Genomic DNA, 57,671 nt, shown 5'->3' with positions numbered 1-57,671 from the left:
TGGTCGGCGCGGCCGAGGAACTCCAGTACCCCGTCGGGCCGGTAGCGGGCGAGGTCTCCGCTGCGGTACCAGCGTTCGCCGTCGTACTCGACGAAGCGTTCCGCGGTCCGTCCGGGGTCGGCCCGGTAGCCGTTGGCGACGCCGGGGCCGCCGATCCACAGCTCGCCGGGGACGAGGTCGGGGCAGTCACGTCCCCGTCCGTCCACGACGCGGGCCCGCATGTTGCGCAGGGGGACGCCGTAGGGGACGGACTTCCAGGCGGGGTCGGTCTCCTGGACCTCGAACACCGTGGAGTGGACGGCGGCCTCCGTCATGCCGCCGAGGGCCACGAATCGGCAGCCGGGTACGAGGGCGCGCAGCCTGCGGGGCTGGTCGAGGCCGACCCAGTCCCCGCCGAGCAGCACCATGCGCAGACCGTCCCCGAGTCCTTCGCCCTCCCCTGCGGCCATCAGCAGGTCCAGCAGGGCGGGCACGCACTGCACCAGCGTCACCCCGTGCTCACGCACCAGGCGTGCCCAGTGGTGGGCGTCGCGGCGCTGGTCCTGGCCGATTGTCACGACCTGTCCGCCGAGCGACAACGGGGTGAAGACGTCCCAGGTGGCGAGGTCGAAGTCGAGCGCGGAGATCGCCAGGGTGCGGTCGGCGGGGCCGAGGCCGAACTGCTCCTCCATCGCCTCGACCGTGTTGACGACCGCGCGGTGCGACACCTCGACGCCCTTGGGCAGCCCCGTGGATCCGGACGTGAACAGCACGTAGGCGGGCAGGGCGGGATCCGGCTGAACCACGGGGGCGTGCTCCCGCGCCCCGGCGTCCTCCAGGAGGAGTACCGGGGCCGTGGACACCCCCTCGCAGAGCGGCGCGTGTTCCCGGTCGGTGAGCACGGCGGCGGCGTCGGCCACGGAGTGGATGCGTGCGCGGCGTACGGCGGGCTGCTCGACGCCGACGGGGGCGTACGCGGCGCCCGCAGCGAGGATGCCGAGGACGGCGGCGATCTGGTCGGTGCCCTTGGGCAGGGTCAGCGCGACGGTGTCGCCCTCCCGGACGCCGTGCTCGCGCAGGAGCGCGGTGATCCTGCGGGCGGTGTCGGCGAGTTCGCCGTAGGTGAGGGTGTCGCCGCCGGCGCGGACGACGGCGACGCGATCCGGTTCGTTCTCGGCGAGCCGGAAGAACCGGGTGTGCAGGGCGCGGTCCGGCGGTGGCGTGGGGGACAGGGCCGCCACCGCGCGCCTCGGCAGGACGTCGGGGGCGAGGAGGCCGTCCACCGGCCCGTACCAGGTGTCGGGGTCGCTGATCAGGCGGGTGATGAGGCGGCGGTAGGCGTCGAACGCGGCGTCCGGCACCCCGGCCTCCAGCACGCCGTCGCGGACGTCCCAGTTGAGCAGGAGGCCGCCGTCGAGTTCGGTGACCTGGGCGTCCAGGTAGACCTGGGGACCCTGGGAGATGATCCAGGAGGGGCGGCCGAAGGACTTCTGGACGTCCTGCTCGAAGATCTCGCCCAGTCCGATGGCGCTGGTGTAGACGACTGGGGCCAGCACGGGGGCTCCCTCGGCGCGGGCGAGGTCGCGCAGTACCTCCACCCCGCCGTACGTGCCGTGCGAGATGCCTTCCTGGAGGCGTTGCTGAAGCCCGCGGGCCTGGCGGGAGAACGGCAGGGACTCGCTCAGGTCCGCATCGAGCAGGACCGAGCTGCTGAAGTCCCCGACCAGACCGGCGACGTCCTCGGTGATCATCTCCCGGTCGAAGAGCGGGAGGTTGAGCAGGAAGCGCCGGCTGTCGCTCCAGGCGGCGATGACTTCGGCGAACGCGGTGGCGAGGGCGGCGGCGGGGGTGATGCCGTGCCGTCGTGCCGCGCTGATCAGGGCGGCCTTGTCGGCGGGACCCAGCCAGTGGTGCAGGCGGCGTGAGTGGGTGAGCGTGGTGTCGTCGGCGCCGACCGGAGTCAGCGGGTCGACGGTCGTCGGCAGGCGCGGGGCGCTGGGCAGCTCCGGAAGGCGTTCGCGCCACCAGGCCGCGTGCTGTTCGCGTTCCGTCTTCCGCCGGGCGGCGTGTTCCGCGAGGTACCGCCGGTAGTCGAGGGCGAGTTCGGGGGGCTGGTCGTCGGGACAGTCGTAGAGGCGGCGCAGGTCGGACAGGAGGACCCTGAGGCTCAGCGCGTCGTCGGCCATCATGTCCAGGTCGATCTGCAGTCGGGTCCGCCCCTCGGGAAGCAGGCACAGGGCTGCGCGGAAGACGTCGCCGGAGGTGATGTCGGGTGGGGCGTGGGTGTTGCGCTGGCGCAGCAGCTCCAGTTCGGTCTCGGCGTCGCCCGGATCGCGGTCACTCAGGTCGTGCACGGTGAGGGGGTCCCCCGGTGCCCCGTAGTACTGCCGCCCGTCCTCGTCGAAGACGGCCCTCAGCATGCCGTGGCGGCGCACCAGAGCGCGCAGGGCGGTGCCGAGCCGGGCTGGGTCGACGTCGTGGCCGTCGAGCTCGACGTAGAAGTGGGCGGCGACACCGCCGAGCGGCTGGCCGTCCTGGCGTCCGATCCAGTAGGCGTGCTGCATCGTCGCCAGCGGGAAGGGTTCCGTCTCGGTGCCGGGTGCCGGGACGGAGGCGGGCGGGCCGGCCGTGGCGGGACTTGGGGTGCCGGTCTCTGCCGCACTCTCCTGTGCGAGCAGGGCCGTCCAGGCGCCCAGGGTCGGAGTACGGGTGAGGTCCTGGAAGGTGACCGTGCTGCCCGCGCGACGCCAGGTACCGACCAGGGACATCAACGCCAGTGAGTCGAGTCCGAGTTCGAAGAGGTCCCGGTCGTCGTCCAGCTCGTGCGGCGCCAGCTCCAGCGCGCGTGCCACCGCTTCCCGCACCGCGCCGGACGCGTGAAGGGCCCCCTCGTCTGCCGCTGTTCGTGCCTGGACGACTGCTTCATCGCTCACTGAGGGACCTTCCTGGTCGGAGGGGCGGGAGGGAGGTGGCCGCGCCCGGAGGGCGGGTTTCGGAGGGGGCCACCCCCTAGATAGAAATGATTATCATTTCTATGCTCCATATCGTAGTCACACAAGGGTCCGCGGCGCCAGAGCCCGAGGCCCGGAAGCGAGAGGCGGAGCCCCATGACGGAGACCGAACAGACCTGGCCCGAGGCGGAGTCGGCGCGGTACCGAGCCGCCGGCCACTGGCAGGGATTGACGTTCGGCGCCCGGCTGCGCCAGTCGGCAGCCGCCCACGGTGAGCGCGTCGCCCTGGTGGACGGGGACCGCCGGTGGACTTACGCGGACCTGGACGCCGAGGCCGACCGCGTGGCCCACGGACTGAGGAGTCACGGTGTCGGGCGGGGCGACCGCGTCGTGGTCCAGCTCCCCAACCGGGCCGAGTTCGTACTCGTCTGGTTCGGCCTGCAGCGGCTCGGCGCCATCCCGGTGCATGCCATGCCCGGCCACCGGCGGCGTGAGATCGGTCACCTGGTGCGTGTGTCGGGTGCGGTGGCCTGTGTGGTGCCCGACCGGCACGCCAGGTTCGACCACCGGGAGCTGATGCGCTCGGTGCGGTCGGAGCACGGGCCGGGCCGTTCGCCCCGGGTCGTCGTCGTGGTCGGCGATCCCGGGCAGGAGAACGGCTTCGTCTCCTTCGAGGCGCTGCGGACGGCCTCTTCCTCGACGCCCGTCAGCTCCTCGCCGGACGCGCTCCAGGAACCGTGCGCCGATGACGGCGGCGCGGACCCGGCCGACATCGCTCTCCTGCTGCTCTCCGGCGGCACCACCGGCCTTCCCAAGCTCATCCCGCGCACCCACGACGACTACGCGTACAACGCCCGCGCCTGCGCCGAGGTCTGTGCCCTCGGCGAACGGACCGTCTACCTCGCGGTACTGCCGATCGGGTTCAACTTCACCTTCGCCTGCCCCGGTGTGCTCGGCACCCTCATGGCCGGCGGAACGGTCGTCGTCGCCCCGGATCCCAGCCCTCAGACGGCGTTCGCGCTCGTCGAACGGGAGGGCGTGACCCTCACCTCGCTGACCCCGCCGCTCGTCACCCACTGGGTGGACGAGGCGGCCTCCGGCGCCTGGGACCTGGGCAGCCTCGCCGTGGTGCAGGTCGGCGGGGCGCGGCTGCCGGAGGAGCACGCCCGCAGACTCGGGCCGGCGCTCGGGGGGACCGTGCAGCAGGTCTTCGGCATGGCGGAAGGGCTGATCAACCTCACGCGTCTGGACGACTCCGAGGACCTCGTCTGCGCCACCCAGGGCCGGCCCGTCTCGCCGGACGACGAGATTCTGGTGGTGGACGCCGACGGCATGCCCGTGCCGGACGGTTCCCCGGGGGAACTGCTCACCCGCGGCCCGTACACGCTGCGTGCCTACTACCGCGCCGAGGACCACAACCGCACGGCGTTCACCACGGACGGCTACTACCGGACCGGCGATGTCGTGCGGCGGCTGCCGACCGGGCATCTCGTGGTGGTGGGGCGGATCAAGGACCAGATCAACCGCGGTGGCGAGAAGATCGCCGCGGTGGAGGTGGAGGAGCAGTTGCTCACCCACCCGGCGATCACGGCGGCGGCGCTGGTGGGTGTGCCGGACGAGCGCCGGGGCGAGCGGACCGTGGCCTTCGTGGTCTGCACGGGCGAGGCCCCGGGCGCGCGGGAGATGGCCGCCCATCTGAGGGAGCGCGGGCTCGCCGAGTACAAGACTCCGGACCAGGTGGTCCAGGTCGTCGACCTCCCGCTCACCGCTGTCGGGAAGATCGACAAGGCCGCTCTCGCCGGGGAACTGTCGCGGCGGTGACGCGGTGCGCGCAGGGGCACCCGTCGCCCCGGGTGCCCTGCCCGCCCGCCCGCCCGCCGTGAGACGCATCTCATCCACGCCTACTCGGGTGCCGTGAGGACCGGACCGTCCTCACGGGCGAGCAGGTTGCGGGTAGCGGGATGCTCCGGGTCCACCAGTACGCGGTCGGCCCGGCCGGCTTCCACCACCCGCCCCTCGTCCAGCACGACGACCTGTTCCGCGCGGCCGGCAGCGGCCGCCAGGTCGTGCGTGACCATGACGACGGTCAGGCCGATCGTCCGTCGCAGGGAGTCCAGCAGATCGAGGACCCTGCCCGCCGTCTCCGGGTCGAGAGCCGAGGTGATCTCGTCGCAGACGAGAACCCGCGGTTCGGCGGCCAGCGTCCGGGCGAGCGCGACGCGTTGCCGCTGTCCCCCGGACAACTCCCCCGGGCGGCGGCCCAGTACGTCCGTGTCCAGGCCGACCAGCCCGAGCGACCGCACCGCCTCGTCGGACGCGGCCCGCGCCGGCAGTCCCCCGACCCCCCTGAGCGGACGGGTGAGCGCGACGCCCACGGACTCGCGCGGGTTGAGGGCGCCGCGGGAGTCCTGCGCGACCAGTTGCACCGGAGCCCCACGCCCCCCGCTCCCGCCCGCGCCGGACCACTCGACAGTTCCCGATGTCTTCGGGTGCAGCCCCCCGAGACAGCGGGCGAGGGTGGTCTTGCCCGATCCCGACGCCCCGACAAGCGCGGTGCAGGAGCCCGCCGGGACGGTGAGCGAGACGTCGTGCAGCACGGGGACACGCCCGTGGACGGCGTGCAGCCGCCGCACGGAGAGCCCGCCGGCGACGGTGGGTTCGACGGCGGTGACGCGGGCGGCCTCGCCGTGGGCGCCACCGCCCGGGGCAGCCCGGGACCGCGGGACCGACGGCGGCACCACCGGTGTTCCTCGCCCGGTGATCCGCCCCGCATCGAGGCGGATGACGTCGTCGGCCACCGAATTGATCCACGCCGGATCGTGACTGACCAGCAGCGCGGCGCGGTCGTCCTGACACAGGGCCTCGGCCAGCAGAGCACGCATCCCGTCGGCAAGGACCGGGTCGAGGCCGCTGGTGGGCTCGTCGAGGACCAGCAGTCCGGGCCTGCCCGCCAACGCCAGCGCGAGGGCCACCCGCTGTGCCTGCCCTCCCGACAACTGCCCGGGCAGCCGCCCGCGGAACTCCCGGTCGGCAGGCAGCCTGACCGACAGCAGAAGTTCACCGACCCTCGCACGGACGCCGTCCCTGTCCTTCAGGGCCGAGCGCAGCCGCACCGCCTCGGCGATCTGACCGCCGATCCGCAGCGCGGGATTCAACGAGGAGGCCGGGTCCTGCCCGAGGAAGGAGACCGCCCGGCCACGAAGCCGGCGGGCGCCCGCCCGGTCGAACGGATCGAGGCCGGCGACCCGGACCGTCCCGGCGCGGACCTCCAGGCCCGGACGCACATGCCCGAGCAGGCCGTGCGCCAGACTGCTCTTGCCCGATCCCGACCGGCCGACGACGCCCAGCACCTGCCCGGCCGACAGCGAGAGGCAGGCGTCACGCAGGACGGGCGGTCCGCCGGCCACCGGGCCCAGGGTCAGCCCGTTGACCTCGGCGACCGTCTCGGCCGCCCGCGGCCGGGGCGGCGTGGGGCCGGTCATCCGGCACCCCGCCCCACCCTGTCCGCCAGCCGCCCGGCCAGCAGGCCCGCGCAGACCGACAGCAGCACCAGCATCAGCGCCGGAGCGAGGAACGGCACGGCCGCCAGCGTCGCGCCCGGCACGTTCTCACTCACCATGCGCCCCCAGTCGGGAGTAGCCCCGCCCGGTCCGAGGCCGAGGAATCCCGCGGTGGCGGTGAGATGCAGGGAGGCGACCAGACGGAGCGCCGAGTCCGTGAGAGCCGGTCCGGCGATGTTGGGCAGCACGTCGTGGCGCAGTACGGCCCACCGGGTGTCGCCGCGGGCCAGCGCGGCCTCGACGTATCCGCTGGAGAGCACCGTGTCGGCAGCGGCACGCAGCACCCGCGTGGAGAACGGGACGGTGGCCAGGGCGACCGAAGCCACCAGGGCGGTGTGACTGCCCGGGAAGCCGGCCGCGAGGACGAGGACGACCAGAAGGGCGGGAAGAACGGCCAAGGCGTCCACGCAGCGGAGCAGCAGGTCTCCCAGCCGGCGCGAGGCCAGGGCCGCCAATACACCGACGGTCACCCCGACCGCTCCGGCGGCCGCCGTGCCGGCCAGGGCGGTGAGCACGATCGCGCGGCCGCCGGTGAGCACCCGGCTCGCCACGTCCCGGCCCAGCACGTCGGTGCCGAGCAGGAACCGGTCGTCGGGCTGCTGGAAGGGGGCGGCGAGCTGCGCTGTGGGGCTGTGCGGGGCGACCAGCGGCCCGGCCAAGGCGACCAGGAGGACGAGCAGGGTGCCCGCACCGGTGAGCAGCGGCGGCCTGCGGCGTCGTGGCGGGCCCGGCCCACGGGTACGTGCCCGTCTCGCCCAGGGTGTGAGGACCGTCGTCATCGTCGGTGTCCTTCCCGTGCGCCGAGCAGCCGCGCACAGATGTCCCCCGTCAGCAGCACCAGGAGCATCACCCCGGCGAGAGCGGTGGCGATGCCCTGCACCATGGGTATGTCCCTCGCCGCGACGGCCAGTTGCAACTCCCGGCCGATGCCCGGATAGTCGAAGACGTTCTCCACCACCACAGCCGATCCGACCAGCGCCCCCGTGGTGAGGGTGAGCGCCTGGACGGCGGGCGCCGCGGCGTTGGGCAGGATGTGCCGGACGGCGAGCCTCACCCCACGCACGCCGTTGAGTCGGGCGGCCTCGCAGTACGGGGTGGCCGCGGCGTCGGCGACGGAGGCCCTCAACAGCCTGGTGGCCACCGCTAGCCCGACCGCGCTGAGCGTCAGCACGGGCAGGATCAGCGCGTGCGGTACGTCGAGCGGTGTGCCGCCCAGCGGGACGACGGAGACCCGCGGCAGGATCTCGAGCCACACGGCCAGCACGGCGACGAGTAGCGCGGCGACGACGAACTCCGGTACAGCGGCCAGGGTCTGGGCGGCCGTCGAGACGATCCGGTCCCCGGCACCGCCCCGCAGGCCGGTCCACAGGCCCAGCAGCGTGGCGAGCGGCGCGGTGACCGCGAGGGTGAGCCCGGCGAGCAGCAGGCTGTTCGGCAGACGGGTCGCCAGGACCTCGGTGACCGGACGGTCTCCCACGAAGCCACGGCCCAGATCCCCGCGGAGCGCGCCCGCCACCCAGTCCGCGTACCGCTCGGCGGCAGGGCGGTCGAGGCCGAGTCCGGCCCGGACGTCGGCGCGCTGCGCCGCGGAGGCGTCCACACCCGCCACCGCGCTCACGGCGTCCCCGGGGAGGACCGCCGTTGCCGCGAAGATCACGGCGGACAGCAGGACGAGCAGCACGGCCGCCCCCGCGAGGCGGCGGCCGACGAAGGCGGCCAGGCTCACGTGAGCGACGCCCGGGAGAAACCGGGGAACTGCTCGAAGAGGTCGTCGCGGATCCCGGTGACGCCCTTGGCCTGCGCGTTCAGGTTCGGTTTGAACACCGGCAGCACCTGGTTGCCGTCCTCCCAGCGCGTGCGCTGCGCCTGGGTACCCAGCTTCTTCGCCTCGGCCGGGTCGCTCTCGGCACGGGCCTTGGCGACGAGGGCGTCGGTGGCGGACTTCTTCCAGCCGAACGCCGACGGCGATCCGCCCGCCGTGCTCATCTGGTAGGTCGACAGGGCGGGGATGGGCATCTGGTACGAGCCGGCCAGCGGCAGCCTCGCGTACGCCGGGAAGTCGGCGTAGAGCTGTCCCGCGGGCAGCTCCCGGACCGACGCCCTCACCCCGATCTTCTTGAGGTCCTCGACGAAGAGGGTGGCCATCTCCACCATGCCCGGCGTCTCCGGGCCGGTCGTGAGCGTCACCCGCATGCCGTCGGCCCCGGCCTCCTTGAGCAGCTCGCGTGCCCGATCCGGGTCGTGGGCGCGCTGGGGCAGGCCCTCGGCGTAGTCGGGGAAGCCCAGAGCGGGAAGGTCGTTGCCGATCTGGGCGTTTCCGTAGAACACAGTCTTCACCATGGCCTGCCGGTCGACGGCGAGCTTGAACGCCTCCCGTACCCGGGGGTCGTCGAAGGGCTTGGAGCCCATGTTCATCTGGAAGGACAGGCCGACGAGATAGGGGCTCTTCGTGGGGACGAGTTCGACCTTCCCGTTGTCGCCGAGCGTGCGCGCCGTGACGGGGGACAGGTCGTGGGCGAAGTCGATCTTACCGCTGGTGAGCGCGCCGGCCCTGGCGGTCGAGTCCGCGATCGACCGCAGCTCCAGGCCGTCCAGGTGCGGCACGTGTCCGTAGTGGTCGTCGTAGCGCTCGAACGCCGAACCCTGGCCGGCCGTGAACTCGGTCAGCCGGAAGGGGCCGCAACTGGGCATGCCCTTGCGGAAGTTCTTGGTTCCGTCCTTCACGACCAGGAAGTTGCCCTGGCAGAGGATCATGCGACCGTCGGCGATGGGCCGCAGCGTGGGCAGTACGACCTTCAGACCGCCGTCGGCCTTGGCATGAGCGAGGTCGAAATTGGCGGCGGCGAGGCGGTACACAGGCAGTTTGCTGCGGGCCGCGAGACCGCTGAGCGAGTGCAGGACGTCGGCGGCGGTCAGCTTGGAACCGTCGGTGAAACGGACGTCGGGCCGCACGTGCAGGGTGTAGGCCGACAGGTCATCGGATATGTCGATGCCCTTGAGCACGCCGTAGCGCACCCCGTCGGGGCCGCCTGGGTCCAGGTTGCCGAGGGTGCCGTGCCAGGCGCGGGCGCGCACCAGGTCCAGTGCGGACGGGCCGTTGAAGAAGTCGAGCGACTCGGCGGCGCCGGCTCCGACGAAGGCGGCCCGCAGTGTGCCACCCGAGCGGGGCGAGGAGCCGTCCCCGGCCTTCGTGTCGGTACCGGGCTCGTCGGTGGAGCACGCCGCCAGCAGGCCGGGGCCCACCGCCAGGGCGCCGGCTGCCGCCGCACCTCGGCGGAGGAAGGCACGACGGTCGATCTGTCTGGACATGCTTCTCCTTGACGTTCTGCTGAGCTGCTGACGTTCGCTGAGTGACCCGGGAGCCACGTGCCGACCCGACGGCGGTGGAGGTGAGTGCCGCCCAGAACGGGCTTGCGGGAGCCGGGGCGTGCTCGGCGAGGGTTCCGCGGCTTCGGCCGCGTCCGGCCCTCGCGGCGCGGGGCCCGCCGGTCAACGCAGGGTGAGGGCTCCCGACGGGCAGGCCCACACGGCCTCACGCACGGCGTCGGCGTCGGCGTCGGCGTCGGCGTCGGACGCGGGCACCTCGTCGTCCGGAACGAGTACGAGTCCTTCCTCCTCGTCCTGGTCGAACACCGTCGGTGCGGCGAGCACGCACTGCCCCGCACCCACACACCGGTCCCGCTGCACGCCGATCCTTCCTGCTCCGGACGGCTGTCGTGCCAAGGACATGTGGCCCCCTCCCCTGTCGCCCATGCAAGGCGCCTGTGCGACAGCCCGACACTAGTCAGTAATGACTTCCATATTCAATAACTTGCGGCCTCCACCCTCGCGGCACACCCACCGACCCCGGTCACTCTTTGAAACCGTAATGGAAATGATTACCATGTCAGCCACCCAGAGGAGGTGGGCGGCCTGAGCGAGGCGCCAGCGATCCGATTCAAGGCACCGTTGCGCACGACACGGCAGCGGACGGCGGTTCTGAGCGCCCTGCAGCAGCAGGAAGGGTTCACCTCCGCGCAGGAGTTGCACGAGGCGCTGGAAGCCGACGGCACCACCATCGGCCTGACCACGGTGTACCGCACACTCCACGCCCTCGACCGCTCCGGACAGGTCGACGTCGTGCGCGAGAAGAGTGGGGAGCGGCTGTATCGGCCAAGACCCGACGACGGGCACCGCCACTATCTCGTCTGCCGCGACTGCGGCTTCAGCGCCGAGGTCGAGGCGAGCGCGGTCGAGAGCTGGGCGGAGAGGGTCGGCGAGGTCATGGGCTTCGCCGAGGTCGAGCACACGCTGGAGCTGACCGGCATCTGCGACCGGTGCCACCCCGGCCGGAGCACCCCGGCCCCGGCGGAGCAGCACACCTGAACTGCGACAGCTCCCGACGAACGACCTCGGGTCAAGCCCCGGGCGGCCACCGCGTCCGGCGCCGCGGGGTGAACCGGCCGGCCTCGGTGGCCGGTTGAGGGCGCGATGGCGGGCAGAGCGGAACGCCCGCCGGGAACTCGAGTCCGGCGGGCGTTCCCCCTCGGGCCGCTCAGCGGCCCGAGGAATCCGTGCGACGGGACCGGTCAGTGACCGGCCACCGTCCCGGACAGCTCGTTGGTGCCCTTCGGCAGCGTCACCGACGTCAGCTTCTCGCCCGAGTCCAGGTCGAAGGCGTGCAGTTGGCGCTTCCCCGGCTCGGAGACGTACGCGGTGTGGTCGCGGACGAACAGAGTGGGCCTGGGCTGCTGCCAGTCCAGGGGTTCCGTCCAGTCGCCGACGGCGTCGATCTTCTTCTCGACCTTGCCGGTCTCCGGGTCGATGACGTGCAGGACGCCGTTGGTGCCGAGCACGAGGGCCTCTCCGTGCGGGCCGCGGGCGAGGGAACGGAAGGAGTAGCTGGTGCCGAGGTCGACCAGCTTCATCTTCGCGGTGCGGGTGTCGATCAGGGATATGCGGGTCGGCCGCTCCAGCTCCGCCTCGGGATCGGTCTTGTAGTCGCCCAGGAGGATCGGGGAGGCGTCGCTGCCCGCCTGGTTGCCGGTCCGGGCGTAGTCATCGGGAGCGTCGACCTTGGTGAACTTGCCGTCCTTGTAGAGCAGTACGCCGTCCTCGCAGCCGAGACCGACCACCTCGCCCTTGGCCGCGGCCTCGCCGTGCACGCCGGGGCAGTCCTCGGAGCGCGCGATCTCCTTGTCGTCCTTGTCCATGACGAGGGCGCCGGTACGCTTCTCCTCGGTGCCGAGGGTGGTGACGAGTTCACCGTCGGCCAGTTCGATGGCCACGCCGTGGTGGGGCTCGGCGGAGGTGTAGCTCCGGGTCCTCGGCTGCTTCCCGCCGGCCAGGTCGGCGGGGTCGAGGACGTTCACCTCGCCCGTGCCGTCGGTGAACAGGACCGTCTTGCCTCCGTGCCGCACGACGTGGCCCGGCTTGGCCCCCTTGAACTCGGCGTCGGTGAACTCCTGCCGGGCGGTGTCGAACACGCGGAAGCCGCTGTCGGTGGAGATGACGACGTGATCCTCGTCGCCCGCCGGGTTGACCCGGTTGAAGCCGGGCAGCTCGATCGTCTTCGCCGGCTTCAGAGTCTCGCCGTCGAGGACGTAGAGCCCCCCGTCGTAGGAGGCGACGATAGGGTTCTTGACGGCAGCGGCCTCGCTGCTCTTCGGCTCGGCGTCGGACGAGGCGTCGTCGTTGCCGCCGCAGGCGGTCAGCGCCATGGCTGTCGCCAGGGCGAGTGCCGTGCCAGTGAGCGCTCTGGCGCGTGTCGACCTGTTCATCACGTGTCTTTCCTCTCCGGCCCTGAGGGCGCGGGATTGGGTGGTGGGACGGCCGGCGTGTTCGTTTCGCCGGGCCGCGGGGAGGCTTGGTCAGTCGCCGGTGAGGCCTTCGGCCATGGCCGAGGTGTTGGCGCGCATCATCTCCAGGTAGGTGCCGGCACCCTTGGCCTTCTCGGTCAGCGACTCGGAGTAGAGGGAGACGACGTCGACGTCGTCTCCCATCTCCTGGCGCAGGACCTCGGCGAGCTTGGTGGGCTGGGAGGAGTCGGCGAAGACGGTGCGCACACCGGCCTTCTCCATGGCCTGGGTGAGGGAGCGCAGGTCGGAGGAGCTGGGTGAGGCGAGGGTGGTGCCGCTGGGGATGACGGCGCCGATCACACGGAAGCCGAAGCGGTCGGCGAGGTAGCCGAAGACGTGGTGGTTGGTGACCAGGGCGCGCCGGTTCTCGGGGACGGCGGCGAAGGATTTCTCCATCCAGGTGGTGAGGTCGGCGAGTTGTCCGTCGTAGCGTGCGGCGTTGTTCCGGACGGCCTTGTCGTCCACGCCGTCGACGTGTTCGGTGACCTGGTCGGCGACCAGGCCGGCGGCCTTGCGCACCCGGTCGGGGTCGGTCCAGAAGTGCGGGTCGGGTTCGCCGGCCTCGTCCTCGGGGCCGCCGTCCTGCCCGGTGTGGAAGGTGAGGGGATCGGCCGCCTCGCCTGCCGCGAAGGTGACCACGCCGGACTCACGGGCCGCTTCCACGTGTCGCAGTACGTTCTCTTCGAGGCCGAGCCCGTTGTAGACGACCAGGTCCGCGTTCTCCAGCTCCGCGGCCTGCACGGCCGACAGCCCGAAGGAGTGCGGGTCGGCGTTGGGCTTCATCAGGACGCTGACGTCCGCCTCGTCCCCGACGATCTCCCGGGTGATGTCGCCGAGGATGTTGGTGGTCACCACGACCCTGGGCCGTTCGTCGCCGCCGCCCGCGCAGCCGGTGGCCGTACCGGCGACGATGAAGAAGCTGATCAGGGTCACCAGCGCGGCACGGATCCGTGCCGCGCCCACGCGCACGCTCATCGGCCCGTCTCCGCCATCAGGGACGGCCGGATGTCCAGGTCGAACGTGCGGGCCACCCGGAGGTCGTCGTTGTAGTCGATCTCGTACACGCGCTTGCCCTCGGGGTCGTTGAGGTAGGCGCGGCTGCGGTCCACCTCGATCACCGGCGTCGCGGTGCCACCGGACTCCGCTTCGGGGATGTCCTTCAGCAAGGGTTCGGTGACCGTCGTCTCCTTGCCGGTGGATATGTCGTAGCCGTGCAGAGCACCGTCGGTCTCCAGGACCATCAGGGGCGCGCCTTCGCCGGCCGTGTTGGCGGCGACCACGGGACCGGTCTCCACCCGGGTCCAGGCGCCCTCGGTGACGTCCAGGACCCAGACGGCGTCCTTGCCCGCAGGTGCCGTGAGTGTGCTGCTGCCCGGACGGTGCCGGAACTCTGCGGCACGTTCCACCTTCGCCACGTCCTCGCCATAGGGGATCTTCCCGGCGGTGAAGGCGCCGTCGTCCTCGTGGATGAGCAGAGCGCCGTCGGCGCAGCCGAGGACGATCCCGCGCCGGGTGACCGCGTCGCCGTGCGGCTCCTCGCATTCCGCCTCCGGGGTGGCGACGCGCCTGCCGGACCTTTCGAGCACGGCGACTTCGGCAGGGCCGCCGCTCCCGTCGGCTAGGGCGATGAGGTGTTCGGCGTACGGCACGACGGGGCCCGCGTAGGCACCCGGGAGCCGGGAGGGGGTGCCGAGGGCACCCTTCTCCAGCTCAGCGCGGCGGTACACGCTCGCCTTCCCGTCGGCCGACGTGACCACGGTGACGCCCGCGTCGCTGCGGACGCCCGTGCCGGTGCCGCCCGGGAACTCGCCGACGTCCTGGATCTTCGCGCGGTAGTAGTGCACGTGGTCGCCGTGGTCGATCATCCACGCGCCGCTGTCGAGGACTCGGGTGCCGTTCGTGCCGTGGAAGTAGCCGAAGCGGCCGTCCGTGGTGAGTGCGGTGAGACCGGCTCTGCGGGCAGTGTCGTGGACCTTGCCCGCAATCAGATCCAGCACCCGGGTGTCGCCGCTGCCGGGGTCGCCGAGCAGGAGCCGGGACTGCTGCTCGGCCGCCTCGGTGGCGCCTTCCACGTTGCCGTGCGGGGTGGTGGAGGAAGTGGGGCCCTCGGAGGCGGACTTGGCATCATCCTGGCCTCCGCATCCGGCGGTCAGGAGGGCTGCGGCCGTCAACGCCGGGACCAGCGATGTGACGTTTCTTCGGACGAACAACGAGATCGCCTCAGGTTTCGTTCGGACGGGACGTGGTGACGCTCGGGGCCGAGGTGACCGCCGGGGCGGGGACGCCGGCACGGCGCGCACGGCGGCGGTGCCGGAGGCCGGACGCCAGGTGGGACAGGAAGAAGAGGCCGACCGCGAGGGCCGAGACGGTCGCTCCGGCCGCGGTGCTCAAGTACCAGGAAAGGAGCAGGCCGCCGAAGGTGGCGGCGGCTCCGAGGCCCGCGGCCAGGACCATGACGCCGCTCAGGCTGCGCGCCCAGGGCAGGGCCGCCGCCGGCGGTGCGATGAGCAGGCCCAGGACGAGCAGCGTCCCCACGATGTGGAAGGAAGCGACGATGGCCAGGGCCAGCAGTCCCAGCAGCACGGCGTGCGCGAGCCGGGGGCGCAGACCCAGCGTCCTGGCCTTGCGCTCGTCGAACGCCAGCACCAGGAAGGCCCGGTGCCCGAGAGCCGAGACGGCCAGCGCCAGCAGCAGGGCCGCCCCGAGAAGGGTCAGGTCGCTCTCGCGCACGGCCAGGACGTCACCGAAGAGGAAGCCGGTGAGGTCCACCGCGAAGGACTGCGAGCGGGACACGATGATGACGCCGAGCGACAGCATGCCGACGAACAGCAGGCCGATGCCGGTGTCCTGGGACAGCCTCGGAGTGCGGCCGAGGGCTGTGACGCCCGCGGTCATCACGGCCGCGCTCACCACCGCCCCCACCAGCAGGTTGCCCCCGAGCAGCGAGGCGACCGCGACGCCGGGAAGCAGTCCGTGGGACATGGCGTCGCCGAGGAAGGCCATCCCCCTCAGCACCACCCACGTCCCGGCGAGGGCGCAGATCGCCGACACCAGGATCCCGGCCCACAGGGCCCGCTGCACAAAGGCCACCTCGAAAGGGGCCGTCAACCACTCCATACGAAGACCCTACAATGACAATCATGTTCAACAACAACCCTCCGTCGTCGTCGGACGGCGATCCGAGGAACGAGCGCGTCCGGTTCCACGAGCTGAACGCCGGCTATCCGGGCCGACCCGTTCTCCACCAACTCAGCGCGGACATAACGGCTTTGACCACGACCGCACTCGTCGGACCGAACGGAAGCGGGAAGTCCACGCTGCTGGGCGTGCTGGCCGGAGTGATCACCGCCACATCCGGACAGCTCAGGTACACGGAGGGCGCACCACCGGCCTTCGTTCCGCAGCGCGGCGCCGTCGGCGACGCGCTCCCCCTCACGGCGCGGCAGACCGTGGAGATGGGCCGCTGGGGCGAGCGGGGACTGTGGCGGCGACTGACCCGGCAGGACCGGGCCGCGGTCGACCACGCCATGGAACGGCTCGGCGTCACCGGCCTCGGCGCCCGCCAGCTCGGAGAGCTGTCGGGCGGTCAGCGCCAGCGGGTCCTGATCGCGCAGGGCCTTGCCCAGCAGTCCGACCTGCTGCTCCTGGACGAGCCGACCACAGGACTCGACCCCGAGGCACGGGAGCGAATCACAACCCTGCTGACCGAGCTGGTCGCCGACGGCTCCACCGTCGTCCAGGCCACGCACGATCTCGAGGCCGCCCGCTCCGCCGACACCTGCCTGCTCCTCAGCGACGGACGGCTGATCGGACAGGGCCCGCCCGAGCACGTACTCACCCCTCAGGCATTGACCCGGATCTGGCAGCCGGCGTGAAGCCCAGGACCGGAGGCGGGGACGCTCGGCGTGGCCTCACCAAGCCGGGCGGGCCGCCACCGCGCGGAGGTTGCCGAACGGTAAAGCGAGTGACGTGAGCGATCAGAAGTACGCCGGAGGGCGGGGCGGGCTCGCCGACGCCGTACGCCTCACCGCGCGGGCGGGGCTGAACATCCTGCTGGGCGGGTTCGCGCTCCTCACGATCGTCACGGTCGCCAGCGCGCTCGGCCCGATGCTCGCGCTCGACCTCTACACGCCTCCCGTTGCGGCCTGGTGGACGGCCTTCACCGCCGTCGTCGTCCAAGGGGTGCCGTTCCTCCTGCGCGTCCGTGCCGGTGGCCGGCAGTCTCATGCGGCGCGGGGTGGCACCGAAGGCCGCCCTCGCCTTCCCGTTGTCCGCGCCCGCGGTCAACCCCGTGGTGGGCTTGATTCGGTTTGACGGACATTCGGGATCAGGGGCGTCGCCCCGGGCGCAGGTACGACGAGGCATCCGTCACGGACAACCTGCTCTACCCAGCAGAGCGAAGTCCCAGGACTGCTGACCTACCAGAGCAACCAGGCACAGGAGAGGGATTCCGGAGCCGACGGGGAGTGGTGGATCGGCGATGGCCAGGCAGGATGGATATGCCTACGCATCCAGACCAAGCGCGTCTACGACGACAACACCTACCGAATGCTGGAGCACCCGGGCGCCGGCGACGATGCGTTCCGGTACGACACGTTGATCAAAGGCTGCAACCCTGATGAGGCCCGCTATGCGTTTCACGTCTTCGACAACGGCTGGCCCGAGGACACCTTTGGAGAGGGGACATACTGGGCCCCGCCAGCTCTCTTTGAGCCGGCGTCTGACGACGAAGTCCCTGCAGCACCTCAAACGGTGATCGTCGAACTGAAGCCGAAGCGGGCACGGAAGCGGAGGTAGAAGTCCTGTCCGCCTCGGCAGCGGCGGTGTGCCCGAGTAGCTGGGCCTCCTGTCATGACGCCGATAGGAGGCCCAGCCGGGTTGACCAGCAAGCTGAGCAGATCAGCGGCACTGCCAAGCAGCGCAGCAACCCTCGCGCTGCCATACCCAGGCAGGCGGCAGAGCGGCTGACGCACCATCAGAACGAGCGTCATCTCAGCGTCAAGACATCGCCCCGCAACGCCCACACCGCACATAACACGCACAGCCAAAACAGCAGGTCAGGAGCCCTTCCCGACTGCATCAAGGATCGCCACGCACTCCATGTGCTGCGTCATCGGAAACATGTCGCGTCAGAGGGACGACAGAAGAAGTGGCGGCCAGGCAGGGTACATCGGCCCAATCGGTGACCTGTCACGAGCCCGGAGCGTCAGCTGACGTCACAGGAGCCCCGGCGCCTCGGGCCACGCGAAGAGGGCGTGGTACCTTCCGGACGCCAGTCGAACTCGTGCGCGCGGCTACGCGTGTACACGGGTCAGGGAATCCGGTGGGAATCCGGAACTGACGCGCAGCGGTGAGGGTGACGGGCGGGGCAGCAGGCCACTGGACGACGGTCACGACCAGGTCCGGGAAGGCGTCCCGCCGGGGTGACCCCGAGTCCGAAGACCTGCTGGCACCCGACCGTCCGCACGGGCCCCGCGCATGGGCCCGACGTTGAGAAAGCCGGCACTGTGTATCTGCCACGCCTCGCCCGCCGTTCCGTCGTGCTCCTGACCGGGACGCTGCTGCTCGCCGCATGCGGTTCCGGCTCCGGCTCCTCCGGGAAGTCCGCCGGCGACGGGACGCAGGCTGTCACGTTCGACAACTGCGGGCGGAAGGTGACGGTCGAGGCTCCCCCGAAGCGTGCCGTGTCCCTGAACCAGGGCACCACCGAGATCCTGCTCTCCCTCGGCCTGGCCGACCGCATTGCGGGAACCGCCACCTGGACCGACCCGGTCATGAAAGGACTGGGGAAGGCCAACGCGAAGGTGCCCCGGCTCGCTGACGACCAGCCGTCGTTCGAGCGGGTACTCGGCACCGAACCGGACTTCGTCGCCTCCTCCTTCGCCTCCACCCTGGGCAAGGGCGGGGTGGCCACCCGAGAGCAGTTCGACGAGCTCGGGTTGCCCACGTACCTGTCTCCCGCCGACTGCGAGGGCAAGGACAACAGCGGCGACGGCGACGGCAAACGGACCAAGCCCCTGGCTATGGAGACCGTCTACCGCGAGGTACGGGAGCTCGCCCGGATCTTCGGGGTGGAGAAGCGTGGCGAGCAGCTTATCGACCGGTTGAAGAGCCGGGTCACGAAGGCAACGGCCGGGATCCACGCCGAGAACACCACCGTCCTGTACTGGTTCGCGAACCAGGAATCCCCCTACATGGCGGGCTGCTGCGGCGCGCCCGGCATCATCACCAACGCGCTGGGCGCGAAGAACGTCTTCGACGACAGCACGCAGGAATGGCCCCAGATCAACTGGGAGACCGTCGCCGACCGCGACCCCGACGTACTCGTCGTCGGCGACCTCAGCCGCAGATCGCAGACCGCCGAGTCGGCCGCGAAGAAGATCGCGTTCCTGGAGTCGAACCCGGCGACGAAGAACATGAGAGCGGTGAAGGAGAAGCGGTACGTGCTGCTCAGCGGGCAGGCCATGAACCCGACGATCCGAACCGTCGAGGGCGTGGAGAAAGTTGCCGCGGTGCTGCGCGAGCACGGGCTCACCGGATGACAGCCATGGTGCGGTCGTCCCCGGACCGCCGGACGCGAGGCGCGGCCGCTGTGCTGCCCGTCGTAGCCGGCGTGGGCGGCGGTCTGGCGATGCTGGTCGTGTCCGTCGCCGTGGCCATCACCATCGGTCCGGCGGACATCGGTGTGGGCGACGCCTGGTCGGTGGTCGCCTCCCGGCTGGGCTGGGGGACGACGGAGCTGACTGCGATCCGTGAGGGCATCGTCTGGAACCTGCGGCTGCCGCGCACCCTTCTCGCCGCGGTGTGCGGAGCCGGACTCGCGTTGTGCGGCGCGGTGATGCAGTCGCTGCTGCGCAACCCCCTCGCCGACCCCTTCGTCCTGGGCGTCTCTTCCGGGGCGTCGACCGGCGCCGTCGTCGTGATCGTCCTCGGCGCGGGCGGTGGTGCCCTGTCGGTCTCCGGCGGCGCGTTCGTGGGTGCGGTCGGTTCCTTCGCGCTGGTGCTGCTGCTCAGCCACACGCTCGGCGGGACGACGGACCGGGTGGTGCTGTCCGGGGTGGCGGCGATGCAGCTGTTCTCCGCGCTGACCTCGTTCGTGGTGACGACGGCGGCCGACGCGGAGACCACCCGGGGCGTGCTGTTCTGGCTGCTCGGGTCGCTCAGCGGGGCCGACTGGACCGAGGTGGGGCTGTGCCTGGCGGTCCTGGCGCTCGCACTGCTGGTGTGCCTGGGGTACACGAGGACCCTGGACGCCTTCGCCTTCGGCCAGGACGCCGCGGCAACGCTCGGGGTCTCGGTCGCCCGGACCCGGCTGGTGCTGTTGTGCGTCACCGCGATGCTGACCGCCGCGCTGGTCAGCTCGGCGGGCGCGATCGGCTTCGTCGGCCTCGTACTGCCGCACGCCGCCCGCGCCGTCGTCGGCCCGGGGCACGCCCGGCTGCTGCCTGTCACCACGCTCGCCGGGGCGGTGTTCCTCGTCTGGGCCGACACCCTGGCCCGTACCGTCCTGGATCCCCAGGAGGTGCCGGTGGGCGTGGTCACGTCACTGGTCGGCGTTCCGGCGTTCGTCCTGGTCCTGTACCGCACGAGGAGGATGCGATGACGGGCCGTGCCCAGCGGCGGGACGGCGGTGCCCGGCCGCCCGCCGTACCGGATCGCGCCGCGGAGACCACCGGGTCGCCCGCCGGGCGGCCCACCCTCGCCGCCGACCGCGTGAGCCGCACCCTCGACGGACGGCTGATCCTCGACGGTGCCAGCCTCACCCCCCGGCCCGGCTCCGTGACCGGACTGCTGGGCCCCAACGGCTCGGGGAAATCGACGCTGCTGCGGCTGCTGTCCGGCGTCCTCACCCCCGCCTCCGGCGTCATCACCCTCGACGGGCGCCCGCTCGGCGACTGGGGCCGCCGCGCCGTGGCCCGGCGCGTGGCCGTCGTCGAGCAGCACGCCGACACCCTCGTCGAGTTGACGGTCGTGGACGTCGTCCGCCTCGGCCGCGTCCCACACCGCCGCGCCTGGACCCCCACGACCACGGCGGACGAGAACGCCGTACGCACCGCCCTGGAACGCACCGGCCTCACCGACCGCGCGGACCAGCCCTGGCACACCCTTTCCGGCGGCGAACGCCAACGCGTACAGATCGCCCGCGCACTCGCACAGGAACCCCGCGAACTGCTGCTCGACGAACCGACCAACCACCTCGACATCCAGCACCAGCTCGACCTGCTGAACCTCGTCGCCGACCTGCCCGTCACCAGCGTCGTCGCCCTGCACGACCTCAACCTGGCCGCCATGTACTGCGACCAGGTCGTCGTGCTCAAGCAGGGCCGGGTGGTCGCCGTCGGCACCCCGGGCGAAACCCTGACCGAGTCCTTGATCGCCGACGTCTACGGCGTGCGCGCCGCAGTCACCCGCCCCGGCCCAGGCCACCGGCCGCACATCCGCTTCCTGGACATTGTGGCCAAGAACTGACGGTGGCCCGGGCCGAGCACCGCGCGCACGGCGAAGCTGGTGCGAGCAACTGGTTCGCCCCGTCCACCAGCCAGGCGCGATGCGGCGTAAGAGGGAACCAGCGGACATCGACGGCGCATTGAACTGGGCTGCGCCCCGCTCAAGGGGGGCCGCTGCAACTCGCGGACCCGATCGGTCCGGACCCCGTCGCCTCGATCGCCGAGTCGCTCTGCGACGAGTTCAAGGAACCCCTCTACCCCCTCCCCCGACGGCAGGCATCGTCGTCTTCCTCGGCCCGCGCCACCCCGCCCGCGGACTCGTCCCGCTGCCGCTCTGTGCGAGGCGGTCGGTGCCGCTCAGGAAGCCGTACGACGGCGGGACGGGGTGAAGGTGTACAGGTCGAGGATCTCCGGCCGGGGTGCCACGCCGGGGCCGCCCGCCCGGACCCAGGCAGCGATGTCCTCCGTCGCGTCCGAGTCGTTCACCAGGCCGAACCACACCGGTCGCGCTCCGGCCGCACGCCCGGCGAACGAGGGCTGCACGACGACCACGTTGGCCTGGTCGCACACATCGAGGCAGGCGGAGATGCGTACGGGCACCTCGGCGCGCAGGCGTGCGGTCTGGCCCGCGTGATCGACGCCGGCCACCTTTCGCTGTGCCGCAGCAGCAGTCCCGGCACACGACGACCCGGCACGGCACACCACCGACCTGTCGTGCCGTGACCTCGGCGCCGTACGCCTCACCGTCCGTCGTCTCGGACACGCCGAAACCACCCCTCTCTTCCGGGGAGATCCGCCCCGGGCTCCGTCGAGGAGGCGACGACGTGAGTCTCCTGGCTCTCGGGGCACAGCTCGTCCCGGCCTTCCCGCCCTCCGCTGGGCAGTGGCCTGCTCGGGATCCGCTCACCGATCACAGTGGCGGGACCGCGCCGGATTCGCACCGGCTTCCTCGGACCGTCGTCGCCCTGTCGCCGCCATCATCCCATCGACCGGCCCCCGCTCCCAGGTGCGCGGCCCTGGATCACTCGGGCTCGTGCTCGTGCGGGCTCGTCGCCGGCTGCTCGGCCGGGCGTTCCCGGCCACCGTCATGGCCGGACACCACCACGAGGGCGACGCCCACCACGACGGCCGCGGCGACCACCCGGCCGGTGGCCCGCACCACCCAGCCCGGCAGTGAAGAGCCTGCGCGCCGCGTCGGCGTATTCAACCGCTCCGCCCGCCGGGCGGGCCTCAGCAGGCGCAGCAACAGCAGTAGCGCGACCGGGAGTTGCAGCAGCCAAAGGACGGTACGCGGCCACTCGCCGTACCAGACATTGGTGCCGTACAGCAGGGTGTGCCACACACTCAGCACGTACACGACGATGACGAAGCGGTGCAGTCGGCGCCAGGTGTTGGCACCGATACGGTGCCGGGCGTAGAACAACAGGCCCAGGGGGATGGCCAGATACAGAGCCCCCTGCCCCAGCGGAATGGCGATCCGGCCGGTGCCGGAGTCGTACCAGCCGGGCACGAACGTGTCGGCGAAGCCCGCCCACAACCGATCGGCCCACGCCAACTGTGCCTCGTAGCGAACGAGTTCGGCCGCGAACATCAGCGCGTGCGCTGACATCAGGGCCATCGTGGTCAGGCTCGTGGTGCGGTGCCAGCGTTCCAGCACGTGCCGGGACACCGGCAGCCGCCCGGAGCGCGGCCCCGACAGCAGCAGACCGAGCATGACCGTGCCCCAGGCCCACAGCAGGCCCGACCAGCCGAACGCCTGGCTGAGCAGGTACATCCAGTACGTTCCGGCATCGTCCATGAACGGCATGACCGCGACCGTCGCCGAATCCCCCGACTCCATACGGGCGTACAGGAACGCGAAGACCGCCGCCGTGACCAGGACGGCGGCGACCGCGTCGGGGAACGCGGCGCGCAGGTCGGCGCGCAGAACGACGCGCTCGGGAGGACGCTTGTCACGGGCGGGCGGCGGGGCCGTCGTGCCGTCGTCCTCCGGGGTCGTCTCTGGCAGCATCTGGGCCTTCCGAGCGTCTACGGCGTGACAAGCGAGGTCACCCTCCATCCGCGCACAGGCGCCCCGCAGGTGACCTTCCTCCCCAAGGAGCCACGAACACCCACGTCCTGTGGTTGAACACACCAGAAGTTGGGTCCAGCGGGGCGACAGCCGGTTCCGTGATGCCCTCCGTCCGACAAACGACGGACGGCGTCGATCCTGCTGCGCTGCAGGCATGCGGAGGCTGCGTTCCGCTCGGTAGCCGGTGCGCCAGTCGCCACTGGTCCCGTGCCACGGTCGTACCCGTAGACCGCCCTCGCGTCGGCCGCTGCCGGCCCTCGGCCCGTTCCGCACCCGGCGCAACGTATCCCCGAGCACCATCGCCTCGTCAGCGTGCAGCCCGCAACGCACTTGTCACGCGCAGCGGCACAGCTACGTGACCGCTTCCCCACTGCCGCACAGCCCACGTGTGAAAGCCCTCGGCCTCCCGCCTCCGGGCCCGCGACCTACCGGACACCCCGGAAGCGCTGAGACCAAACCGCCCCGTTCGCTGAGGAGGCACCCACTCCCAGTCCCGTCAAGAGGTGACGGCTCTGCACGCCGCGCCGGTCCACCCGGCCGGACCCGCCGTCAGCCAACCGGCGCGTCAGCCGCTGCTGATCGCGGGCTTCCGGCAAAAGGCCGACAAGAACGGCGACGTCCAGCTCACCGCACCGGGAGGACGCCACCACGTCGACTACATGCCCAACGGGCCGGCCCACGCCCTGCGGACGGTCCGTTGTCGGGCAGGCGACGGCCCGGGCCCAGGGCAGATGCCGTGCTCGGGCCCTTGACCGATGCCGGCCGGCGGCGTCGGGAGAACGAGTGGAAGATCGAATTCACCTCGCCCGACCATCTGGCAACCGTCATGCGACACCACACCCGGCCCTTCACCCGATGCGGAGTACGAGCCCTGGCGCATCTCCGGGCGGCCGCACCCTGGGGCACGGTGACGACTGGTACGGCGCCTTCACCACCCACGCTCCGACCCGCTTCGGCACCGCCGTGGCCGCACGCTGCCGTTCCGGGGAGGTTGTGGCCGCCTTCATGCGGGACAGCCGCCGCAGCCGCCGCACGCCGACCAGGCAACTTCCCGCACCCGTCCCCGGGCCGTTCCACCACATCCATGTCCATAACGCGCGCTGCTTCTCCGTATCGGGCCGGGAAGAGTACGGAGATACGGCGGCCGCGCCCAGGACCGATCTTGGTCAGACCAGGCTCACCCCAGGAAGCTCAACCGCACCTTCCGGTCCGGATTGTCCACATTCGTGTCCACCAGACACACCGACTGCCAGGTGCCCAGGGCCAGCTGACCCGCGACGACGGGCAGGGTGGCGTGCGGGGGGACGAGGGCGGGCAGCACGTGGTCGCGGCCGTGGCCGGGGGTGCCGTGGCGGTGGCGCCAGCGGTCGTCGGCGGGGAGGAGGTCGCGGAGGGCGGCCAGCAGGTCGTCGTCGCTGCCCGCTCCGGTCTCCAGCAGTGCCACACCCGCGGTGGCGTGCGGCGTGAAGACATTCAGCAGTCCGTCGCGGCCCTCGGCGACGTCCCGCAGGTAGGAGCCGCACTGCTGCGTCAGATCCTGGACCACCTCCTGCGAGCCGGTCCGGACGTCGATCTCACGGGTCGTGAAGCGCTCAGCCATGAGTCGATCCTCTCAAAGCGGACCACCCTCGCGTGCCGACGGCACGCTTCCGGTCGAAGGGGCGGCCCCGCGCACGTGCGGGAAGGTTTCGGGGGGCCGGATGGTTCGCAGGGGCATGAATGACGTGGCGGTCGTGGTCGTCGGGGCCGGGCAGGCGGGGCTCTCCAGCGCCTATCACCTGCGGCGGACCGGGTTCGAGCCCGGTGCGGACTTCGTGGTGCTGGACCACGCGCCCGCGCCGGGCGGGGCGTGGCAGTTCCGGTGGCCGACGCTGACGTACGGCCGCGTCCACGGCATGCACGCGCTGCCCGGCATGGAGCTGACCGGTGCCGACCCCGGGCGGCCGTCCTCGCAGGTGATCGGCGAGTACTTCGCCGCCTACGAGCGGGCCTTCGCGCTGCGGGTGCGGCGCCCGGTGGATGTCCGCGAGGTGCGGAACGCGGGATGGGGCGGACGGCTGCTGGTACGGACCTCGCAGGGCGACTGGACGGCACGGGCCGTGATCAACGCCACCGGCACCTGGGACCGCCCCTTCTGGCCCCGGGTGCCGGGGCAGGAGCTGTTCGGGGGCCGCCAGTTGCACACGGCGCAGTATCCGGGCCCGCGGTCGGACGCCTTCGTGGACCGCCGGGTGGTGGTCGTGGGCGGCGGGACCTCCGCGGTGCAGCATCTGCTGGAGATCGCCGAGGTCGCGCGGGAGACGCTGTGGGTGACGCGGCGGCCGCCCCGCTTCCGCTCCGATTCCTTCGATGAGGAGGCGGGCCGGGCCGCCGTGGCGCTGGTCGAGGAGCGGGTACGGGAGGGCCTGCCGCCGCGCAGCGTGGTGTCGGTGACGGGGCTGCCGATGACCGAGCAGGTGCGCCGCGCACGCGAGAGCGGCGTGCTGGAGCGGCACCCGATGTTCGCCCGGCTGACCGAGGACGGGGTCGCGTGGGCGGACGGCAGCCGGGCGCCCGCGGACACGGTCCTGTGGGCCACCGGCTTCCGCCCGGTCATCGATCATCTCGCTCCACTGCGCCTGCGCGAGCCCGGTGGCGGCATCCGGCTGGAGGGGACGCGGGTCTCCCGGGACCGACGGGTCCACCTGGTCGGCTACGGTCCGTCCGCCAGTACGATCGGCGCCAACCGGGCCGGCCGGTCGGCAGTGCGGGACATCCGGTCGCTGCTGGCGGAGCCGGGCCGGGCGGCTCCGGCTGTCAGCCCCGCCGCGGTGTGAGAGGCCCTGTGGCGCCGTTCGCCGCGGTGCTCCGGCCTCGCCCCCGCAGGCCGGCGCCGCGTGCCGACGCGGTCCGCGAGGGGCGGACGGGACCGGTGCGCGCCGGGAGTCAGCCGCGCGGGAGGGTGGGGGCGCCTACGACCAGGTTCGGGCTGGAGCACGATGCGCTGGTGCGTGTGGCCGACTGGGGCCTCGCCGGTCTCCTCGGTGAGCAGGTCGGCGGGCGCCCGGCCCATGCGGCGGGCGGGTTGCCGCCACGGAAGCGAGGGCGAGGGCCGCCGCGGCGGCGAACTCGATGTCGTCGTACCCCACCAGCGCGATCTCCCCGGCACGGAGACGCCGGCGGCGTACAGGGCCTGCAGCACTCCGAGTGTCATCAGGTCGTCGGCGCAGAAGACGGCCGGGAGGGGCGGCGACATGCCCAGCAGCCGGGCTCCGGCGTCCCCGCCGGTCGCCACGTCCCTCCGGTTGCCCTCGATGTGCCGCAGCCGCGCGCCGGATCCGCGCAGGGCCCGGGTGGCGCCGGTGTGGCGGTCGCGGCACTGGCCCAGCTGCATGGGCCGCCGACGTGGGCGAGGTCGCGGTGGCCGCTCCCCAGCAGATGGCGCACGGCCAGTCCGGCGCTCCGGACGCCGTCGACGGAGACCGAGCAGCCCTCGGCGCTGGGCGCCACGCGGTCGACGGAGACGTAGAGGATGCCGCGCCGCTGGAAGGCGGTCAGGGTTCCCTCCCGTCCTGCCGGTGAGGGTGATCAGGACGCCGCGGACCCGCTGCTCGGCGAAGAGGGCGAGGCACTCGGCCTCCTCGGCTGGGCTCTGGGCGCTGTTGCAGAGCATGACGCCCAGACCGGCGGCGTGGGCGGCGCGCTCCGCGCCCGCCGCGACGTCGACGAAGAACGGGTTGGCCATGTCGAGGGCCTGCAGGGTGATGATGCGGCTGCGTCCCGCACGCAGATGGCGGGCGGCCTCGCTCCGTACGCAGCCGAGGCGTTCGAAGGCGGACCGCACGCGCTCACGGGTCTCCGCAGCCACCATCGCGGGCCGGTTGATGACGTTGGAGACCGCGCCCACGGAGACCCCGGCAGCGCGGGCGACCTCCTTGATCCCGACCGCCCCGCTCACGCGGGCACCCCGGTAGTCCCCGGCCGTGCGCCCCGCTTGCGCCGTACCGGCCTCAGCCTCTCCCCACCGGTCCGGCCGGCTGCTCGCAGGTCGGACGCCGCGCTGTCCGGCGTCCTCCCGGCCCGATCTTCTCAGAAGTCGAAGTCGTCGATGTTCCCGCTGTCGAAGACCGTCGGGGGCCCGAGGACGACCTCGCCGTCCTTGCCGATGGTGTACTCCCCCAGCTTCCCCGCGGTGGGCTTCTCGCCCTCCTTCCCGGTCAGCTGTGCGGAGGAGAGGGCAGCGGCGGGGCCGGGCCGGCAGCGCAGCACACCCTAGAAGCCACCCGGCTCCCATGCCGCCTGCTGAACCGGCTCCGCCGCGCCGCGCGACAACGGCCCGCGGAGACGCCTTCGCCACCGTCGGCCTGGGCGCGTCCAGTGGCCGCGTCGTGCTCGGCCGAGCACGGGAGGGCCGGCTCGCCCCGGAGGAGGTGCACCGGGCATCGACTCCTGGGGCACCGGCTACGGCCTGCTGGACGCGGACGGGGCGTTGCTCGGCAATCCGGTGCACCACGCGACTCACGCACCCGAACACGCCGGTCGAGGTGGAGACGGTGCTGCCGGCCGCCGACCTGTACGCGCACACCGGTGTCCAGCGGATGCCCATCAACACGCTGTAGCAGTAGGCCGCGACCCGCGGCAGCCATCAGATGCGCGGTCCGCCGGATGCTGCTCGCCCCCGATCCCGTCTTCTACTGGCTCACCGGCACGTGGGGCCGCTGCCCGCGCTGCGCGCCCTGGTGCGCGACAGCGTACGGCTGCGACAGTATGACCCCGAAGGTGATCGCCCGCCGTGGGAGCGGGCTGTCGCGCGCCGCACCGCCGGCGGGCATCCCACCGGCCGGCAGCGCCAGGACGGAAGGGGGTCGCCGTGCGCGTAGCGCTCTTCGTCACCTGCGTCAACGACGCGCTCTACCCGCGCACGGGACGGGCCGTGGTGACGCTGCTGGAGCGGCTCGGCGTCCGGGTGGACTTCCCCGAGGCGCAGTCGTGCTGCGGCCAGCCCCAGTTCAACACCGGATACCGGCACGCGACCGAGCCCCTGGTGCACCGGTACGCCTCCGCCTTCGCAGACTACGACCACATCGTGGTCCCCTCGGGGTCCTGCGCGGCCATGGTGCGGGAGAACTACCCGCGCATCGGTGCCAGAGCGGTGGCGGAGGGGCGGGGCGACCGGCTGGCCGCGGCGGCCGAACGCATCGTGCCGCGTACCTACGAGCTGACGGAGTTCCTCGTGGACGTCCTGGGGGTCACCGATGTCGGTGCGTACTACCCCCGCACCGTCACCTACCACCCGACCTGCCACGGGTTGCGGGTGCTCGGCCTGGGCGGCCGACCGCGCGCCCTGCTGGACCAGGTCAGGGGGCTGGAGCTGCGCGAGTTGGCGAGTGCCGAGGAGTGCTGCGGCTTCGGCGGCACGTTCGCCGTCAAGAACCCGGCCGTCTCCTCCGCCATGGGCGCGGACAAGGCGCACCACATCCGCGCGAGCGGCGCGGGCTCGGTGTGCACGGTGGACAACTCCTGTCTGATGCACATCGGCGGCCTGCTCTCCCGGGCCCGCTCGCCGGTGCGTCCTGTCCACCTCGCGGAGATCCTGGCCAGCACCGAGGAGTCACCGTGGTGAGCGGCGCACCCGCGGCCGCCCGGCCCGGTGCGGCCGCCGCAGCGGGCCGCAGGGGCAGGACGAGAGACGGAGGGGTGCGGTGAGCGTCACCTACCTGGGCATGCCCCCGTTCCCGGAGGCCGCCGCAGCGGCCACCCGGGACGAACGGCTGCGCGGCAACCTCCGGCACGCCACCCGGACGATCCGCGGCAAGCGCGCCGGCGCCGTGGCGGAACTGGCCGACTGGCCGGCGCTGCGGACGGCCGGGGCGCAGATCAAGGACCGCACACTCCGCCACCTGGACCACTATCTCGAACAGCTGGAGACCGCGGTCACCGCCGCGGGCGGCACCGTGCACTGGGCCACCGACGCGCAGGAGGCCAACGAGATCGTCACGCGTCTCGTACGGGAGACCGGGGAGCGCGAGGTCGTCAAGGTCAAGTCGATGGCCACGCAGGAGATCGGCCTCAACGAGGCGCTGGAGCAGGCGGGCATCTCGGCCTACGAGACGGATCTGGCGGAGCTGATCGTCCAGTTGGGCGAGGACCGCCCCTCGCACATCCTGGTGCCCGCCATCCACCGGAACCGCTCCGAGATCCGCGAGATCTTCCGGGAGCGGATGGGGCATTGGGGCAGACCCGCGCCGGACTCGCTCACCGACCGCCCCGGGGACCTGGCGGAGGCTGCCCGGGTGCACCTGCGGGAGAAGTTCCTGAGAGCCAAGGTGGGCGTCTCCGGGGCGAATTTCCTGGTCGCCGAGACCGGCACCCTGGTCGTCGTCGAGTCCGAGGGCAACGGCCGGATGTGCCTGACGCTGCCCGAGACGCTGATCTCGGTGGCCGGCATCGAGAAGGTGGTCCCCACCTGGCAGGACCTGGAGGTCTTCCTGCAGCTCCTGCCGCGCTCCAGCACAGCGGAGCGGATGAACCCCTACACCTCCACCTGGACGGGCGTCACACCCGGCGACGGGCCCGCCGACTTCCATCTGGTGCTGCTGGACAACGGCCGCACCGACACGCTGGCCGACCAGGTGGGCCGGCAGGCACTGCGCTGCATCCGCTGCTCGGCCTGCCTCAACGTGTGCCCGGTCTACGAACGCGCGGGCGGACACGCCTACGGGTCCCCCTACCCGGGCCCCATCGGCGCGATCCTGACGCCGCAGCTCGACAGCCTGGAGACCGGGCTGGACACCTCCTTGCCGTATGCGTCGTCGCTGTGCGGGGCCTGCTACGAGGTGTGCCCGGTGGCCATCGACATCCCCGAGGTCCTGGTGCACCTGCGCGAGCGCGTCGTCCAGGGCGGCACCGCCACCGTGCGCGGGGAGCGCACGACGGTGCGGCCGGCCAGAGGGCACGCGGCGGAGCGTGCCGCCATGCGGGCGGCCTCCTGGACGTTCGACCATCCGCGTGCGCTGCGTGCCGGCGAGCGGATGGCCGCGCGGGCGCGGCGCCTGGTGCCGCGCAGGCTGCCGGGGCCCGGCCGCGCATGGAGCGACACCCGGGAGGTGCCGCAGGTGCCCGCGGAGTCGTTCCGCGACTGGTGGCGGCGCACCCGCGGGGCCTCGGGCGGCGCGCCCGGGAGCACTGTCGCGGACACCACGGGCGGAGGCACCGGAGCAGCCGGCTCGGCGGGCCGTACCGGACCGCGGGAGGACCCGTGGTGAGCAGCCGGGAGACGGTACTCGGACGGGTGCGCCGGGCGCTGGCCGACGTACCGCGCGGAGAGCTGCCGCAGCAGACGCCGGTGGCACGCGACTATCTGCGCGTCCACGGCCGGCGTTCCCCGGCGGAGGCCGCACGGCTGCTCGCCGTGCATCTGGCGGACTACCGGGCGCAGGTGCACCACAGCACTCCCGCCGGGGTGCCGCAGACCGTCGCGGGGCTCCTCCTGCGCCGTGGGGCGCGCCGTGTGGTGACTCCTCCGGGGGTCCCCGAGGAGTGGCTGCCGGACGAGATCGCGCATCTGCGGGACACGGCGGCACTCACCCCGCTCGTGCTGGACACGGTGGACAGCGTGGTGACCGGGTGCGCGGTCGCGGTGGCCGAGACCGGCACGCTGGTCCTGGATGGCTCCCGGGACCAGGGGCGGCGGCGCAGCACGCTGGTCCCCGACCATCACGTGTGTGTGGTGCGGGTGCCGGAGCAGGTCGTGGACTCCGTACCGCAGGCTCTGGAGCGGCTGGATCCGGCACGGCCGCTGACGTGGATCTCCGGCCCGTCGGCCACCAGCGACATCGAACTCGCCCGGGTGGAGGGCGTGCACGGCCCGCGCACCCTGGACGTGGTGCTGGTGTCCGCGGACGGACAGCAGGCGGCGGACGGCGGAGCCGGACGGAACTGACGGGCCGCGCACCGGTCGTCCGTTGTTCTCGCGGCCGTAACTCCCCTGTATTACCGCTGAGTTCAGCCGCACTGTTATCAGATTTCTCCACCGGAAGCGCTGGTTCGCGCAGGTGTTCCCGTGCAAGGGTCGAACCGATCGTTCCATATACCGTATTGCCGCAAGGAGTTCGCGCACGTGAGCCACCCCCAGACCGCCCCTCGCACCGGTACGCCCTCCAGCATCCCGGACTCCGGCCACCCGGCCGCCGGTCAACCGTTGCGGAAGCCGGGCGCCGTGGTCGCCCTGCTGGCCGCCACCGCGCTGTCCTCCTTCTCCGGCGCCGTCGGTGCGCTGCTGGTGTACGTCGGCGGCAAGGACCTCGCGGACCGGAACGTCCGCAACGCCGTGGACAGCGACCCGACGGCGGTCGGCCTGCCCGCGGGCACGGATGCGGCCGACATCGCGGAGTTGACCCGCATCGCATGGGACGACGTCGTCACCGAGTGGCAGAGCACCATGTCGGCGCGGGCCGCGATGGCCCTCGCTCTGGCCCTCGCCCTGCTGGTGACAGGACTGTTCGTCGGCAGCAGATGCACCCTATGGGCCCGGATCCTGCTCACCGCCCTGGCAGTGGGCGGAGCGGCCTTCCCGCATCTGCTGATCCTGCGGGACGCCGCCCCCGCCGGTCCGTACGCGACCAGTCTGATCGCCGCCGCGCTGGCACTCCTTGCAGCGGTGCTGTGCTGGCTGCCGCCGGTGGGGCGCTACCGGGAAGCCGTCCGCGACCGCTGACCGCACCCGCAGGGATCCCGGGTGACAACGTTGCCGGACGGGGTTCACCGGACGGGATCCCCCTGCCCGGAGCTTCATCGGAGGAGGTCCGCCGGACGGGGTTTCGCCGAACGGATATCGCCGGACGCGCAACCGCTCAGCCCCGGGCGTATCGCGGTGCGGGAGGCGCCCGGGGCCGCCTACGGTGCCGCTGTGGAATTCCGAACAGTGCGCCCCTCGCTGCACGTTGTCCCGTTCCCCGTCGGCCAGGCATATCTGTGGCAGGACGACGGCGAGATCACGCTCATCGACACCGGCCCTCCCGGCAGCGCCGACGCGCTGGCGGACGCCGTACGCAGTTGCGGGGCCGACCCCGGGCGGCTGCGCCGGATCGTTCTCACCCACTTCCACCCCGACCACGCCGGTTCAGCCGCCGAACTGGCGAGGCGGTACGGAGCGGAGGTGGTGGCGCACCGCGCGGACGCTCCCGTGATCCGCGGCCGGGCGCCCGCACCGCCACCGGACATGGCGGGGGCGCCGGAGTGGGAGCGTGACCTCTTCGACCAGGTGCACGCCCCCTTCGGCAGCACCTCCGAGACACCCGCGGTGCCTCCCGCGCCGCCCTGCCGGGTCGACCGGGAGGTGGCGGAGGGCGACCTGCTGGACTTCGGCGGCGGCGCCACCGTGCTGTCCGCGCCCGGGCACACCGAAGGCAGCATCGCGGTGCTGCTGCCCGAGCACCGCACGCTGTTCACCGGTGACACGGTCGCCCGGCTCGCGGAGGGCCCCGCACCGGGCGTGTTCGATCTGGACCGGGCCCGCACGACGGCCGCGTTCCTGCGGCTGTGCACCCTGGCGGCGGACGAGGGGGTCGAGACCGCCTGTTTCGGACACGGTGAGCCGCTGGCCACCGGTGGCGGTGAGACACTCGCGCGAGCCGCTGCACGTTACAGCTAGCCTGGTCGGCCGCACGGCGCGCGGGAGTGTGCCGCACCGTGCGCACCCACCGCCCAGCAGGACCGGGAGGCCCCGTGAACCAGCCCGCACCCCGCCAGGTCGCCTCGGTCGAGGGGGTCGGTGTCCGCCGCTCGACCTCCGACCAGCTCATCCTCGACGGCATCGACTGGTCGGTGCGGGCCGGGGAGCACTGGGCGCTGCTCGGAGCCAACGGCGCGGGGAAGACCACCTTGCTGAAGCTCCTCGGCGCCGTGCTGCACCCCACCACCGGCAGCGTGGAGGTGCTGGGCAACAGGCTGGGCAGAGTGGACGTGCGCGAGCTGCGCGCACACATCGGTCATGTGTCCACCGCACAGCGCGTACCGCAGGACGCCACGGCGCACACGGTCGTGCTGACGGGGGCGACGGGCACGGTGCAACCACTGTGGCGCAAGTATGACGACGCGACGCGGCAGTTGGCCGACGACCTCCTCACGGAGCTGGAGTGCAAGGAACTGGTCGACCGGCCCTTCGGGGTGTGCTCCGGGGGCCAGCGCGCCCGGGTGCTCATCGCCCGCGCCCTGATGCCCGCACCGTCGCTGCTGCTGCTGGACGAGCCCTTCAACGCGCTCGACCTGCCCTCACGCGAGGACCTGATCGACGCGCTGCGCCGGCTGGCCGCCGACCGCCCGTCCCTGGCGACCGTGACGGTCACCCACCATCTGGAGGAGCTTCCCCCGACCACCAGCCACGCGCTGCTCCTCCGGGAGGGCAGAACCGCCGCGTGCGGCCCCGCGTCCGAGGTACTGACCGGTGAGGTGCTGACGCAGTGCTTCGGCCGTCCCGTCGCGGTCTCCCGCAGGGAAGGCCGGTGGCTGGCCCGCTCGGGCCGCCGCTCGTGAGACCCGTCGGCTGCCGGGACCGTCGAGTCCGGACCCCAGGGAATCCGGGCCCCTGTGGCCGAGGACACCGGGGCCGTTCCGCCGTCGGCCCGGGCCTCCGGGACTGCGCGCCTAGGTCCTTCGCCGCGACCCGGTTCCACCCCGCGTCCGATACCGGTTGCCGGGCCCGCTCGTACCGTCCTGGTCATGGACTCGACGAGAGAGAACACGAGCGGCGGCGACCCGACCGGCACCCTGGACGAGGCCTTCGAACGCCTGCACACCAGTGGGCCCGAACGGGAGGGCTGGCTCAGCAACCACGCACCCATGGCGGTGGAAGCGCTGGTGCGGCACGGTCAGGCCCCCACGGTGCACCGCTGGATCGACGACTACCGGGACAAGCTGGAGGACCTGCCCGGCCGGAGCACGCGGGTCACCGCTGGGAACTGGACCGAGGCGCTGGGGGATCCGCGGCGGCTCGGGGACTGGATCGGCTACTTCGCCCGCCAGGTCGAGGAGCACCCTTGGCGCGATGTCCTCGCCCTGTGGTGGCCGCGGCTGCTGCCGGGCATCTCCGCGGGCGCCACCCATCCGGTGATCCGCACCGGACACGCCGTACGGGTGCTGCTCGCGGACGGCCCGCCGACTGCCCCGCGCCTGGCGGAGCTGGCGCACGCGCTCGGATACTGGGCGGCCCGGCACAGCACCCTGCCGGAGATCGGCCTGCTGCCGCGGGAACCCACCGCGGCGGCGGGTCTCGAAGCCGTCCCGCTGATCGCCGACCGGAGCGGCGGTATCCGCGAACGGCTGGCGCGCATCACCGCGCTGCCCCGTCGGCCGCGGGCGGGGCGGCCGGGACCGGACGCGATCGCCGCGGACGGCGCCATCGGTCATGACAGCGCCCGGGCCGGTCTGCGGGAGATCGTCCGCGCCGCCACCCACCGGTACGCCACCCATGCGCACGGCTCGCCCGTCATGCTGGTGCACGCGGCCACCGCACCCAACGCGGTGCTGCGCACCCTGCCCGCGCTCCCGCCCGGGCTGTGGGCCCCCAGCGCCGACGCCGCCTGGGCCGCGAGCGCCGCCGTCACAGCCGTGTACGCGCCCGGGCAGGCGGCGCCGGTCCCGGACGGCACCCCGCCGGCCCCGCAGGAGGTCTTCGGCCGGGCGGCGGCCCACGGCGACGAGCACGCGATCAAGTTCGCGGACACCGCGCTGGAGGTGGCGGCCGGCACGGAAGGCGACGATCCGCTGTCCCTGGCGGCTGCGCTGCGCGCGACCGAGCTGATCCCGCAGAGGAGCTGACCGGGGCTCAGAGGGCCGCGTGGAAGGCCTCGTACGAGGGCTGCCCGAACAGCACCAGGCGCACCTCGGCGAAGCCCTCGCCCTCGGCCCGCAGGGTGTGCAGCGCGATACGCGCGGCGTCGTCCAGCGGCCAGCGGTAGACACCCGTGGAGATGGCGGGGAACGCGATCGTCCGGGCACCGAGTTCACGAGCGGCGCGCAGCGACTCGCGGTGGCAGGAGGCCAGCAGCTCCGAGCGGTCCTCCTGCCCGCTCCAGACCGGGCCCACCGTGTGGATGACCCAGCGTGCCGTCAGCCGTCCTGCCGTGGTGGCGACCGCAGCACCGGTGGGGAGGCCGCTGCCGTAGCGTTCGGCGCGCAGCCTGCGGCACTCCGCGACGATCTCCGGGCCGCCCTTGCGGTGGATGGCTCCGTCCACGCCTCCGCCGCCCGTCAGGGAGGAGTTGGCCGCGTTGACCACGGCGTCGACGTCCTGCTCGGTGATGTCCCCCTGCACGAGGGTGAGGTGAGTGGGCATGGCCCCATCCTGGTGCGGCACACGGCGTGGCGCACGCCGGTCACCGGTCCGCGTCCCCGAACGGCGCCGCGGCACGGCTGTCCGCTGCGCGCCCTCTGGTCGGCGCCCCCGCGTTCGTATTAGCTTGCCCCACCGCCCGCTGCCCCCTGGATGCCGGAAGGACGGTCCCCGATGACCGCTGCACCCTCGCGCCGTTCGCTGCTGGCCGGTGGCACCGCCGCCACCCTCGGCACGCCGCTGCTCGCCCCGCCCGCCGCCGCGGAATCCTCCGCGCCCGGCGGCGGCCACCGCACGTCGCGGGTGGTCCCGGGCGCCGACGCGGCGGCCGCGGCGGGCTGGCGCACGCTGCGGGGGCGGAAGCTCGGTGTCCTCAGCAATCCGACCGGGGTGCTGCGGGACGCCCGGCACGTGGTCGACTCGATGGCGGCCCACAAGGAGCTGCGCATCGCGGGCGTCTTCGGCCCGGAGCACGGCTTCCGCGGCAGCGCACAGGCGGGCGAGTCGGAGCCCGAGTTCGAGGACCCGCGCACGGGGCTGACGGTCTACGACGCCTACGGCGCCGACGGGGCGAAGCTGGCCGCCCTGTTCCGCAAGGCCGATGTGGACACGGTCGTCTTCGACATCCAGGACGTCGGGGTGCGCTTCTACACCTACATCTGGACGATGTACCACGCGATGGTCGCGGCGCGGGAGATCGGGGCGTCCTTCGTGGTCCTGGACCGGCCGAACCCGATCGGCCGCAGGGCGGACGGCCCGCTGCTGACGCCCGAGTTCGCCTCCGGCGTCGGGCTCAAGCCGATCATCCAGCAGCACGGTATGACGGTCGGCGAGCTGGCCCGCTACTTCAACGGCGCACTGCTGCCCCGGGAGGGCGACGGCCGGCAGGTGGAGCTGGAGGTCGTCCGGGTGCGGGGCTGGTCGCCGCGCACCCCGGCGCAGGAGACGGGACTGGCCTGGGTGCCGCCCTCGCCCAACGTCCCGACTCCCGACACGGCGACCGCCTACGCGGGCACCGGGTACTTCGAGGGCACCAACCTGTCGGAGGGGCGCGGGACCACGCTGCCCTTCCAGTTCATCGGCGCCCCGTTCCTGGACCACCACTACAGCGACCGGCTCAACGCCCTCGGACTGCCGGGAGTGCGTTTCCGGGAGGGCTATTTCGTCCCCACGTTCAGCAAGCACCAGGGCAGGACCTGCGCGGGAGTGCAGCTCCTGGTGACCGACCCCGCCCGCTACCGGGCCGTGCCGACGGCGGTGGCCATGCTGCGGGAGGCGATGCGCTATGACGGATTCGCCTGGCGCGAGGACGCCGACCCCGAGCGGCCCTTCTGGATCGACAAGCTGTCGGGCTCCTCCCGGCTGCGGGAGATGCTGGACGCGGGCCGCGGCCTGGAGGCGATCACGAAGGCCTGGCGGGCGGAGGTGCGCGACTTCGAGCGGGCCAGGCGCCCCTACCTGCTCTACCGGTGAGGGGACCGCGGCGGGCGCCCCCGCCGGGCCCCCGGCCCGCCGGTGTCCGGGCGTGGGTCGTCCACCGCCGTCTCCGGACCGGACCGCCCGCTGTCGACCGCGGGTCAGCCGCTCACTGCCGCGTCCGCGGTCCGACTGTCGCGCCGGACCAGCGCGGCGTACCGCCCTTCCGCCGCGAGGAGCTCGGTGTGGGTGCCGCGCTCGGCGATCCGCCCGTCGTCCAGGACGACGATCTGGTCGGCGTCACGGATGGTGGAGAGCCGGTGCGCGATGGTGAGCGTGGTGCGCCCCTCCGAGAGTGCGTCGACGGCCTCCTGGACAGCGTGCTCGGTACGGGTGTCGAGTGCGCTCGTGGCCTCGTCCAGGATGAGCACCGCAGGATCGCGCAGGATGGTGCGCGCGAGGGCGAGCCGCTGCTTCTCGCCGCCGGAGAAGCGGTAGCCGCGCTCGCCGACGAGGGTGTCGTAGCCGTCCGGCAGCGCTGCGATCTGCTCGTGGATCTGCGCGGCGGTCGCCGCCTCGCGCAGTTCCTCGTCGGTGGCGTCCGGCCGGGCGAAGCGGAGGTTGTCGGCGACCGTCGCGTGGAAGAGGTAGGTCTCCTGGGAGACCACGCCGACGGCTCCGGAGAGGGTCGCGAAGTCGAGATCCCGTACGTCGACACCGTCGAGGGTCACCCGGCCTCCGGTCACGTCGTAGAGCCGGGGCACCAGGTAGCTGAGGGTGGACTTGCCCGAACCGGTGGCCCCCACGACCGCGAGGCTGCTGCCGGCGGGGACGGTCAGGTCGATACCGCGCAGGGTGTGGCCGCTGTCGCGTGCGGGGCTGCCCGGCGGACGGGCGTCGTAGGTGAAGTCCACGTTCTCGAAGCGGATCTCGCCGCGCACCTGCGGAAGCGGGACGGGGCGGCGCGGTTCGGTGATGGAGACGGGCAGGTCGAGGTATTCGAAGATGCGCTGGAAGAGCGCGAGCGAGGTCTGCATCTCCACGCCCGTGGTGAGCAGCGAGACGGTGGGGCGCAGCAGCCCCTGCTGGAGGGTGACGAAGGCGACGAGGGTGCCGATGGAGAAGGCGGGCCCGCCGAAGTGGGTGAGCATGCCCGCCGTCCAGTAGAGCAGTGCCGGGATCGCGGACATGACGATCCCGATGGTGGACATCCGCCACCGCCCGGCCATGTGGGACCGGATCTCCAGGTCGGCCAGGGTCTCGGATTCACCGGCGAAGTTCCTGGTGAGTGAGTCGGCCCGCCCCATGGTGCGGCCGAGCAGGATGCCGCTGACCGACAGGGACTCGGTCACGAGCGCGGACATGGCGGCCATCTGCTTCTGTCGCTGGGTGGTGATGCGTTTGCGCTCCCGCCCCACCCGGCGGCTCACCCAGACGAAGAAGGGCAGCAGGACCAGGGAGGCGAGTGTGAGCCGCCAGTCGAGCGCGAGCATGGCGACGATGGTGGCCACCACGCTGGTGAGGTTGGAGACCAGCGAGGTCGCCGTCGAGGTGACGGTCGCCTGCATCCCGCCGATGTCGTTGGCGATGCGGGACTGGACCTCGCCCGTCCGGGTCCGGGTGAAGAAGGCGAGCGGCATCCGCTGGAGCTTGGCGTACACCCCGGTGCGCAGGTCGTGCATGACGCGCTGGCCGACCGTGGTGCTGATGAGCGTCTGGAGCACACCGAAGACGCTGGTGACGACCGCGGTGCCGATCAGGCCGAGGGCGAGCAGCGAGAGCAGCCCGGTGCGCTGCTGGGGGATGGCGACGTCCAGGATCTCGCGCAGCAGGAACGGCGAGGCGACGGAGACCAGGGAGGAGGCGGCCACCAGGAGGCCGACCAGGGTAAGGCGGGCACGGTAGGGGCGGAAGAGCCGCAGGATGCGGCGCACCTGTGCGGGCTGCTCCCGCGGCGTCGGGGTTTCCTGCGGTGACGGCGTCCAGCCGGATGCTTCACGGTGCAAGGGGCTCCTCGGTACTCGGGGGTGTCGCCCGGGGGCGGACCGGTCCGCCGGCTCGGGCGCGCTCGGCGGGCTGCGCCGAGGGTCATGGAGCATAGTTCATCGTTACCTATGTTCACAATGACCTATATCCTGATAACCTGCCGGACATGGTCCACCACCCCTCCACCGAACGCGCCTCCGACCTGGCTGACCAGCTCCTGCATCTCACGAAGCGGATCAACCACGCACATCGGCAGAACTTCGCGCCGCTGGGGGTCACCCCCGCACAGGGCCGCATGCTGCGCACGGTCGCGCACTGTCCGCAGCCGCCCCGGATGGCGGACCTCGCCGCCCGGCTGGGCGTGGTGCCCCGGCAGGTCACCAGCCTGGTCGACGCGCTGGAGGAACGCGGTCTGGTGCGCCGCTCACCCGACGCCACCAACCGCCGGGTGATCCGCATCGAACTGACGGACGGCGGCTCGACGACCCTCACCGCACTGCGCCGGGCCCGCAGGAGCGCCGCGGAGGAGCTGCTCGCGCCACTGACCGCCGCGCAGCGCGACGAACTCAGCCGGCTGCTGGCCCTGCTCGATGCGGACCAGGGCGGTCACTGACTCCGGGCCGGGCCCGCGGAGGCACCGCCGCCGCAGCGCAGCGACCGGCCGGGGACCGTTACGCGGCGGGAACGACCCACACGGATCCGGCCGGCCGACGGAACTAGCATGTGCCACACACAAGCCCGCACTCCCGCCCGACCGCTGTGCGCCCAGGAGATGCCATGCCGCTGCTCGAACCCGAGGCCGGAGCGCTGCGCCCGCGGACCGGCACCGGCCACTCCCCCGCCGCCGACCGGGTCCCCGAGACGCTGGCACACGGAACGCCCCAGCCGCTGCGCGGCGACCTGGAGCGGCTGCTGGGACCGCAGAAGGTACTCAGCAAGGTGTCCGACCTGGTGCGCTACGCCTCCGACGCGAGCCCTTACCGCTTCGTGCCGCAGGTGGTCGTCCTGGCCGAGGACGTGGCCGATGTCTCCGCCGTGCTGGGGTACGCGCGGGAGAACGGCCGGGACGCCGTCTTCCGCGCCGCGGGCACCTCGCTTAACGGGCAGGCCCAGGGCGAGGACATCCTGATCGACGTCCGCCGGCACTGGGTGGGCGTCGAGGTGCTGGCGGAGGGCGAACAGGCCCGGATCCGGCCGGGTACCACCGTCTTCCGCACCAACGCCGCGCTGGCGCGGCACGGGCGGCTGATCGGCCCCGACCCGGCCAGCGCCATCGCCTGCACCGTGGGCGGAGTGGTGGCCAACAACGCCTCCGGGATGACCGCAGGAACCACGCGCAACTCCTACCGCACGGTCGCCTCGCTCACCTGCGTCCTGCCCAGCGGCACGGTCGTGGACACGGCGGACCCGGCCGCGGAGGAGAAGCTGGCACAGGCCGAGCCGGAGCTGTGCGCCGGGCTGCTGGCGCTCAAGGCGGAGATCGAGGCGGACGCCGCGCTGGTGGCCCGGATCCGGGCGAAGCACGAGCTGAAGAACACCAACGGATACCGACTCGACGCCTTCCTCGACGGCAGCACCCCGGTGGAGATCCTGCGCGGGCTGATGGTGGGCTCCCAGGGCACGCTCGGCTTCCTCGCCGAGTTCGTCTTCGACACCCTGCCCCTGCACAGGCGCACCTCGACCGGACTGTTCTTCTTCCCGTCGCTGTCCGCGGCGGCCGCGGCCGTCCCGCGCTTCAACGAGGCCGGCGCGCTGTCCGTGGAGCTGATGGACGGGAACACGCTGCGCGCCTCGGTCAGCGTCTCCGGCGTGCCGCAGGACTGGGCGGAACTGCCCAAGGAGACCACGGCCCTGCTGGTGGAGTTCCGCTCCCCCGACGACGCCGTGCGCGAGGAACGCGAAGAGGCGGCGCGTGCGGTCCTGGCCGGACTGGAGCTGGTCGCACCGGTCGCCTCCGTGACCAACGAACTGACCCGCGACCCGGCCACGATCGCCTCCTACTGGAAGGCGCGCAAGGCGTTCGTCACCGCGGTAGGCGGCTCGCGCCCCGCAGGCACCACGCTGATCACCGAGGACTTCGCCGTACCGCCCTCCCGGCTGGCCGAAGCCTGCGAGGCGCTGCTGGAGCTGCAGGAACAGCACGGATTCGACGCGGCCGTCGCCGGTCACGCGGCACACGGCAATCTGCACTTCCTGCTGGCCTTCGACGCGGCGGCGCCGGACGACGTGGAGCGCTACGCGGCCTTCATGGACGCGTTCTGCCGGATGACCGTGGAGCGCTTCGACGGCTCCCTGAAGGCCGAACACGCCACCGGCCGCAACATCGCCCCCTTCCTGGAGCTGGAGTGGGGCAGCACGGCGACGGAGCTGATGTGGCGGGTGAAGCGGTTGCTGGACCCGACCGGGGTGCTGGCGCCCGGGGTGCTGCTGGACCGCGACCCGCAGGCACACCTGCGAGGCCTCAAGTCCATCCCCGCGGTGGAGGCGTCCGCCGACCCCTGCATCGAGTGCGGCTTCTGCGAACCGACCTGCCCGAGCGAGGATCTGACCACCACACCGCGGCAGCGGATCGTGCTGCGCCGCGAGATGACGCGGCAGGCCCCCGGCTCGCTCGTCGGCGAGAATTTGCTGGCCAGCTACGGTTACGACGCCGTCGACACCTGCGCGGGCGACTCCACGTGCAAGCTGGACTGCCCGGTCGGCATCGACACCGGGGCGCTGATGAAGACCCTCCGGCACGCCCGCCACTCGCCGCGGGAGGAGCGCGCCGCGGAGCGCACCGCGCGGCACTTCGCACAGGTGGAGCGCGCGGCCCGGCTCGCGGTGGCCGCCGGGGACCGGATCCGACGCCGGGTGCGCGGGCGGGGAGGAGATCTGGGCGACCGGCTGCTCGGCGCCGCGACCGGTGCCGCCCGCCGGGCGGTCCGCCCCGACCTGGTGCCGCAGTGGCTGCCGGAGATCCCGGCGGCGGCTGCCAAACGTCTCCCGGCGACGGCCAGGCAGGACGCCGCCGCGGTCTACTATCCGGCGTGCGTGAACCGCATCTTCGGCGATCCGGACGGCCACCGCGGGCTGTCGCTGCCGGAAGCCCTGGTCACCGTGTCGGCCCGCGCGGGTCGCCCGGTGTGGACACCGGAGGACGTCACCGGGACCTGCTGCGCGACGATCTGGCACTCCAAGGGCTACGAGGCGGGCAACACCCTGATGGCCAACCGCATGGTGGAGGCCGCGTGGCGGTGGACCGACGGAGGTGAACTCCCGCTCGTCGTCGACGCGTCCTCCTGCACTCTGGGACTGACGGAAGAGGTCGTCCCGTACCTGACACCGGCCAACCTCAAGCTGCACGCGGGGCTGACAGTGCTCGACTCCCTCGTGTGGGCCGCCCGCGAGCTGCTGCCGCGGCTCACGGTGGAGCGGAAGGTCACCTCCGCCGTGCTCCATCCCACCTGCTCCATGCGGCACCTGGGCGACGAGGCGGAGCTGCGCGAGGTGGCCGAGGCGTGCGCCGAGGAGGTCGTGGTACCGCTCGACGCGGGATGCTGCGCCTTCGCCGGTGACCGCGGCCTGCTGCACGAGGAGCTGACCGCCTCGGCGACGGCGCGGGAGGCCGCGGAGGTGAACCGTCGTTCCTACGACACGTATCTGTCGGCCAACCGCACCTGCGAGATCGGCCTCGACCACGCGACCGGCAACCGGGGATACCACTCGGTCCTCCAGGAACTGGAGCTGGCGACCCGGCCGCGGTGAACCGGTGCGGGCGGGCCGCGGGCATGCGGCCCGCCCGTCCACCCCGTTCCTCAGCCGGCCGCCTCGACGTGGAAGGCCACCGCTTGGTGGGCCGGGACCGTCAGCCGGGCGCTGCCGTCTGCGGCGACCGTGATCTGCTGCGCGCAGCCGCTTTGCGCGGCGGCGACATCGCAGTACGTCCCGGCGGGCAGGGAGGTCTGGAACGTCCTGCTCAGTTCGGCGTCGCCGTTGTTGAGGGCGACGAATCCGCGGTCGCCGCGCCCGAAGGCGAGTGCCTGGCCCTCGGACCACCAATTCGTCAGCTCCGCGGTGCCGACCGCGTTGCGGAAGCCGACCATGCCGGTGACCTCGGGTTGGGCGTGGAGATCCGTCCACCCGGTCTCCCCGGTGGGCGGTCCGGCGTCGCGGTCGGTGAACGTGTAGCCCGAGAAGATGTTCGGGGAGCCGTAGAGATGGGCCAGCTCGAAGATGTTTGCGAGGGTGTGGGCGGCGCCGTCGCGGTAGGTGAGCGTCGAGCCGTTGCGTTCGGTGTCCCAGTTGTCGACGAATGTGCGTGCCGCCCCGCTCTCCAGCATGCCGTCACCGACGTTCCGCAGGGATCCGAGGTCGCCGCCCTGGAAGGCGCTCTTGAGGCGGCGGCCGTAGCGGAACTCGTCCACGTCGCCGACACCGGTGTACTCCTCGGGCTGCACCGCCCCGCCGGCACCGTGGATGACCTCGCTGACCCAGTAGCCCGGCGACTGGGTCAGCTTCGCCTTGACGGCCGCCAGATCGGAGGCGGCCATGTGCTTGGCGGCGTCGATGCGGAACCCGGCCACGCCGAGGGAGCGCAGATCGTCGAGATATCCGGCGAGCGCCCCGCGCACCTTCTCGCTGCCGGTGTCCAGGTCGGCCAGGCCGACGAGTTCGCAGTTCTGCACGTCGTCGCGGTCGGTGTAGTCCGAGATGTCGTGCCGGCAGGTGTGGAAGTCGGCGTCCCGGTAGGTCCCGGGGTAGTCGTACTTGTTGTACGCGGTGCCGCCGGTGCCGGTACCCGACCCGGATGTCATGTGGTTGACGACCGCGTCGGCGATGACCTGCACGCCGGCCGCCGCGCAGGTGTCGACCATGCGTGCGAAGTCCGCCCGGTCGCCGAGCCGTCCGGCGATCCGGTGGCTGACCGGCTGGTAGGACGTCCACCACTGGTCGCCCCGGATGTGCTCGGTGGCGGGTGAGACCTCGACATAGCCGTACCCCGCCGGGCCGAGGATTTCGGTGCACTCCCGGGCGACGGAGGCGAACGGGCGCTCGAACAACGTCGCGGTGACGGCCCGTCCGCCCGGCACCGCGGCTCTGTCCGCGGCGAGCCGCGGCGACACCGCGGGAGCCGGTGCCGAGCGGGCCGCCCGGGCCTGCCAGGGTGTCGCCGCCAGCAGGGCACTGGCCACCAGGACTCCCGCCGTACCGGCGCTGAGCAGTCGTCCTCTCATCGTGCGGCTCCTTCGATCTGCGGGCGCGCAAGGGCCCGGGAAGGCAGCAGCCGGATAGCTCGGCCACCGTGGGGGGAGGCGAACGGGCGGTTGCCGAGGGCCCGTTCACGGGTGGTACGGCGGGGAGACTGCCGGTGTCCGGGAGCGCCGTCAAGAGACTCTGCAAGTATTTCCGTCTCATTGCGGCAAGATTTTGCGAGCACGGAAGTCCATCCACGGACGACGAGAGTCCACGTACGCCCTCTTGCGGCCCAGTGGTCTCCACCAGCAGGGTCCTGAATCGAGATCACGCATCCGAGTTGCAGAGAGCTGCGGGAGACCCGATGAGTGACGACCAGGGATTCAGCCGACGTTCGGCGCTGCGCACCGCCGGTGCCGCGGGTGCCGGACTCGGCATCGGCGCGCTGGGCACCCCGGCGCAGGCGGCACAGGGCGACACCACCGCCGCCCGGCAGAGCGCGAGCGCCGCGGCACCGCCACGCCGGGGAGGCACCATGATCGGCGTACCGTTCGAGGAGCGCAGCACCATCCGGGTCGGCCTGATCGGCCTGGGCCGGCGCGGCGGGAGCATGATCGACCTGTTCCTGGCACTGGAGGGGGTGCGCGTAGTCGCCTTGTGCGACCCGGTGCGGGAGAAGACCGAACGCGCGGCGAGGAAGGTCACCGACGCCGGACAGCCCGCGCCCGCCCTCTACACCAAGGGGGACCACGATTTCGAGAAGCTGTGCCGGCGCGGCGACCTCGACTTCGTCTATGTCGCCACGCCGTGGGACTGGCACTTCGAGATGGCGAAGGCCTCGCTGAAGGGCGGCAAGCACGTCGGCGTCGAATGCCCCATCGCCCTGGAACTGGAACAGTTGTGGGAGCTGGTCGACCTCTCGGAGCGGACCCGCAGGCACTGCATGCAGTTGGAGAACTGCGTCTACGGCCGCAACGAGATGCGCGTGCTGCGGATGGCGCACGAGGGGCTGTTCGGCGACCTCCTGCACAGCGCCGGCGCGTACCTGCACGACCTGCGCGGACTGGTGTTCGACCCCGACTACTACGAAGGGCCCTGGCGCCGAAAATGGCACACCCGGCTGCGGGGAGACCTGTACCCGAACCACGGCTTCGGCCCCGCGGCCAACTACATGGACATCAACCGCGGCGACCGGGCCATCCGGATCGCGACCTTCGGCTCTCCCTCACTGGGCCTGGCCGCCTACCGCGAGGAACACATGCCGCCCGGCCACGAGAGCTGGAAGGAGACGTACATCGAGAGCGACATGTCGATCAGTCTCGTCCAGACAGCCAAGGGCCGGGTCATCCGCTTGGAGCATGACGTCTCCAACCCGCACCCCTACTCCCGGATCAACGCTCTCGGCGGCACCAAAGGTGTGTTCGAGGACTACCCACCGCGCATCTACCTGGAACCGGACATGTCCGGTGACCAGTGGGGCGACTTCGGGCAGTACGAGAAACACGACCACTGGCTGTGGAAGGAGCACGCCGATCCGCCCGGCGGGCACGGCGGCATGGACTACATCATGCTGTTCCGGTTGACGCAGTGCATGCGGCTGGGGCTGGTGCCCGACTTCGACGTCTACGACGCCGCGACCTGGACGTCGCCGGTGCCGCTCAGCCACGCCTCCATCAAGGCCAAGGGCACGCCGCAGGAGATCCCCGACTTCACCCGCGGGCGCTGGAAGACGAAGCGGCCGGGCGTCGACTCCGAGAAGCCGGAGACCTGAGCGGGGCCGGGGCACGCACCCGGCGCCGCCGCGGGCAGAACCGGATGCGCCAGGACAGCGCCCGGCCCTCGGCTCACTTCCTGAGCGAGGCCCGGTCCCCCATCACCACCACGGGATGCTTGTCCGGGTCCAGTGTGCGCAGCAGCGTCCGCATGCCGGACTTGGACAGGCTCACACACCCCGACGTCCCGCTGCCGTGATCCATGTGCAGCCAGATACTGCCCCCCTTGGCCTTGCCCTGCGGGCGGGTCGGGTCGAGGGGAGAGGTACCGGTGACGCGGTTGTAGTCGATCGCGATCACATGGTCGAAATCGTGCCGGGTCTTCTTCGGCCAGTACGAGGGCGGGGTGAACGCCGAGGTGTGCGTGTAGGGCAGCCTGGCCTCGCTGTCCGGCAGCACGCCCCCCGCGTCCGAGAGCGTGAAGACGCCGACCGGACTGCGTTTGTCACCCTCGTGGTGGTCTGCCGTCCAGCCCTTCTTACCGTTGTGACCGGCCCAGCTGTGCTCCTCGCGCCACTCCTTGCCGTGCCGTGTGTAGAGCCGCACCGTGGCCTGTGCCGCGTCCTCGCCCTTGCCCTCGACGGCCACGACCTGGCGCGCGTCATCGGGGATCCTCGACTGGAGCCGGTCACCCACCCGGGGGATACGGGTAGGGTTCTCGGTCAGTTCGGCCTGCTCCGAGTGCTCGGGCACCTTCGTCCGCTTCGGGCCGCCGGAATCGCGGTCGCTCCCACTGCCCCCGCCGCATCCGGAGAGCAGTACGGTCAACGCGGTGCCCGCCGCGGCGGCCGCCAGGACCCCACGCGTCGCGCCCCGGCCGCGGACCCCGCCGGCCGGCGCACCCCGGGAGAAGTCCTGGGCGGCCTCCGGCCGGACGGTTCCGCCACCTGTACGTCGTGCCCCACGCATGCCCATGCCCTCCATCCTCGCATTGGCCGGAAGTACGCCGCCGTCCGGGAAATCCCGTTGCAGACGCGGCGGCGACCCGGTGGGATCGGCGGACGCCCCGCGGGATCCGTACCGCCTGCCCGCCCGCGGCCTCGCGTCCGTCCCCACCGTGCGGTTTCGAGCCCATTGGAACACCATGCAGATCCGCGACCTGCCCTACGACGACCCCGGCGAACCCGATGTCCGTTCAGGCCTCCGGCTGCTGCTGTGGCTGGGGCGGATGCAGTTGGGCGGCCAGTGCAAGGCGCTGGGCTGGGCTGGGGAGTCGTGCACCTGGCCTCGATCGCCGCCTTCCCCGCCGTCGCCGGAGTGGCGGTGACCGCGGTCGTGGACCGCTCGGGCGGCGACCTGGCACTGGCCGCGCTGGCGATGGCCGTCGTCACGCTCACGGTGACGACAGGAGACACCCTGCTGCACAGGGCCGCCGTCACCAACTGGATCACCGCTGCCGCACGCATCCAGCAGCTCCTGGCGCGCCGCACCGCGGCTCTGGGCGCGACTCTCACCCGCAGGGTCGCCGCGGGCGAGATCGCCGCCGTCTCCACCGGTGACATCGAACGCATCGGATGGTGCGTCGAGGCGGCCTCACGCTTCAGCGCCGCCCTGCTGACGACGCTGGGCGTCTGTGCCGCGCTGGCCGTCTACCAGCCGCAACTGGGTCTGCTGGCATGCGCCGGCATGCTCGCGCTGGCGCTGACCGTGCTGCCGCTGCTGCCGAGGGCCACCAGGCGCGCGGACACACAGCGCGAACACGCCGGGCGCGCCACCGAACTGGCCGCCGACACCGTGGCCGGACTGCGGGTACTGCGTGGCATCGGCGGTGAGGAGCTCTTCCTCACCCGCTACCGGCGGGCCTCGCAGCAGGTGCGGCACGCCGCCGTGCGCACGGCCCGCATGTGGTCGTTCATCGAGGCGGTCCAAGTCGCACTGCCCGGGCTGCTGCTGGTGGCCGTCGTCTGGTACGGCACCCGGCTGGCGCTGGACGGGCGCATCGCGGTGGGCGAACTGGTGACGGTCTACGGTGCGATCAGCTTCCTGCTGGTACCGCTCCAGCTCTTCGGCGAGTTCGCCATGTCGTACTCCTTCTCCCGTCCCTCGGCGGCACGCGCGGCACGGGTGCTGCGACTGCGGCGGCCCGGCGAGGGGCAGCACGCGGGGACCGCACCCCTCACCCGACCGGAAGCGCGGGAGCGGCCCGCCCGCACCGGCTCCGCCGAGGTGCGGACGGGACTGTACGACCCGGCCACCGGGCTGCGCGCCCCGGCGGGTCTGCTGACCGCCGTGGTCTGCGGTGACCCGGACGCGGCAGGGCACCTCGCCGAACGGCTGGGCGGCCACCCCGCCTCCGCCGGTCCCGCGGGGAATGCACCACAGTCCGCCGCCGGGGAGCGAGCCGGCCGGGGGCGGAACCTAAGGCGGGAGAAGGGAGACCCCTCGGTACTGCTGGACGGTTCACCGCTGGACACGATGCCGCTGGCCCGGGCCCGGGCCGCCGTACTGGTGCAGGACAAGGATCCGGTGCTGCTCTCCGGCACACTGGCCGATCTGCTGGACGTGCCCTCCTCCGGCGCGGTGGACGCCGGCCGGGCGCTGCAGGCCGCCCAGTGCGGCGACGTCCTCGCCGCACTGGTGCAGGGCACCCCGGATGCGAAGGGCGATCCCATGCGGGCCAGGATCGCCGAGCGGGGACGCTCGCTCTCGGGAGGACAGCGGCAGCGGCTCGCGCTCGCGCGGTCGCTGCTGACCGATCCGCCGGTACTGGTGCTGGACGAGCCGACCTCGGCTGTCGACTCGCACACCGAGGCGCGCATCGCCCGGGAGCTGGCCGCGCTCAGGTCGGGGCGGACGACTGTGGTCCTCACCTCCAGTCCTCTGCTGCTCGAGACCGCCGACCGGGTGGTCTTCGTACAAGGTGCCAGGGCCGCCGCCGGCACCCACCAGGAGCTCCTCAGCTCCCAGAACGCGTACCGGGCCGTCGTCACCCGGGCACCGCAGCCCGACGCCGTGCGGCCGGCCGGGCCGCGGGCCCAGCACGCGACGACCGAGGGAGCCGAATCCACGTGAGCCGCCAGAGCCACCCGGCGCCAGACGACCGGACGGCGGGTGAGGGACGCCGCGGCCCCCGGTTCGGCGTGCCCGAGCCCGGCTACGACCCGTCGGCTCCGGAAGACGTCACGATCCTTCCCGTCGGCTCCTCAGCGACGGTCCGCACCTATGTACGTGAGCTGCTGCGCCGCCACCGGCGCGCCTTCGTGCTGCTCGTCGGGGTGAACAGCGGCGCCGTCCTCGCCTCGACGGTGGGCCCCTGGCTGCTGGGCGGCATCGTGGACGGGCTCGCAGCCGGCCGGGAGGACCTGCGACTGGGCCGGGTCACCGCCCTGTTCACCCTCGCCCTGCTGGTGCAGACGGTCTTCACCCAGCAGGTGCGGGTGCGCGGAGCGATGCTCGGCGAGGAGATGCTGGCGGACCTGCGCGAGGACTTCCTCGTACGTGCGGTGGGACTGCCGCCCGGCGTGCTGGAGCGGGCCGGAACGGGCGACCTGCTCTCCCGGATCACCACCGACATCGACCGGCTGGCCGACGCCATGCGCAAGGCGGTGCCCCAACTGGCGATCGGCCTGGTGTGGGCCGCGCTGCTGGTGGGGGCGCTGTGCGTCACGGCACCGCCGCTGGCCCTGACCGTGCTGCTCGCGCTGCCGGTGCTGCTGGCGGGCTGCCGCTGGTACTTCCGCCGGGCTCCGCACGCCTACCGGGCGGAGGCTGCGGGCTACGCGGCGGTCGCCGCGGCACTGGCCGAGACGGTGGACGCGGGCAGGACGGTGGAGACGCACCGGCTGGGCCCCCGCCGGGTGGCGCTCTCCGAGCGCCGGGTCGCCGAGTGGACTGCGTGGGAGCGCAGGACCCTGTGGCTGCGCACCGTGCTCTTCCCCGCCGTCAACCTCAGCAACATGCTGATCATGGGGGGTGTGCTGCTGCTGGGCGGCGTCTTCGTACTCCAGGGCTGGATCGGCGTCGGCCGGCTCACCACCGGTGCCCTGCTCGCACAGATGCTGATCGAGCCCGTTGGGCTGATCCTGCGCTGGTACGACGAGCTCCAGGTCGCGCAGGTCTCCCTCGCCCGACTGGTGGGGGTACGGGAGATCGAGGCGGAGGCCGGCGAGGGCCCGGCGCCCGACGGCAAGGACCTCCGCGCCGGCGGAGTGCGGTTCGGATACCTGGCCGATGTCGACGTCCTGCACGGGGTGACGCTGGATGTCGCCGCCGGCAGCCGGGTCGCGCTGGTCGGTCCCTCCGGGGCGGGCAAGTCGACGCTCGGACGGCTGCTGGCCGGGATCTACGGACCGCGCCGCGGCGAGGTCACCCTGGGCGGGGCCGCGTTGAGCGAACTGCCGGCGGAGGAAGTGCGCCGCCATGTGGTGCTGGTCAACCAGGAGCACCACGTCTTCGTGGGTACGCTACGCGACAACCTGCTGCTGGCCCGGCAGGACGCGGACGACGCCGGGCTGTGGGCGGCGCTCGGCGCGGTGGACGCCCGCGGCTGGGCCGAAGCGCTGCCGGACGGGCTGGACAGCACGGTCGGCTCCGGTGGGCCGGCCGTCACCCCGGCGCAGGCCCAGCAGATCGCACTGGCCCGCCTGGTACTGGCCGATCCGCACACGCTCGTCCTCGACGAGGCGACGTCGCTGCTGGACCCGCGTGCTGCCCGGCATCTGGAGCGTTCGCTCGCCCAGGTCCTCGAGGGGCGCACCGTGGTGGCGATCGCGCACCGGCTGCACACCGCGCACGACGCGGATGTCATCGCGGTCGTGGAGGAGGGCCGCATCATCGAACTGGGGAGCCACGACACGCTGGTGGCGGCTGACGGCCCGTACGCCGCCCTGTGGCGCTCCTGGCACGGCTGATCCGCGGCGTATCGGGGCCGCGGCGGGGCTCAGCCTATGAACCCCAGGGCCACCACGCTCCCGGCCCCGCTCAGCACCATGAAGGCGGGCATCAGCACCGCGTTCTCGACCTTGGCTCCGGCCCGGAAGCGCATGAACCGGGGGGTACCCAGCGGATACCACCGCTTGCCCGCTATCGGGATGGGCCACAGTATCGGGCAGCCGGAGATCGTCAGAGCGTCGCCGATGTTGTGCACCATCGCGCCCAGCACGATCGGCAGCCCCATCCACAGGTACTCCTGGCCGTCCCCGGTGAACAGCCAGTCGGCACCGCTGCCGGGCCTCTCCAGCAGGTTGGCCAGGATCCAGGCGCACGCGGCTCCCAGCAGCCACACCAGCACATCGCTGGAGACCCGGGCCATCCGCCACAGCAGGCCCTCGACCGCGAGGACCACGTGGATGAAGAGGATGACCAGCACCGCCCAGCGGCCCCAGACGGCGGCGGCCGCGGAGAAGCCCGCGCCGATGAGGAGCGCCCAGGGCCAGGTGTGGGTGAGGGTACGGTGCCCTCCGGAGCGGCGCCGCTCGCCACCGGAACGGGTGCTGTTGTAGACGGCGGCGGAGAGTTTGTCCACCACTCCGCACAGCAGGCGGGAGAGCGGGCCGAAGGCCCGGGAGATGGTGGCGGACTTCTGGTCGAGGTCGGGCGCCAGTGCCGCCCCGGCGCACAGCAGCGCCCCGATCACGACCACCGGCCAGGGCATCGGATGGTCCAGCAGCGCCGCGGCCGCCCCCACCCCGAGCCAGGCAGCGGCTCCCGACAGCGAGTGCGCCGGTCCCATCATGCGAATCCCCGCCCTGTTCCTCGTATCGCGTCGGCCGCGGCCCACGCGGGGCCCGCCCCGCGCCCGCGCCGCTGCCGTCGGCAGCTGATGCCCGTTCGGCGACACAGCGTAGCGCCAGGTGATCTTCAAGAGCCCACCGGTTCCCTGATCGCCCCGGGCAGCAGGCAGTATGGGGGGCGTGACAGCCACCCTTATCGACCAGATGCCGAGCGACGCCGATCCCGATGCCCTCTTCGAGTCCTTCTCCGGATGGGCGGAGGAGCGGGGCATCTCGCTCTATCCCGCCCAGGAGGAGGCGCTGATCGAGGTGGTCTCGGGGTCGAACGTGATCCTTTCGACCCCGACGGGATCCGGCAAGAGTCTGGTCGCGGCGGGAGCGCACTTCGCCGCGCTCGCCCAGGACAAGGTGACGTTCTACACCGCGCCGATCAAGGCACTGGTCTCGGAGAAGTTCTTCGATCTGTGCAAGCTCTTCGGCACCGAGAACGTCGGGATGCTCACGGGGGACGCGTCCGTCAACGCGGACGCACCCATCATCTGCTGCACCGCCGAGGTACTGGCGTCCATCGCGCTGCGCGACGGGGCGGACGCCGATGTCGGCCAGGTGGTGATGGACGAGTTCCATTTCTACGCGGAGCCGGACCGGGGCTGGGCCTGGCAGATCCCGCTGCTGGAGTTGCCGCAGGCGCAGTTCGTGCTGATGTCGGCCACCCTGGGGGACGTCTCGCGTTTCGAGGAGGACTTGACCCGGCGCACCGGCCGCTCCACGGCCGTGGTGCGCTCCGCGACCCGCCCGGTGCCACTGTCGTACGAATATCGCACCACCGGTCTCACGGAGACGCTGACCGAGCTGCTGGAGACACATCAGGCTCCTGTCTACATCGTGCACTTCACGCAGGCGCAGGCCGTGGAGCGGGCCCAGGCGCTGATGAGCATCAACATGTCGACCCGCGCGGAGAAGGACGAGATCGCGAAGGTCATCGGCAATTTCCGCTTCACGACGACGTTCGGCCGCAACCTCTCCCGCTATGTGCGGCACGGCATCGGAGTGCACCACGCCGGAATGCTGCCGAAGTACCGGCGACTGGTGGAGCGGCTGGCCCAGGCGGGGCTGCTGAAGGTCATCTGCGGCACGGACACCCTCGGCGTCGGCGTCAACGTGCCCATCCGGACCGTCCTGTTCACCGCGCTCACCAAGTACGACGGCAGCCGGGTGCGCACCCTGCGCGCCCGCGAGTTCCACCAGATCGCGGGCCGGGCCGGCCGAGCGGGCTTCGACACCTCGGGCTTCGTCGTCGCGCAGGCACCCGAGTACGTGATCGAGAACGAGAAGGCGCTGGCCAAGGCGGGAGACGACCCGAAGAAGCGCCGGAAGGTGGTCCGCAAGAAGGCCCCGGAGGGCTTCGTGAGCTGGGGCCAACAGACCTTCGAGAAACTGATCGCCTCCGACCCGGAACCGCTGACCTCCCGCTTCCGGGTGACGCACGCCATGCTGCTGTCGGTGATCGCACGTCCCGGTGACGCCTTCGCACAGATGCGGCGGCTGCTGGAGGACAACCACGAGGGCCGCCGGGCCCAGTTGCGGCACATCAGGCGGGCCATCGCCATCTACCGCTCGCTGCTGGACGGCGGCATCGTCGAACAGCTGGAGGAGCCGGACGCCGAGGGCAGGCGGATCCGGCTGACCGTGGACCTCCAGCAGGACTTCGCGCTCAACCAGCCCCTCTCCACCTTCGCGCTCGCCGCCTTCGAGCTGCTGGACCCCGAGTCGCCCTCCTACGCGCTGGACATGGTGTCGGTGGTCGAGTCGACGCTGGACGACCCGCGCCAGATCCTCGCCGCCCAGACGAACAAGGCCAAGGGCGAGGCCGTTGCCGAGATGAAGGCCGACGGGGTCGAGTACGAGGACCGGATGGAGCGGCTGATGGACATCAGCCATCCGCAGCCCCTCGAGGAGCTGCTTTTCCATGCCTACGGCCTCTACCGCAAGTCCCATCCCTGGGTCGGGGACCATCCCCTCTCCCCCAAGTCGGTCATCCGGGACATGTACGAACGCGCGATGACCTTCGGCGAGTTCGTCTCCTTCTACGAGCTGGCACGTACCGAGGGCATCGTGCTGCGCTACCTGGCGAGTTCCTACAAGGCTCTGGAGCACACCGTTCCCGACGACCTGAAGTCGGAGGACTTCCAGGACATCATCGAGTGGCTCGGCGAGATGGTCCGCCAGGTCGACTCCAGCCTGCTGGACGAGTGGGAGCAGCTCGCCAACCCTGAGGACGAGTCGGCGGAGGAGGCCCAGGAACGGGCTGACCAGGTCAAACCGGTCACCGCCAACCCCCGCGCCTTCCGGGTCCTGGTGCGCAACGCGATGTTCCGACGGGTGGAGCTGGCCGCTTTGGACAAGTTCTCCGAGCTGGGTGCCCTCGACGGGGACGCGGGCTGGAGCGAGGACGCGTGGGCCGAGGCGATGGCCGGATACTGGGAGGAGTACGACGAACTCGGCACCGGACCGGACGCCCGCGGTCCGCGGCTGCTGCGGATCGAGGAGGCTCCGGAGGACCGGCTGTGGCGCGTCCGGCAGGTGTTCGCCGACCCGCGCGGCGATCATGACTGGGGTATCTCCGCCGAGGTGGACCTCGTCGCCTCGGACGAGGAGGGCCGCGCGGTCATCGAGGTGACCGGCGTCGGCCCCATGTGAGCACGGCACCGCGCGTGCCGACCGCCCTGGACGCGAGAGAGGAACGCACGAGATGACCGGGCCCAGCCCTGCCGAACACCTTGTCGACCTGCTGAACCTGGAAGAGATCGACCTCAACATCTTCCGGGGCCGGAGCCCCAGGGAGTCCCTCCAGCGGGTCTTCGGCGGCCAGGTCGCCGGGCAGGCTCTGGTGGCGGCGGGCCGCACCGTGGACCAGGAACGCCCGGTGCACTCGCTGCACGCGTACTTCCTGCGGCCCGGGATTCCCGGGGTGCCGATCGTGTACCAGGTGGAGCGGGTCCGGGACGGGCGCTCGTTCACCACCCGCCGGGTGATCGCCGTCCAGCGGGGCCGCACCATTTTCAACCTCACCGCCTCCTTTCATGTGAGAGAACCCGGCTTCGAGCACCAGATGCCGATGCCCGGGGTGCCGGAACCCGAAAGCCTGCCGCGGCTCGCCGACGAGGTGCGCCGGCGGCTGGGCTCCTTGCCCGAGCCGCTGGAGCGGATGGCGCGCCGGCAGGCTTTCGACCTGCGCTACGTGGACCGGCTCCGGTGGAGCACCGAGGAGCTGGCAGGGGTCGAGCCGCGCAGCGCGGTGTGGATGCGGGCGATGGGCTCGCTCGGCGACGACCCGCTCGTCCACACCTGCGCGCTCACCTACGCCAGCGACATGACCCTCCTGGACGCGGTACGGCTGCCCATCGAACCTCTGTGGGGTCCGCGCAACTTCGACACCGCCTCGCTGGATCACGCCATGTGGTTCCACCGCCCGTTCCGGGCCGACGAATGGTTCCTCTACCAGCAGGAGTCCCCCATCGCCACAGGTGCGCGCGGTCTGGCCCGGGGCCAGATCTTCGACCGGCAGGGCAACCTGATCGTTTCGGTGATGCAGGAGGGCCTGTTCCGCCCGCACAGCCCGGAACCGCAGACCTCGTCCAGCGGGGAAGCCCGAGGAGAGACGCCCTCGCCCTGAGCACGCGCTCCTGCGCCCCGGTACGCGGGTCGGACGGGCCGCCGCACGGCCGGTTCATCCGGCGGCCCGCACCCGGGGCCCCGGCCTGCGGCGGCGCAGCAGGGACCACCGGCGCCGCGTGCCGGAAGCGGCGGGCGGTCCCGCGACGGGACGCGCGGTCCCGGGATGGGGCCGCACCTCTCCGGCGGCGTCCGAGGGACCGCTGCGGCCCTCCGCAGCTCCGGAACCCGGCTCGCGGGCGCCGTGGGCCGCGCACGCCGCTGCGGGAGCCTCTGCGGCCCTGGCGGTCTCCAGGTCGGCGTCCAGCAGGAAGCGGTACCAGCGGATCTCCTCGGCACCGTCGGCCAGGCAGACGTCCTCCAGGACGTCCCGCGTGGCCTCGGCGGCGCTGCGGACCTCCAGGAAGCCGGACCGCAGCGCCCTGAGCCTGGCACGTTCACCCGAGTCGGGCACGGCTTCGGCGAGCGCCGCATCGTCCAGCACGCTCGCCCGGGCAGCGGCCCGCTCCCAGTGGCCGGCGGCATGCCGGGTGAGCTGGCCCACCCGGCGTCCCCGCCAGCGCCGGGCGCGGTGGTCGGTTCCGGCCTCCAGCCCCGCCCGCAGTCCGGCGGGAAGACGACCGGAGAGCAGCCGGGGGTTGTTCTCCGCGAAGTCCCGGAGTTCCTCGGCGAGATAGAGCCAGACGACGGTGCGGTACCGGTTCACATAGAAGCCGACCGGCCCGAAGCAGCCCGCCCTGGCAAGCCGTGCGCACCGGGAGGGGCTGATGTCCAGCAGTGCGGATGCCTCCCCTGCGTCCATCACGCGCAGCCGCTCGCGCAGCGCCCCGGGGAATCCCGGAGCGGCCTTGATCCGCTCCACTTCCGCCCGGGGCACCCGGCGCGCCCGACCCGCCGGTCCCGGCACGGTACGCACCTCTTCGATCTGCACCGCCAGCTCGAACTCCCTGGGGCGCAGCCCCAGTTCCCGCGCGGCCGTGCGCAGGCCCACGTCGGCCGTCTCCCGGAGCGGAGCCGGCGTGCGGTGTTCCATGGGCTGATGTCGCATACGGTCATCCCCCGTCGCTCGTCCCTCACCTTGCGTGACAACGACGGTAGCCCCAGGCGCGGAACACCGCTCGGCCTGTGGAAAACTCTAGGGACCCGCAGGTCGGTCGCCGTTCCGGGCGGCCAGCCCGAGGTGCTCGCCGACACGGTTGACCAGCAGCGTCATCTCGTAGGCGACCTGCCCGATGTCCGCTTCCGCCTCCGCCAGCACACACAGGCAACTGCCGTCCCCCGCGGCCATCACGAAGAACACTCCCTCGTCGAACTCGATCATTGTCTGGCGCACCCGTCCGGCCTTGAAGTGCTGCCCGGATCCCTTGGCCAGGCTGTGCAGTCCGGACGAGACCGCGGCCAGATGTTCCGCGTCCTCGCGCTCGAGGTCGTGGCTGCTCCCCGTCACGAGCCCGTCGTTGGAGAGGACCAACGCGTGCCGGACCGACGAGATCCGCTTCGTGAGGTCGTCCAGCAACCAGTCGAGTCCCGTGTTCAGTGCCACGACGCGCCCCCTTTTCCTCGGCATCTGCCGTGCCACCCTTACCCACGAGAGCACAGTCAGCAACCATGAGGTGGTCATCTGTTGCGCACAGTCACTCCCCTGTCGCAACTGTCACAGAGGTAACGACGGACCGAGTCCGAATCAGCTTTGCCGAAGTCGGCGCCGGGCGGGGAGGATAGGAGGATGGCAGAGCACCTGGCAGACGATCGGGAGGCGGTCCGGGCGTTCTTCGGGGAGCGCGCCGCCCGTTGGGACACACGTTTTCCCGACGACGGACCCGCCTACACCGCGGCCGTGGCCGAGATCGGGCTGCGGCCCGGCGACGCCGTACTCGACGCGGGATGCGGGACCGGACGGGCGCTGCCCGCGCTGCGCGACGCGGTGGGTCCGCGGGGAACGGTACTGGGCGCCGACCTCACCCCGGAGATGCTGGAAGAGGTGGTGCGGGCGGGCCGGGGCGACACGGCCCTGCTCTTCCTCACCGACGTCGCCCGGCTCCCCTTGCGAGGGGCTTGCCTGGACGCGGTGTTCGGCGCCGGGCTCATCTCCCACCTCCCCCGCCCGCAGAGCGGTCTGCGCGAACTGGCGCGCGTCGTTCGCCCGCGCGGGCGGCTCGCCCTCTTCCACCCGGTGGGCCGCGCCGCACTGGCGGCCCGCCGCGGCCGGCAGCTCACGCCGGACGACATCCGGGCCGAGCCGCAACTGCGGACGCTGCTCGACGCCACCGGCTGGCGGCTGGTGTCCTTCGCCGACGAGGACGACGGTTACCTGGCGCTGGCGGAGCGGCAGCCCGGTTGACGCCCCGACGGCGGGGCCAGCGCCGAAACCGGAACCGGAACCGGAACCGGGCAACCGTAGCGGCATCCCGGCGGACCGGCGCCGAGGCAACGAGCCGGGCGCCGCGCTCAGGCGTGCCGGTCACGCGGCTCCTCCGCCGCCCGCGGCACGGGGCACGAACCGACCGGGCCGCCTCGGGCGGGAAAGACCCCCATTTCAGCGATACGGAAGCCGTTCGGATAGCCGGGGTATCCCCTGATCTCCGGGTTCTGCCTGGCATAGTGCGGCCGCCGGCGCGGCGGCATCAGCCGCACCGCCCGGCTGCGGAGCCGCAGCGCTCCCCGGGTCAGTCTGCGGGCGAGTACGCCCGGCTCGGGGTAGCGGAACGCCCGCAGCAGCGCATCGTCGAGCAGCGCCAGACTCGCACCGCGTACCACCGGTGCGAGCGGGCGCGGATACCAGGACGACATCAGTTCCAGGGTGGCGTCGGAGACCTTCCG

43 protein-coding genes, 5 pseudogenes and 2 riboswitches (2 of these 50 running past the window's edge) are annotated in these 57,671 nt (G+C 72.3%); of the genes and pseudogenes, 25 read left to right on the top strand and 23 right to left on the bottom strand.

Annotation, left to right across the window (positions count from 1 at the left end; all coding sequences use genetic code 11):
* Positions 1-2,912, bottom strand: partial view of an amino acid adenylation domain-containing protein gene (locus ACFYMO_RS22300; RefSeq protein WP_388548375.1) — the 5' end (the start) only. It extends 3,814 nt beyond the left edge of the window; the window shows 2,912 of its 6,726 coding nt (coding positions 1-2,912); the start codon lies at positions 2,910-2,912; its stop codon lies beyond the left edge, outside the window.
* Between the two features lie 174 nt (positions 2,913-3,086).
* Between ACFYMO_RS22300 and ACFYMO_RS22295 the strand changes: the two genes are divergently transcribed.
* A complete protein-coding gene (locus tag ACFYMO_RS22295) occupies positions 3,087-4,751 on the top strand; it encodes a (2,3-dihydroxybenzoyl)adenylate synthase (protein ID WP_388548373.1) in 1,665 nt (554 codons plus the stop codon).
* Between the two features lie 80 nt (positions 4,752-4,831).
* Here the strand turns inward: ACFYMO_RS22295 and ACFYMO_RS22290 are convergent, their stop codons facing one another.
* The 5 genes from ACFYMO_RS22290 to ACFYMO_RS22270 form a co-directional block, all read right to left on the bottom strand.
* Entirely contained in the window at positions 4,832-6,412 is a 1,581-nt protein-coding gene (locus ACFYMO_RS22290; protein ID WP_366772161.1) for an ATP-binding cassette domain-containing protein, read from the bottom strand.
* On the bottom strand, positions 6,409-7,269 hold the full coding sequence (locus tag ACFYMO_RS22285) for an ABC transporter permease subunit (RefSeq protein WP_366772160.1): 861 nt from the start codon (positions 7,267-7,269) through the stop codon (positions 6,409-6,411). Before ACFYMO_RS22285 ends, ACFYMO_RS22290 begins: the two co-directional genes overlap by 4 nt.
* The gene (locus ACFYMO_RS22280; protein ID WP_366772159.1) at positions 7,266-8,216 is read right to left on the bottom strand and encodes an ABC transporter permease; all 951 of its coding nucleotides are present in this window, start codon (positions 8,214-8,216) and stop codon (positions 7,266-7,268) included. The genes ACFYMO_RS22285 and ACFYMO_RS22280 overlap by 4 nt, the downstream gene beginning before the upstream one ends.
* Entirely contained in the window at positions 8,213-9,799 is a 1,587-nt protein-coding gene (locus ACFYMO_RS22275; protein WP_366772158.1) for an ABC transporter substrate-binding protein, read from the bottom strand. The genes ACFYMO_RS22280 and ACFYMO_RS22275 overlap by 4 nt, the downstream gene beginning before the upstream one ends.
* A gap of 180 nt (positions 9,800-9,979) precedes the next feature.
* Positions 9,980-10,219, bottom strand: a complete 240-nt coding sequence (locus ACFYMO_RS22270; RefSeq protein ID WP_388548367.1) for a ferredoxin — start codon at positions 10,217-10,219, stop codon at positions 9,980-9,982.
* A gap of 219 nt (positions 10,220-10,438) precedes the next feature.
* Here ACFYMO_RS22270 and ACFYMO_RS22265 point away from each other — a divergent pair, with 219 nt between their 5' ends.
* Positions 10,439-10,855 (top strand): Fur family transcriptional regulator, encoded by a 417-nt coding sequence (locus tag ACFYMO_RS22265; RefSeq protein WP_366772156.1) that lies wholly within the window; start codon positions 10,439-10,441, stop codon positions 10,853-10,855.
* A 203-nt stretch (positions 10,856-11,058) separates the two neighbouring features.
* Here the strand turns inward: ACFYMO_RS22265 and aztD are convergent, their stop codons facing one another.
* From aztD to aztB, 4 genes are all read right to left on the bottom strand, one after another.
* Positions 11,059-12,249 (bottom strand): zinc metallochaperone AztD, encoded by a 1,191-nt coding sequence (gene aztD / locus ACFYMO_RS22260; protein WP_388548363.1) that lies wholly within the window; start codon positions 12,247-12,249, stop codon positions 11,059-11,061.
* 90 nt (positions 12,250-12,339) lie between these two features.
* Positions 12,340-13,302, bottom strand: coding sequence for a zinc ABC transporter substrate-binding protein AztC (gene aztC / locus ACFYMO_RS22255; RefSeq protein ID WP_388548360.1), 963 nt, complete (start codon positions 13,300-13,302; stop codon positions 12,340-12,342).
* Entirely contained in the window at positions 13,299-14,537 is a 1,239-nt protein-coding gene (locus tag ACFYMO_RS22250) for a hypothetical protein (protein WP_366772153.1), read from the bottom strand. The genes aztC and ACFYMO_RS22250 overlap by 4 nt, the downstream gene beginning before the upstream one ends.
* Positions 14,538-14,547: 10 nt before the next feature.
* Complete coding sequence (gene aztB, locus ACFYMO_RS22245; protein WP_366772152.1) at positions 14,548-15,444, bottom strand: zinc ABC transporter permease AztB; 897 nt, start codon at positions 15,442-15,444, stop codon at positions 14,548-14,550.
* Between the two features lie 14 nt (positions 15,445-15,458).
* On the opposite strand from aztB, the gene aztA reads away from it, so the two are divergent.
* The 6 genes and pseudogenes from aztA to ACFYMO_RS22215 all read left to right on the top strand — a co-directional run bounded on the left by aztA (position 15,459) and on the right by ACFYMO_RS22215 (position 20,796).
* A complete protein-coding gene (aztA, locus tag ACFYMO_RS22240; protein ID WP_388548355.1) occupies positions 15,459-16,202 on the top strand; it encodes a zinc ABC transporter ATP-binding protein AztA in 744 nt (247 codons plus the stop codon).
* Between the two features lie 70 nt (positions 16,203-16,272).
* A pseudogene (locus ACFYMO_RS22235) lies at positions 16,273-16,624 on the top strand (hypothetical protein); the annotation flags it as partial.
* A 251-nt stretch (positions 16,625-16,875) separates the two neighbouring features.
* The gene (locus ACFYMO_RS22230; protein ID WP_388548352.1) at positions 16,876-17,124 is read left to right on the top strand and encodes a hypothetical protein; all 249 of its coding nucleotides are present in this window, start codon (positions 16,876-16,878) and stop codon (positions 17,122-17,124) included.
* A 516-nt stretch (positions 17,125-17,640) separates the two neighbouring features.
* Positions 17,641-17,772, top strand: a riboswitch (cobalamin riboswitch).
* 68 nt (positions 17,773-17,840) lie between these two features.
* A complete protein-coding gene (locus ACFYMO_RS22225) occupies positions 17,841-18,869 on the top strand; it encodes an ABC transporter substrate-binding protein (protein ID WP_388548520.1) in 1,029 nt (342 codons plus the stop codon).
* A gap of 89 nt (positions 18,870-18,958) precedes the next feature.
* The gene (locus ACFYMO_RS22220) at positions 18,959-19,930 is read left to right on the top strand and encodes an iron chelate uptake ABC transporter family permease subunit (RefSeq protein WP_366772167.1); all 972 of its coding nucleotides are present in this window, start codon (positions 18,959-18,961) and stop codon (positions 19,928-19,930) included.
* On the top strand, positions 19,927-20,796 hold the full coding sequence (locus ACFYMO_RS22215) for an ABC transporter ATP-binding protein (protein ID WP_388548349.1): 870 nt from the start codon (positions 19,927-19,929) through the stop codon (positions 20,794-20,796). The genes ACFYMO_RS22220 and ACFYMO_RS22215 overlap by 4 nt, the downstream gene beginning before the upstream one ends.
* 335 nt (positions 20,797-21,131) lie before the next feature.
* On the opposite strand, the pseudogene ACFYMO_RS22210 reads toward ACFYMO_RS22215, so the two are convergent.
* The 3 genes and pseudogenes from ACFYMO_RS22210 to ACFYMO_RS22200 all read right to left on the bottom strand — a co-directional run bounded on the left by ACFYMO_RS22210 (position 21,132) and on the right by ACFYMO_RS22200 (position 24,445).
* Positions 21,132-21,474: pseudogene (locus ACFYMO_RS22210) on the bottom strand ((2Fe-2S) ferredoxin domain-containing protein).
* 126 nt (positions 21,475-21,600) lie between these two features.
* Positions 21,601-21,725, bottom strand: a riboswitch (cobalamin riboswitch).
* 70 nt (positions 21,726-21,795) lie between these two features.
* Entirely contained in the window at positions 21,796-22,785 is a 990-nt protein-coding gene (locus ACFYMO_RS22205; protein WP_366772148.1) for a ferric reductase-like transmembrane domain-containing protein, read from the bottom strand.
* 1,237 nt (positions 22,786-24,022) lie between these two features.
* Positions 24,023-24,445 carry a YjbQ family protein gene (locus tag ACFYMO_RS22200; RefSeq protein ID WP_366772146.1) on the bottom strand — a complete coding sequence of 141 codons (423 nt, stop codon included), beginning with the start codon at positions 24,443-24,445 and terminating at the stop codon, positions 24,023-24,025.
* 115 nt (positions 24,446-24,560) lie between these two features.
* On the opposite strand from ACFYMO_RS22200, the gene ACFYMO_RS22195 reads away from it, so the two are divergent.
* Positions 24,561-25,661: an NAD(P)-binding domain-containing protein gene (locus ACFYMO_RS22195; RefSeq protein ID WP_366772145.1), complete on the top strand. Its 1,101-nt coding sequence runs from the start codon at positions 24,561-24,563 to the stop codon at positions 25,659-25,661.
* Between the two features lie 227 nt (positions 25,662-25,888).
* On the opposite strand, the pseudogene ACFYMO_RS22190 reads toward ACFYMO_RS22195, so the two are convergent.
* Positions 25,889-26,731 (bottom strand): annotated as a pseudogene (locus ACFYMO_RS22190) (substrate-binding domain-containing protein); the annotation flags it as partial.
* Positions 26,732-26,913: 182 nt separating this feature from the next.
* Positions 26,914-27,069: pseudogene (locus tag ACFYMO_RS22185) on the bottom strand (rhamnose ABC transporter substrate-binding protein); the annotation flags it as partial.
* Between the two features lie 625 nt (positions 27,070-27,694).
* Here ACFYMO_RS22185 and ACFYMO_RS22180 point away from each other — a divergent pair.
* The 7 genes from ACFYMO_RS22180 (at position 27,695) to ACFYMO_RS22150 (ending at position 34,641) form a co-directional block, all read left to right on the top strand.
* Positions 27,695-28,447 (top strand): (Fe-S)-binding protein, encoded by a 753-nt coding sequence (locus tag ACFYMO_RS22180; protein ID WP_388548346.1) that lies wholly within the window; start codon positions 27,695-27,697, stop codon positions 28,445-28,447.
* Between the two features lie 79 nt (positions 28,448-28,526).
* On the top strand, positions 28,527-30,089 hold the full coding sequence (locus tag ACFYMO_RS22175; protein WP_366772143.1) for a lactate utilization protein B: 1,563 nt from the start codon (positions 28,527-28,529) through the stop codon (positions 30,087-30,089).
* Positions 30,086-30,766, top strand: coding sequence for a lactate utilization protein C (locus tag ACFYMO_RS22170; RefSeq protein WP_388548343.1), 681 nt, complete (start codon positions 30,086-30,088; stop codon positions 30,764-30,766). The genes ACFYMO_RS22175 and ACFYMO_RS22170 overlap by 4 nt, the downstream gene beginning before the upstream one ends.
* Before the next feature lie 177 nt (positions 30,767-30,943).
* Complete coding sequence (locus ACFYMO_RS22165; RefSeq protein ID WP_366772141.1) at positions 30,944-31,540, top strand: hypothetical protein; 597 nt, start codon at positions 30,944-30,946, stop codon at positions 31,538-31,540.
* 192 nt (positions 31,541-31,732) lie between these two features.
* The gene (locus tag ACFYMO_RS22160) at positions 31,733-32,476 is read left to right on the top strand and encodes an MBL fold metallo-hydrolase (protein WP_366772140.1); all 744 of its coding nucleotides are present in this window, start codon (positions 31,733-31,735) and stop codon (positions 32,474-32,476) included.
* 74 nt (positions 32,477-32,550) lie between these two features.
* On the top strand, positions 32,551-33,357 hold the full coding sequence (locus tag ACFYMO_RS22155) for an ATP-binding cassette domain-containing protein (protein WP_366772139.1): 807 nt from the start codon (positions 32,551-32,553) through the stop codon (positions 33,355-33,357).
* A 186-nt stretch (positions 33,358-33,543) separates the two neighbouring features.
* On the top strand, positions 33,544-34,641 hold the full coding sequence (locus tag ACFYMO_RS22150) for a questin oxidase family protein (RefSeq protein ID WP_388548338.1): 1,098 nt from the start codon (positions 33,544-33,546) through the stop codon (positions 34,639-34,641).
* A 7-nt stretch (positions 34,642-34,648) separates the two neighbouring features.
* Here the strand turns inward: ACFYMO_RS22150 and ACFYMO_RS22145 are convergent, their stop codons facing one another.
* Positions 34,649-35,158: an O-acetyl-ADP-ribose deacetylase gene (locus ACFYMO_RS22145; protein WP_366772137.1), complete on the bottom strand. Its 510-nt coding sequence runs from the start codon at positions 35,156-35,158 to the stop codon at positions 34,649-34,651.
* Between the two features lie 171 nt (positions 35,159-35,329).
* Here ACFYMO_RS22145 and ACFYMO_RS22140 point away from each other — a divergent pair, with 171 nt between their 5' ends.
* Positions 35,330-36,628: a DUF1343 domain-containing protein gene (locus ACFYMO_RS22140; protein ID WP_366772136.1), complete on the top strand. Its 1,299-nt coding sequence runs from the start codon at positions 35,330-35,332 to the stop codon at positions 36,626-36,628.
* A 104-nt stretch (positions 36,629-36,732) separates the two neighbouring features.
* Here the strand turns inward: ACFYMO_RS22140 and ACFYMO_RS22135 are convergent, their stop codons facing one another.
* Complete coding sequence (locus tag ACFYMO_RS22135) at positions 36,733-38,577, bottom strand: ABC transporter ATP-binding protein (protein ID WP_366772135.1); 1,845 nt, start codon at positions 38,575-38,577, stop codon at positions 36,733-36,735.
* 146 nt (positions 38,578-38,723) lie between these two features.
* Between ACFYMO_RS22135 and ACFYMO_RS22130 the strand changes: the two genes are divergently transcribed.
* Positions 38,724-39,170, top strand: a complete 447-nt coding sequence (locus ACFYMO_RS22130) for a MarR family winged helix-turn-helix transcriptional regulator (protein WP_388548334.1) — start codon at positions 38,724-38,726, stop codon at positions 39,168-39,170.
* A 164-nt stretch (positions 39,171-39,334) separates the two neighbouring features.
* A complete protein-coding gene (locus ACFYMO_RS22125; protein WP_388548331.1) occupies positions 39,335-42,304 on the top strand; it encodes an FAD-binding and (Fe-S)-binding domain-containing protein in 2,970 nt (989 codons plus the stop codon).
* 50 nt (positions 42,305-42,354) lie between these two features.
* Here the strand turns inward: ACFYMO_RS22125 and ACFYMO_RS22120 are convergent, their stop codons facing one another.
* Positions 42,355-43,773 carry an alpha-amylase family protein gene (locus tag ACFYMO_RS22120; protein ID WP_388548328.1) on the bottom strand — a complete coding sequence of 473 codons (1,419 nt, stop codon included), beginning with the start codon at positions 43,771-43,773 and terminating at the stop codon, positions 42,355-42,357.
* 323 nt (positions 43,774-44,096) lie between these two features.
* On the opposite strand from ACFYMO_RS22120, the gene ACFYMO_RS22115 reads away from it, so the two are divergent.
* Positions 44,097-45,503: a Gfo/Idh/MocA family protein gene (locus ACFYMO_RS22115; RefSeq protein WP_388548325.1), complete on the top strand. Its 1,407-nt coding sequence runs from the start codon at positions 44,097-44,099 to the stop codon at positions 45,501-45,503.
* Between the two features lie 73 nt (positions 45,504-45,576).
* On the opposite strand, the gene ACFYMO_RS22110 is transcribed toward ACFYMO_RS22115, so the two are convergent.
* The gene (locus ACFYMO_RS22110) at positions 45,577-46,419 is read right to left on the bottom strand and encodes a L,D-transpeptidase family protein (RefSeq protein ID WP_366772130.1); all 843 of its coding nucleotides are present in this window, start codon (positions 46,417-46,419) and stop codon (positions 45,577-45,579) included.
* A 169-nt stretch (positions 46,420-46,588) separates the two neighbouring features.
* Between ACFYMO_RS22110 and ACFYMO_RS22105 the strand changes: the two are divergent.
* Positions 46,589-48,516 (top strand): annotated as a pseudogene (locus tag ACFYMO_RS22105) (ABC transporter transmembrane domain-containing protein).
* A 68-nt stretch (positions 48,517-48,584) separates the two neighbouring features.
* Positions 48,585-50,354: an ABC transporter ATP-binding protein gene (locus ACFYMO_RS22100; RefSeq protein ID WP_366772166.1), complete on the top strand. Its 1,770-nt coding sequence runs from the start codon at positions 48,585-48,587 to the stop codon at positions 50,352-50,354.
* Positions 50,355-50,383: 29 nt separating this feature from the next.
* On the opposite strand, the gene ACFYMO_RS22095 is transcribed toward ACFYMO_RS22100, so the two are convergent.
* A complete protein-coding gene (locus tag ACFYMO_RS22095; RefSeq protein ID WP_366772128.1) occupies positions 50,384-51,178 on the bottom strand; it encodes a metal-dependent hydrolase in 795 nt (264 codons plus the stop codon).
* A 169-nt stretch (positions 51,179-51,347) separates the two neighbouring features.
* Here ACFYMO_RS22095 and ACFYMO_RS22090 point away from each other — a divergent pair, with 169 nt between their 5' ends.
* Together ACFYMO_RS22090 and tesB are read left to right on the top strand one after the other, a co-directional pair.
* Positions 51,348-53,876 (top strand): DUF3516 domain-containing protein, encoded by a 2,529-nt coding sequence (locus ACFYMO_RS22090; protein WP_366772127.1) that lies wholly within the window; start codon positions 51,348-51,350, stop codon positions 53,874-53,876.
* Positions 53,877-53,928: 52 nt separating this feature from the next.
* The gene (gene tesB, locus ACFYMO_RS22085; RefSeq protein ID WP_366772126.1) at positions 53,929-54,852 is read left to right on the top strand and encodes an acyl-CoA thioesterase II; all 924 of its coding nucleotides are present in this window, start codon (positions 53,929-53,931) and stop codon (positions 54,850-54,852) included.
* Between the two features lie 54 nt (positions 54,853-54,906).
* Here tesB and ACFYMO_RS22080 read toward each other — a convergent pair whose 3' ends face one another.
* A complete protein-coding gene (locus ACFYMO_RS22080) occupies positions 54,907-55,899 on the bottom strand; it encodes a DUF6397 family protein (RefSeq protein WP_366772125.1) in 993 nt (330 codons plus the stop codon).
* Between the two features lie 87 nt (positions 55,900-55,986).
* Positions 55,987-56,394, bottom strand: a complete 408-nt coding sequence (locus ACFYMO_RS22075) for a roadblock/LC7 domain-containing protein (RefSeq protein ID WP_019359103.1) — start codon at positions 56,392-56,394, stop codon at positions 55,987-55,989.
* A gap of 183 nt (positions 56,395-56,577) precedes the next feature.
* Between ACFYMO_RS22075 and ACFYMO_RS22070 the strand changes: the two genes are divergently transcribed.
* Positions 56,578-57,192: a methyltransferase domain-containing protein gene (locus ACFYMO_RS22070; protein WP_366772124.1), complete on the top strand. Its 615-nt coding sequence runs from the start codon at positions 56,578-56,580 to the stop codon at positions 57,190-57,192.
* A gap of 107 nt (positions 57,193-57,299) precedes the next feature.
* Here the strand turns inward: ACFYMO_RS22070 and ACFYMO_RS22065 are convergent, their stop codons facing one another.
* Positions 57,300-57,671: the end of an oxygenase MpaB family protein gene (locus ACFYMO_RS22065; protein WP_366772123.1), read on the bottom strand. The gene runs 549 nt beyond the window's last position; only the last 372 of its 921 coding nucleotides appear in the window; its start codon lies off the right edge, out of view; it ends in the stop codon at positions 57,300-57,302.

This window comes from Streptomyces sp. NPDC007025 (genome assembly GCF_042869455.1).
Taxonomy (GTDB): domain Bacteria; phylum Actinomycetota; class Actinomycetes; order Streptomycetales; family Streptomycetaceae; genus Streptomyces.
The sequence above is the reverse complement of the archived record's forward strand: the minus strand, read 5'-3'. Positions and strand labels throughout refer to the sequence as shown.

Coding starts and splice junctions, on each gene's coding strand:
- ACFYMO_RS22090 (WP_366772127.1), top strand. CDS start 51,348: ATGGGGGGCGTGACAGCCACCCTTATCGACCAGATGCCGAGCGACGCC.
- ACFYMO_RS22200 (WP_366772146.1), bottom strand. CDS start 24,445: ATGGCTGAGCGCTTCACGACCCGTGAGATCGACGTCCGGACCGGCTCG.
- ACFYMO_RS22195 (WP_366772145.1), top strand. CDS start 24,561: ATGAATGACGTGGCGGTCGTGGTCGTCGGGGCCGGGCAGGCGGGGCTC.
- ACFYMO_RS22270 (WP_388548367.1), bottom strand. CDS start 10,219: ATGTCCTTGGCACGACAGCCGTCCGGAGCAGGAAGGATCGGCGTGCAG.
- aztA (WP_388548355.1), top strand. CDS start 15,459: ATGACAATCATGTTCAACAACAACCCTCCGTCGTCGTCGGACGGCGAT.
- aztB (WP_366772152.1), bottom strand. CDS start 15,444: ATGGAGTGGTTGACGGCCCCTTTCGAGGTGGCCTTTGTGCAGCGGGCC.
- ACFYMO_RS22070 (WP_366772124.1), top strand. CDS start 56,578: ATGGCAGAGCACCTGGCAGACGATCGGGAGGCGGTCCGGGCGTTCTTC.
- ACFYMO_RS22275 (WP_366772158.1), bottom strand. CDS start 9,799: ATGTCCAGACAGATCGACCGTCGTGCCTTCCTCCGCCGAGGTGCGGCG.
- ACFYMO_RS22295 (WP_388548373.1), top strand. CDS start 3,087: ATGACGGAGACCGAACAGACCTGGCCCGAGGCGGAGTCGGCGCGGTAC.
- ACFYMO_RS22145 (WP_366772137.1), bottom strand. CDS start 35,158: ATGCCCACTCACCTCACCCTCGTGCAGGGGGACATCACCGAGCAGGAC.
- ACFYMO_RS22080 (WP_366772125.1), bottom strand. CDS start 55,899: ATGCGACATCAGCCCATGGAACACCGCACGCCGGCTCCGCTCCGGGAG.
- ACFYMO_RS22095 (WP_366772128.1), bottom strand. CDS start 51,178: ATGATGGGACCGGCGCACTCGCTGTCGGGAGCCGCTGCCTGGCTCGGG.
- ACFYMO_RS22110 (WP_366772130.1), bottom strand. CDS start 46,419: ATGGGCATGCGTGGGGCACGACGTACAGGTGGCGGAACCGTCCGGCCG.
- tesB (WP_366772126.1), top strand. CDS start 53,929: ATGACCGGGCCCAGCCCTGCCGAACACCTTGTCGACCTGCTGAACCTG.
- ACFYMO_RS22205 (WP_366772148.1), bottom strand. CDS start 22,785: ATGCTGCCAGAGACGACCCCGGAGGACGACGGCACGACGGCCCCGCCG.
- aztC (WP_388548360.1), bottom strand. CDS start 13,302: ATGAGCGTGCGCGTGGGCGCGGCACGGATCCGTGCCGCGCTGGTGACC.
- ACFYMO_RS22120 (WP_388548328.1), bottom strand. CDS start 43,773: ATGAGAGGACGACTGCTCAGCGCCGGTACGGCGGGAGTCCTGGTGGCC.
- ACFYMO_RS22230 (WP_388548352.1), top strand. CDS start 16,876: ATGCTGGAGCACCCGGGCGCCGGCGACGATGCGTTCCGGTACGACACG.
- ACFYMO_RS22115 (WP_388548325.1), top strand. CDS start 44,097: ATGAGTGACGACCAGGGATTCAGCCGACGTTCGGCGCTGCGCACCGCC.
- ACFYMO_RS22220 (WP_366772167.1), top strand. CDS start 18,959: ATGCTGGTCGTGTCCGTCGCCGTGGCCATCACCATCGGTCCGGCGGAC.
- ACFYMO_RS22290 (WP_366772161.1), bottom strand. CDS start 6,412: ATGACCGGCCCCACGCCGCCCCGGCCGCGGGCGGCCGAGACGGTCGCC.
- aztD (WP_388548363.1), bottom strand. CDS start 12,249: ATGAACAGGTCGACACGCGCCAGAGCGCTCACTGGCACGGCACTCGCC.
- ACFYMO_RS22140 (WP_366772136.1), top strand. CDS start 35,330: ATGACCGCTGCACCCTCGCGCCGTTCGCTGCTGGCCGGTGGCACCGCC.
- ACFYMO_RS22150 (WP_388548338.1), top strand. CDS start 33,544: ATGGACTCGACGAGAGAGAACACGAGCGGCGGCGACCCGACCGGCACC.
- ACFYMO_RS22125 (WP_388548331.1), top strand. CDS start 39,335: ATGCCGCTGCTCGAACCCGAGGCCGGAGCGCTGCGCCCGCGGACCGGC.
- ACFYMO_RS22215 (WP_388548349.1), top strand. CDS start 19,927: ATGACGGGCCGTGCCCAGCGGCGGGACGGCGGTGCCCGGCCGCCCGCC.
- ACFYMO_RS22130 (WP_388548334.1), top strand. CDS start 38,724: ATGGTCCACCACCCCTCCACCGAACGCGCCTCCGACCTGGCTGACCAG.
- ACFYMO_RS22285 (WP_366772160.1), bottom strand. CDS start 7,269: ATGACGACGGTCCTCACACCCTGGGCGAGACGGGCACGTACCCGTGGG.